Annotated in this window: 58 protein-coding genes and 1 tRNA gene (2 of these 59 running past the window's edge); 34 read left to right on the top strand and 25 right to left on the bottom strand. The window is 52.2% G+C overall.

Going from position 1 to position 56,196, the window contains the following annotated elements; genetic code table 11:
• On the top strand, positions 1-108 hold the end of the coding sequence (gene rfaD / locus DUE52_RS04045; protein ID WP_114404692.1) for an ADP-glyceromanno-heptose 6-epimerase. The gene continues 858 nt to the left of window position 1, outside the view; 108 of the gene's 966 nt are visible here — the last part of the coding sequence; its start codon lies beyond the left edge, outside the window; the stop codon is at positions 106-108.
• Between the two features lie 36 nt (positions 109-144).
• Here the strand turns inward: rfaD and DUE52_RS04050 are convergent, their stop codons facing one another.
• Positions 145-1,683, bottom strand: a complete 1,539-nt coding sequence (locus DUE52_RS04050) for a S8 family serine peptidase (protein ID WP_114404693.1) — start codon at positions 1,681-1,683, stop codon at positions 145-147.
• 84 nt (positions 1,684-1,767) lie between these two features.
• On the opposite strand from DUE52_RS04050, the gene DUE52_RS04055 reads away from it, so the two are divergent.
• Positions 1,768-3,069, top strand: coding sequence for an aminopeptidase P N-terminal domain-containing protein (locus DUE52_RS04055; protein WP_114404694.1), 1,302 nt, complete (start codon positions 1,768-1,770; stop codon positions 3,067-3,069).
• A 46-nt stretch (positions 3,070-3,115) separates the two neighbouring features.
• On the opposite strand, the gene DUE52_RS04060 is transcribed toward DUE52_RS04055, so the two are convergent.
• Together DUE52_RS04060 and DUE52_RS04065 are read right to left on the bottom strand one after the other, a co-directional pair.
• On the bottom strand, positions 3,116-3,688 hold the full coding sequence (locus tag DUE52_RS04060; RefSeq protein WP_165840858.1) for a TetR/AcrR family transcriptional regulator: 573 nt from the start codon (positions 3,686-3,688) through the stop codon (positions 3,116-3,118).
• Positions 3,689-3,912: 224 nt separating this feature from the next.
• A complete protein-coding gene (locus DUE52_RS04065; RefSeq protein WP_114404696.1) occupies positions 3,913-4,344 on the bottom strand; it encodes a WapI family immunity protein in 432 nt (143 codons plus the stop codon).
• Positions 4,345-4,608: 264 nt separating this feature from the next.
• On the opposite strand from DUE52_RS04065, the gene DUE52_RS04070 reads away from it, so the two are divergent.
• The 8 genes from DUE52_RS04070 to DUE52_RS04105 all read left to right on the top strand — a co-directional run bounded on the left by DUE52_RS04070 (position 4,609) and on the right by DUE52_RS04105 (position 12,910).
• Positions 4,609-5,817 (top strand): saccharopine dehydrogenase family protein, encoded by a 1,209-nt coding sequence (locus DUE52_RS04070; protein WP_114404697.1) that lies wholly within the window; start codon positions 4,609-4,611, stop codon positions 5,815-5,817.
• Between the two features lie 256 nt (positions 5,818-6,073).
• Positions 6,074-7,429, top strand: coding sequence for a Na(+)-translocating NADH-quinone reductase subunit A (locus DUE52_RS04075; RefSeq protein WP_114404698.1), 1,356 nt, complete (start codon positions 6,074-6,076; stop codon positions 7,427-7,429).
• A gap of 47 nt (positions 7,430-7,476) precedes the next feature.
• Complete coding sequence (locus DUE52_RS04080) at positions 7,477-8,634, top strand: NADH:ubiquinone reductase (Na(+)-transporting) subunit B (protein ID WP_114404699.1); 1,158 nt, start codon at positions 7,477-7,479, stop codon at positions 8,632-8,634.
• Positions 8,627-9,340, top strand: a complete 714-nt coding sequence (nqrC, locus tag DUE52_RS04085) for an NADH:ubiquinone reductase (Na(+)-transporting) subunit C (RefSeq protein WP_114404700.1) — start codon at positions 8,627-8,629, stop codon at positions 9,338-9,340. Before DUE52_RS04080 ends, nqrC begins: the two co-directional genes overlap by 8 nt.
• On the top strand, positions 9,337-10,020 hold the full coding sequence (locus tag DUE52_RS04090) for an NADH:ubiquinone reductase (Na(+)-transporting) subunit D (RefSeq protein ID WP_114404701.1): 684 nt from the start codon (positions 9,337-9,339) through the stop codon (positions 10,018-10,020). Before nqrC ends, DUE52_RS04090 begins: the two co-directional genes overlap by 4 nt.
• A gap of 12 nt (positions 10,021-10,032) precedes the next feature.
• Positions 10,033-10,647, top strand: coding sequence for an NADH:ubiquinone reductase (Na(+)-transporting) subunit E (nqrE, locus tag DUE52_RS04095; RefSeq protein WP_114404702.1), 615 nt, complete (start codon positions 10,033-10,035; stop codon positions 10,645-10,647).
• 10 nt (positions 10,648-10,657) lie between these two features.
• Positions 10,658-11,908, top strand: a complete 1,251-nt coding sequence (gene nqrF / locus DUE52_RS04100) for an NADH:ubiquinone reductase (Na(+)-transporting) subunit F (protein ID WP_114404703.1) — start codon at positions 10,658-10,660, stop codon at positions 11,906-11,908.
• Positions 11,909-11,914: 6 nt separating this feature from the next.
• Entirely contained in the window at positions 11,915-12,910 is a 996-nt protein-coding gene (locus DUE52_RS04105) for an FAD:protein FMN transferase (protein ID WP_114404704.1), read from the top strand.
• A 3-nt stretch (positions 12,911-12,913) separates the two neighbouring features.
• On the opposite strand, the gene DUE52_RS04110 is transcribed toward DUE52_RS04105, so the two are convergent.
• Positions 12,914-13,141 (bottom strand): hypothetical protein, encoded by a 228-nt coding sequence (locus DUE52_RS04110; protein WP_114404705.1) that lies wholly within the window; start codon positions 13,139-13,141, stop codon positions 12,914-12,916.
• A gap of 173 nt (positions 13,142-13,314) precedes the next feature.
• Between DUE52_RS04110 and DUE52_RS04115 the strand changes: the two genes are divergently transcribed.
• Together DUE52_RS04115 and nhaD are read left to right on the top strand one after the other, a co-directional pair.
• Positions 13,315-13,749, top strand: a complete 435-nt coding sequence (locus DUE52_RS04115; RefSeq protein WP_114404706.1) for a CBS domain-containing protein — start codon at positions 13,315-13,317, stop codon at positions 13,747-13,749.
• Positions 13,750-13,762: 13 nt separating this feature from the next.
• Positions 13,763-15,085, top strand: coding sequence for a sodium:proton antiporter NhaD (gene nhaD / locus DUE52_RS04120; RefSeq protein WP_114404707.1), 1,323 nt, complete (start codon positions 13,763-13,765; stop codon positions 15,083-15,085).
• Positions 15,086-15,110: 25 nt separating this feature from the next.
• On the opposite strand, the gene DUE52_RS04125 is transcribed toward nhaD, so the two are convergent.
• Positions 15,111-16,499 (bottom strand): glucoamylase family protein, encoded by a 1,389-nt coding sequence (locus DUE52_RS04125; protein WP_229312058.1) that lies wholly within the window; start codon positions 16,497-16,499, stop codon positions 15,111-15,113.
• Positions 16,500-16,621: 122 nt separating this feature from the next.
• Here DUE52_RS04125 and DUE52_RS04130 point away from each other — a divergent pair, with 122 nt between their 5' ends.
• The 3 genes from DUE52_RS04130 to DUE52_RS04140 all read left to right on the top strand — a co-directional run bounded on the left by DUE52_RS04130 (position 16,622) and on the right by DUE52_RS04140 (position 20,069).
• Complete coding sequence (locus tag DUE52_RS04130; protein WP_114404708.1) at positions 16,622-17,443, top strand: energy transducer TonB; 822 nt, start codon at positions 16,622-16,624, stop codon at positions 17,441-17,443.
• Positions 17,444-17,570: 127 nt separating this feature from the next.
• Positions 17,571-18,704, top strand: a complete 1,134-nt coding sequence (gene nspC, locus DUE52_RS04135; protein WP_114404923.1) for a carboxynorspermidine decarboxylase — start codon at positions 17,571-17,573, stop codon at positions 18,702-18,704.
• A 153-nt stretch (positions 18,705-18,857) separates the two neighbouring features.
• The gene (locus DUE52_RS04140) at positions 18,858-20,069 is read left to right on the top strand and encodes an ABC transporter substrate-binding protein (RefSeq protein WP_114404709.1); all 1,212 of its coding nucleotides are present in this window, start codon (positions 18,858-18,860) and stop codon (positions 20,067-20,069) included.
• Positions 20,070-20,107: 38 nt separating this feature from the next.
• On the opposite strand, the gene DUE52_RS04145 is transcribed toward DUE52_RS04140, so the two are convergent.
• From DUE52_RS04145 to DUE52_RS04160, 4 genes are all read right to left on the bottom strand, one after another.
• Complete coding sequence (locus DUE52_RS04145; RefSeq protein ID WP_114404710.1) at positions 20,108-22,294, bottom strand: outer membrane protein assembly factor BamB family protein; 2,187 nt, start codon at positions 22,292-22,294, stop codon at positions 20,108-20,110.
• A gap of 60 nt (positions 22,295-22,354) precedes the next feature.
• Positions 22,355-22,636 carry a hypothetical protein gene (locus tag DUE52_RS04150; protein ID WP_114404711.1) on the bottom strand — a complete coding sequence of 94 codons (282 nt, stop codon included), beginning with the start codon at positions 22,634-22,636 and terminating at the stop codon, positions 22,355-22,357.
• A 51-nt stretch (positions 22,637-22,687) separates the two neighbouring features.
• Positions 22,688-23,269, bottom strand: coding sequence for a dihydrofolate reductase family protein (locus DUE52_RS04155; RefSeq protein ID WP_165840859.1), 582 nt, complete (start codon positions 23,267-23,269; stop codon positions 22,688-22,690).
• Between the two features lie 103 nt (positions 23,270-23,372).
• A complete protein-coding gene (locus DUE52_RS04160; protein WP_114404713.1) occupies positions 23,373-23,804 on the bottom strand; it encodes a VOC family protein in 432 nt (143 codons plus the stop codon).
• A gap of 138 nt (positions 23,805-23,942) precedes the next feature.
• On the opposite strand from DUE52_RS04160, the gene DUE52_RS04165 reads away from it, so the two are divergent.
• From DUE52_RS04165 to DUE52_RS04195, 7 genes are all read left to right on the top strand, one after another.
• The gene (locus tag DUE52_RS04165) at positions 23,943-24,923 is read left to right on the top strand and encodes a GlxA family transcriptional regulator (protein WP_114404714.1); all 981 of its coding nucleotides are present in this window, start codon (positions 23,943-23,945) and stop codon (positions 24,921-24,923) included.
• A 125-nt stretch (positions 24,924-25,048) separates the two neighbouring features.
• Positions 25,049-26,713 (top strand): CTP synthase, encoded by a 1,665-nt coding sequence (gene pyrG / locus DUE52_RS04170; RefSeq protein ID WP_114404715.1) that lies wholly within the window; start codon positions 25,049-25,051, stop codon positions 26,711-26,713.
• Between the two features lie 126 nt (positions 26,714-26,839).
• The gene (gene yidC / locus DUE52_RS04175) at positions 26,840-28,678 is read left to right on the top strand and encodes a membrane protein insertase YidC (RefSeq protein WP_114404716.1); all 1,839 of its coding nucleotides are present in this window, start codon (positions 26,840-26,842) and stop codon (positions 28,676-28,678) included.
• 94 nt (positions 28,679-28,772) lie between these two features.
• The gene (locus DUE52_RS04180; protein ID WP_114404717.1) at positions 28,773-30,497 is read left to right on the top strand and encodes an ABC transporter substrate-binding protein; all 1,725 of its coding nucleotides are present in this window, start codon (positions 28,773-28,775) and stop codon (positions 30,495-30,497) included.
• A 97-nt stretch (positions 30,498-30,594) separates the two neighbouring features.
• Positions 30,595-31,878, top strand: a complete 1,284-nt coding sequence (gene hemL / locus DUE52_RS04185; protein WP_114404718.1) for a glutamate-1-semialdehyde 2,1-aminomutase — start codon at positions 30,595-30,597, stop codon at positions 31,876-31,878.
• A gap of 9 nt (positions 31,879-31,887) precedes the next feature.
• Positions 31,888-32,895, top strand: a complete 1,008-nt coding sequence (locus DUE52_RS04190; protein WP_114404719.1) for a glycosyltransferase family 2 protein — start codon at positions 31,888-31,890, stop codon at positions 32,893-32,895.
• A gap of 16 nt (positions 32,896-32,911) precedes the next feature.
• Positions 32,912-33,898 (top strand): NAD-dependent epimerase/dehydratase family protein, encoded by a 987-nt coding sequence (locus DUE52_RS04195; RefSeq protein ID WP_114404720.1) that lies wholly within the window; start codon positions 32,912-32,914, stop codon positions 33,896-33,898.
• 4 nt (positions 33,899-33,902) lie between these two features.
• On the opposite strand, the gene DUE52_RS04200 is transcribed toward DUE52_RS04195, so the two are convergent.
• Positions 33,903-34,667 (bottom strand): methyltransferase domain-containing protein, encoded by a 765-nt coding sequence (locus DUE52_RS04200; protein ID WP_114404924.1) that lies wholly within the window; start codon positions 34,665-34,667, stop codon positions 33,903-33,905.
• A 148-nt stretch (positions 34,668-34,815) separates the two neighbouring features.
• Between DUE52_RS04200 and DUE52_RS04205 the strand changes: the two genes are divergently transcribed.
• On the top strand, positions 34,816-35,154 hold the full coding sequence (locus DUE52_RS04205; RefSeq protein WP_171062771.1) for a hypothetical protein: 339 nt from the start codon (positions 34,816-34,818) through the stop codon (positions 35,152-35,154).
• A gap of 69 nt (positions 35,155-35,223) precedes the next feature.
• Here the strand turns inward: DUE52_RS04205 and DUE52_RS32305 are convergent, their stop codons facing one another.
• Complete coding sequence (locus tag DUE52_RS32305) at positions 35,224-35,388, bottom strand: hypothetical protein (RefSeq protein WP_165840860.1); 165 nt, start codon at positions 35,386-35,388, stop codon at positions 35,224-35,226.
• A 165-nt stretch (positions 35,389-35,553) separates the two neighbouring features.
• Between DUE52_RS32305 and hisS the strand changes: the two genes are divergently transcribed.
• Entirely contained in the window at positions 35,554-36,930 is a 1,377-nt protein-coding gene (gene hisS, locus DUE52_RS04210) for a histidine--tRNA ligase (protein WP_114404722.1), read from the top strand.
• A gap of 111 nt (positions 36,931-37,041) precedes the next feature.
• Here hisS and DUE52_RS04215 read toward each other — a convergent pair whose 3' ends face one another.
• The 6 genes from DUE52_RS04215 to DUE52_RS04240 all read right to left on the bottom strand — a co-directional run bounded on the left by DUE52_RS04215 (position 37,042) and on the right by DUE52_RS04240 (position 43,467).
• The gene (locus DUE52_RS04215; protein WP_229312059.1) at positions 37,042-37,803 is read right to left on the bottom strand and encodes a PorT family protein; all 762 of its coding nucleotides are present in this window, start codon (positions 37,801-37,803) and stop codon (positions 37,042-37,044) included.
• A gap of 79 nt (positions 37,804-37,882) precedes the next feature.
• Positions 37,883-39,553, bottom strand: coding sequence for a glucose-6-phosphate isomerase (gene pgi / locus DUE52_RS04220; protein WP_114404723.1), 1,671 nt, complete (start codon positions 39,551-39,553; stop codon positions 37,883-37,885).
• 11 nt (positions 39,554-39,564) lie between these two features.
• Positions 39,565-40,350 (bottom strand): glycoside hydrolase family 25 protein, encoded by a 786-nt coding sequence (locus DUE52_RS04225; RefSeq protein ID WP_170315682.1) that lies wholly within the window; start codon positions 40,348-40,350, stop codon positions 39,565-39,567.
• A gap of 204 nt (positions 40,351-40,554) precedes the next feature.
• Complete coding sequence (locus DUE52_RS04230) at positions 40,555-41,190, bottom strand: peroxiredoxin (protein ID WP_114404724.1); 636 nt, start codon at positions 41,188-41,190, stop codon at positions 40,555-40,557.
• Positions 41,191-41,327: 137 nt separating this feature from the next.
• Complete coding sequence (locus DUE52_RS04235) at positions 41,328-41,981, bottom strand: response regulator transcription factor (RefSeq protein ID WP_486284516.1); 654 nt, start codon at positions 41,979-41,981, stop codon at positions 41,328-41,330.
• The gene (locus DUE52_RS04240) at positions 41,953-43,467 is read right to left on the bottom strand and encodes a sensor histidine kinase (RefSeq protein WP_229312060.1); all 1,515 of its coding nucleotides are present in this window, start codon (positions 43,465-43,467) and stop codon (positions 41,953-41,955) included. The genes DUE52_RS04235 and DUE52_RS04240 overlap by 29 nt, the downstream gene beginning before the upstream one ends.
• 176 nt (positions 43,468-43,643) lie before the next feature.
• Here DUE52_RS04240 and DUE52_RS04245 point away from each other — a divergent pair, with 176 nt between their 5' ends.
• From DUE52_RS04245 to DUE52_RS04270, 6 genes are all read left to right on the top strand, one after another.
• Positions 43,644-44,129, top strand: coding sequence for a DUF3299 domain-containing protein (locus DUE52_RS04245; RefSeq protein WP_114404727.1), 486 nt, complete (start codon positions 43,644-43,646; stop codon positions 44,127-44,129).
• 115 nt (positions 44,130-44,244) lie between these two features.
• Positions 44,245-44,321, top strand: a tRNA-Ala gene (locus tag DUE52_RS04250).
• A gap of 225 nt (positions 44,322-44,546) precedes the next feature.
• Complete coding sequence (locus DUE52_RS04255; protein ID WP_114404728.1) at positions 44,547-45,104, top strand: RNA polymerase sigma factor; 558 nt, start codon at positions 44,547-44,549, stop codon at positions 45,102-45,104.
• A gap of 4 nt (positions 45,105-45,108) precedes the next feature.
• Positions 45,109-45,327, top strand: coding sequence for a hypothetical protein (locus DUE52_RS04260; protein ID WP_114404729.1), 219 nt, complete (start codon positions 45,109-45,111; stop codon positions 45,325-45,327).
• 113 nt (positions 45,328-45,440) lie between these two features.
• The gene (locus tag DUE52_RS04265) at positions 45,441-46,118 is read left to right on the top strand and encodes a ClpP family protease (RefSeq protein ID WP_114404730.1); all 678 of its coding nucleotides are present in this window, start codon (positions 45,441-45,443) and stop codon (positions 46,116-46,118) included.
• 77 nt (positions 46,119-46,195) lie between these two features.
• Positions 46,196-46,834: an NUDIX hydrolase gene (locus tag DUE52_RS04270; RefSeq protein WP_114404731.1), complete on the top strand. Its 639-nt coding sequence runs from the start codon at positions 46,196-46,198 to the stop codon at positions 46,832-46,834.
• 94 nt (positions 46,835-46,928) lie between these two features.
• Here the strand turns inward: DUE52_RS04270 and DUE52_RS04275 are convergent, their stop codons facing one another.
• The 4 genes from DUE52_RS04275 to DUE52_RS04290 form a co-directional block, all read right to left on the bottom strand.
• On the bottom strand, positions 46,929-47,495 hold the full coding sequence (locus DUE52_RS04275) for a C40 family peptidase (RefSeq protein ID WP_114404732.1): 567 nt from the start codon (positions 47,493-47,495) through the stop codon (positions 46,929-46,931).
• Between the two features lie 87 nt (positions 47,496-47,582).
• Positions 47,583-49,715: a Tex family protein gene (locus DUE52_RS04280; protein ID WP_114404733.1), complete on the bottom strand. Its 2,133-nt coding sequence runs from the start codon at positions 49,713-49,715 to the stop codon at positions 47,583-47,585.
• Positions 49,716-49,887: 172 nt separating this feature from the next.
• Positions 49,888-50,079, bottom strand: a complete 192-nt coding sequence (locus tag DUE52_RS04285) for a cold-shock protein (protein WP_114404734.1) — start codon at positions 50,077-50,079, stop codon at positions 49,888-49,890.
• 186 nt (positions 50,080-50,265) lie between these two features.
• Positions 50,266-50,529: a hypothetical protein gene (locus DUE52_RS04290; RefSeq protein ID WP_133299753.1), complete on the bottom strand. Its 264-nt coding sequence runs from the start codon at positions 50,527-50,529 to the stop codon at positions 50,266-50,268.
• 255 nt (positions 50,530-50,784) lie between these two features.
• On the opposite strand from DUE52_RS04290, the gene DUE52_RS32030 reads away from it, so the two are divergent.
• Positions 50,785-50,988 carry a hypothetical protein gene (locus DUE52_RS32030; protein WP_133299754.1) on the top strand — a complete coding sequence of 68 codons (204 nt, stop codon included), beginning with the start codon at positions 50,785-50,787 and terminating at the stop codon, positions 50,986-50,988.
• A gap of 88 nt (positions 50,989-51,076) precedes the next feature.
• On the opposite strand, the gene nudK is transcribed toward DUE52_RS32030, so the two are convergent.
• The gene (nudK, locus tag DUE52_RS04295; RefSeq protein WP_114404736.1) at positions 51,077-51,658 is read right to left on the bottom strand and encodes a GDP-mannose pyrophosphatase NudK; all 582 of its coding nucleotides are present in this window, start codon (positions 51,656-51,658) and stop codon (positions 51,077-51,079) included.
• 58 nt (positions 51,659-51,716) lie between these two features.
• Here nudK and DUE52_RS04300 point away from each other — a divergent pair, with 58 nt between their 5' ends.
• Positions 51,717-52,469, top strand: a complete 753-nt coding sequence (locus DUE52_RS04300) for a DeoR/GlpR family DNA-binding transcription regulator (RefSeq protein WP_114404927.1) — start codon at positions 51,717-51,719, stop codon at positions 52,467-52,469.
• Here DUE52_RS04300 and DUE52_RS04305 read toward each other — a convergent pair.
• Both DUE52_RS04305 and DUE52_RS04310 read right to left on the bottom strand, forming a co-directional pair.
• Complete coding sequence (locus DUE52_RS04305; RefSeq protein ID WP_114404737.1) at positions 52,466-52,765, bottom strand: hypothetical protein; 300 nt, start codon at positions 52,763-52,765, stop codon at positions 52,466-52,468. The genes DUE52_RS04300 and DUE52_RS04305 overlap by 4 nt on opposite strands.
• A 158-nt stretch (positions 52,766-52,923) precedes the next feature.
• On the bottom strand, positions 52,924-53,301 hold the full coding sequence (locus DUE52_RS04310; RefSeq protein WP_114404738.1) for a hypothetical protein: 378 nt from the start codon (positions 53,299-53,301) through the stop codon (positions 52,924-52,926).
• A gap of 168 nt (positions 53,302-53,469) precedes the next feature.
• On the opposite strand from DUE52_RS04310, the gene DUE52_RS04315 reads away from it, so the two are divergent.
• Both DUE52_RS04315 and DUE52_RS04320 read left to right on the top strand, forming a co-directional pair.
• Complete coding sequence (locus DUE52_RS04315; protein WP_114404739.1) at positions 53,470-54,432, top strand: MBL fold metallo-hydrolase; 963 nt, start codon at positions 53,470-53,472, stop codon at positions 54,430-54,432.
• 147 nt (positions 54,433-54,579) lie between these two features.
• Positions 54,580-55,785 carry a L,D-transpeptidase family protein gene (locus DUE52_RS04320; RefSeq protein WP_114404740.1) on the top strand — a complete coding sequence of 402 codons (1,206 nt, stop codon included), beginning with the start codon at positions 54,580-54,582 and terminating at the stop codon, positions 55,783-55,785.
• On the opposite strand, the gene DUE52_RS04325 is transcribed toward DUE52_RS04320, so the two are convergent.
• Positions 55,786-56,196, bottom strand: the 3' portion of a protein-coding gene (locus DUE52_RS04325; protein WP_114404741.1) for a murein L,D-transpeptidase catalytic domain family protein. 270 nt of this gene lie beyond the right edge of the window; the window shows 411 of its 681 coding nt (coding positions 271-681); its start codon lies off the right edge, out of view — the gene reads right to left on this strand; the stop codon is at positions 55,786-55,788.

Genomic DNA, 56,196 nt, shown 5'->3' on the forward strand with positions numbered 1-56,196 from the left:
ACGATGAGCAAACTGCGCTCCATCGGGTATTCCCAACCGTTTCGTTCGCTGGAAGCCGGTGTTGAGGATTATGTGAAAAATTACCTGATGCCGGGGAAATATCTGTGAGGTTTCCACGGTTGGAAGACCGTGGAAACTACCCATTTACTGCCAGATAATTTCGACAACTTCCTTCTTTAAATCCACCGTGGTCCGTTTCTCATCGTGGTTCCGGCGCAGGAGAATTGCGCCGTTCTGAACCCGCATGGATTCCTGTTGCAGAACGCGGGTGTCATCTTTTTTGTGAAAAACCGACACCGACGAATCCGCATGGTCGGGCAGCGGCAGCGAATACGTTTTGCCCGTCACTTTGATGGATTTTGCCGAAGCGGGCAACGTCTGCCCCTTGGCCATTGCCAGCGCGCGCGACGCCTGCGGGACGCCATAGCCGATGTAGTTGTTGCCGTAGGGATAGAGGTGCGACGATTTTTCGATAATGGCAATCAGTTCTTTGTTGGTCAGCTTCGGATTGGCCTGCATCAGACAGGCGGCAAAACCGGTGATGACCGGAGCCGAAAGCGAGGTGCCGTACAGCGAAAAACAGGAAACGTTCGGTTTCAGATAGGGGAGAAATTCCGGGCCAATGCTGCTGTAGCCAATGCGGTTCCAGACCTTGTTGTTGGTGGCTCCCACGGCCAGCACGCCCTGCGCGTCGGCTGGGGTGGAGATGATGCGCCAGGAGCGGTCGTCACCTTCATTACCGGCCGAAACGATGACCAGAATGCCTTTTTTGTCGGCCGCCAGTTGCGCGGCTTTGCTGATCAGGCTCGTGTGGCCGTCCATCTGGTTCGGCTGGTAGTTTTCTTTGGGATTCGTAAAGCCTTTGGCATAGCCCAGTGAGGTATTGATGATGCGCACGCCCAAGCTGTCCATCCACTCCATCGCGGCAATCCAGTTGTCTTCTTCGCCCCGAAATTCGCGGGCACCGTGGTCCGTACGGGCGAGGTAGAACGTGGCATCGGTAGCTAAACCGTACTGAATATTTTCGTTGGGATCGTGGCCCGAAATGGCCGCCATCACTTCTGTACCGTGGAAGTCGGAAAGGGTTTCGAGCGAGCCGAAAAAGGCGTTGCGCGGGCGGTTGGTATTCACGTAGTCGCGCACTTCCCTGATCCCGTTTCGCTGAAAAATGTGTTTCAAGGCACTGGCCGAATCTGCTCCGAAATACCCCGCATCGATGACGCCAATGGTTACGTTCTTTGCGGTCATCCCGGCGCGACCGAACACCTCCGCCTGAATTTGCGACATCACCGGTGCCATTAACACTTTTGTGATATCGTGGTCGAGGCTGTTGATGACAATGTGCTGATCGATGGGAACAAGATCCTTCACAAACGACAAGGCCTTCACTTGTTGCGCCTGTCCGGCGGTCAGTTCGGCCGAAACCGCGTTGAGCCAGCGCGAACGGAAGAGCGGACGAACGCCCTGGTGGGAGAGAGCCTGCAAGTAGGCCGGATTGAGCGGCAGGTCCGTTTCATCGACGGAGAGCCCCATCGACTGGCGATTGGAGAGGGTGAGGGGAGAAAGCGACGGTTTTTCAGCAGAAGGCTTGTCCTTCAGGGTGATCCAGTATTTGGATTGGGCGTTTGTGATACCGGCTCCGAAGAGCGTGATCCCAAAAAGAAGCGCAACAATTTTTTTCATTGAAACGAAAGCATCAATTTTAGGCATTAATATACAAAATCATATTGATATTACCGAATTGGGCGATTTGAAACCTTACTCCGCATGAAATATACACCCATCAGCAACGAATTGTTTATCCGAAACCGCCGACGGCTGGCGGAAGTATTGAAACCCAAATCCGTCGTGGTTCTGAACGCCAACGACATCATGCCGACCAATGCCGACGGTACGATGGGGTTCCGGCAGAATAACGACCTCTTTTACCTCTCCGGCGTCGATCAGGAAGAAACCGTTCTGGTGTTGTTTCCCGACCATCCGGACGAGCGGTTTCGCGAAGTGCTGTTTCTGCGCGAAACGAGCGAACTGATTGAAATCTGGGAAGGCCATAAACTGACCAAAGAGGAAGCGGAGCAAACCTCGGGCATTTCCCGGAAGTCGGTTTTCTGGACGCACGAATTTGACCGTGTGTTTATCCAGATGGTTTTTGAGGCTGAACACATTTATCTGAACACCAACGAACACACCCGGAACTCGTCGGAGGTAGAAAGTCGCGAAGCCCGGGGCATCCGCCAGTTTCGGGAAAAATACCCGCTTCACCGCTACGAACGACTGGCGCCGTTGATGCATTTCCTGCGGGCGATTAAGCAGCCCGAGGAAGTGGCCCTGCTCAGTGAAGCGATCCGGATTACAGAAGCTGGTTTTCGGCGGCTGTTGCCGTTCATCAAACCCGGCGTGTGGGAGTACGAAATTGAAGCTGAACTGCTCCACGAATTTGTCCGGCAGCGGTCGCAGGGGTTTGCCTACACACCGATCATTGCGTCGGGGGCCAGCGCCTGCGTGCTGCATTACATCGAGAACAACCGACAGTGTAAAGACGGCGAGGTCATCTTGCTGGATGTGGCCGCTGAATACGCGAATTACAACGCCGACCTGACGCGCAGCCTGCCGGTGAACGGGCGGTTTACGGAGCGGCAGAAAGCCGTTTATCAGGCGGTGCTGCACGTGATGAAGGAAGCGAAAAAACTGCTGGTGCCGGGCAATGTCTGGGACGATTACCACAAGGAAGTCGGCCGCATCATGGAGTCGCAACTGATCGGGCTAGGCCTGCTCGACCGGCAGGAGGTGGCGAAACAGGACCCGGACAACCCCCTATACCGCCAGTATTTCATGCACGGAACTTCCCATTTCCTGGGGCTGGATGTGCATGATGTGGGTAACAAATACCGCAAATTCGAAGCCGGAATGGTATTTACCTGCGAACCGGGCATCTATATACGCAAAGAAGGGCTGGGCATCCGGCTGGAGAACAATCTTCTGATCACCGAAACCGGCAACATCGACCTGATGGATTCGATTCCAATCGAAATCGAAGAGATTGAGGAGTTAATGCATCAGACACCCTGACCTTCGCACCCTGACAGCGGTCGAAGACCCTGTCAGGGTGCGAAGGTCAGGGTGTGAGCGTATCGCAAATCTGGTGGATGGCTTGTTCGATTCGCTTCCAGCCTTCGTCCGATTGCAAATCAAGGGTCATAAACTGGTTCTGATTGGGGGCAATGAGCAGGAGCATGGTGATGCCCGAAACCAGAATGGCGGTTACGGCGCTCTGGTCTTCCTTGTCGTTGGTAAAAAACTGGTCGAGAACTTTTTGGAAAGACTCGTTGCGGGCGATTGCCAACTGTTGACTCAGGGAGGAACCGGGATTGCTGATTTCCCATTTGAGCATTTCCTGGGCCGGCATCCGTCCTTTCAATTCGCGCAGCAGCCCAACCAGGTAGTCGACCCGGGTTTGTTTTTTGACGGTTGGATCAACCACCGGGTGTTTTTCCAGAAACTGCTGGTTGTAGTCGGTCAGAAAATGGCCTTCGTGCAGAAACCGTTCCATCAGGCCTTCCCAGCCTCCAAAATACCGGTAAATAAGCACTTTATTGACTCCCGCTCTTTCGGCGACCGCATTGATTCCAACCCGGTTGACACCCCGTTCAGAAATCACTTCCCCTACAGCCTGAAGTATGCGCGCCATAGTCTGTGTGCGACTCCTTTTCCGAACTTCTATCATTCCACTAGGCTTAAACGTCCGGGGGCAAACAGGCCCCATTTCGGTTTGGTTTTAAAGCTAAACTTGATTATTTATCGGAAGCAAAGGTAGGTGTTTTCGACTAAACGGTTTTTGTTTTTGAGGATTGTCAGACAAAAATTTGGGAAAAGCTAGAAAACGGTAACCCGATAAAATTTGTATAATTTGACTTAACGCTCCGGAAAAAGGGCCAGTTGATTGACTAAATCCCGGATGGCTTCGCGCAGTTGGAACCGGGTTAAGGTAACATCCATCAGGAGTGGAAAATCGGGGTATGGATGCCAGGATGGCGTTAGCGTGCCGTCCAACTGAATTTGCAGCCGATACTGTTCATTGGGTAGGGAAGTGGCTTCGACGTTCAGGCCCGGTTCCGAAAACGAGACCGTAACGTGGTTGATAGCCCGGCTCCAGAGCATTTTGAGACCGTTAATCAGCCGCTTGATTTCGTAGGTTTGCAACGGTGCCGACTGGGTATAGGATTCTTTTTGCCATTCGGTCGACAGTTCGCAAAGCAGGCTGTTGCGTTCCCGCCAGTTGGTTCCTTTCACACCGTAGCCTTTGATCGATAGTTCAAATGAACCCGTAGAGCTCTTCAGTTTCATAACGTTGGGGAGGGTTTTGTTGCAAAAATAGACTTTTGCCTATCTACCAAATATACTATACCCGTCGATGGTGTCCAAATCAAAAACCGGAATCTTTTTTAATGACCCCGTTCAATCTTTTTCCGGAATTTCTGTCAACAACGCGGTCGGGCTGGCTATCTTTGCGCGAATTTGTTCAACCCTGTTTGTTGGTTCCTGCCGGTAGTATCGGACTGATGAAAATCCGCAGAACGTGACAAATCTTAAACACTTATACGAAATCAAATGGCTAAAGTGCTGATTATTGGTGCCGGCGGAGTCGGGAGTGTTGTGGCGCACAAATGTGCGTTGAATGCGGACGTCTTCACAGACATTATGCTGGCCAGCCGGACACTTTCCAAGTGCGATAAAATTGCCGCCGAAATTCGGGAAATGCACGGCGTGGAAATCAAAACGGCAAAAGTCGATGCCGACGTGGTGGCCGAAATGGTCAAACTGATCAAGCAGTTTCAGCCGTATTTAGTAATCAATGTCGCGCTGCCTTATCAGGATCTGCCCATCATGGATGCCTGTCTGGAAACCCGGACGCACTACATGGATACCGCCAATTACGAGCCGAAGGATGTCGCCAAGTTCGAATATAGCTGGCAATGGGCCTATCAGGAGCGGTTTAAGGAAGCCGGTATTATGGCGCTGTTGGGTTGCGGCTTCGATCCGGGCGCCACGCAGGTGTTCACGGCCTACGCAGCCAAGCACCACTTCGACGAGATGCACTACCTGGACATTGTCGACTGCAATGCAGGAAACCACGGCAAGGCCTTTGCCACCAATTTCAATCCCGAAATCAACATCCGGGAGATAACGCAGCCTGGGCGGTATTGGGAAAATGGCGAATGGATCGAAATTGAAGCCATGTCCATCCATAAACCGATCGTTTACCCCGAAATTGGCCCGAAAGAGTCGTATGTACTCTACCACGAAGAACTTGAATCACTCGTTAAAAACTTCCCGACACTGAAACGCGCCCGGTTCTGGATGACGTTCGGTCAGGCTTACATCACCCACCTCCAGGTGCTAGAAAACGTGGGCATGACCAGCATCAAACCGATCCAGTTTCAGGGAATCGACATTGTTCCGCTGGAGTTCCTGAAAGCCGTGTTGCCGGCTCCCGACTCCCTGGGCGAAAACTACACGGGCCAGACTTCGATCGGTTGCCAGATCAAAGGCATCAAAGATGGCCAGGAAAAAACGTATTTTATCTGGAACAACTGCGACCATGCCGAGACTTACAAGGAAGTTCGCGGGCAGGCCGTAAGCTACACCACGGGCGTTCCGGCCATGATCGGTGCCATGCTGATGCTGAAAGGCGTCTGGATGCAACCCGGTGTCTGGAACTGCGAAGAGCTCGACCCCGATCCGTTCATCGAACAAATGAACAAGCAGGGCCTGCCGGTGCAGGATCAGGTGAATCAGCCGCTGAGTGTGGAGAGTTAAGAGTTAAGAGTTAAAAATTAAGATCGGCGGTTGGGCTGTCGTTCGGATTCAGAAATCCGGATTGACAGACGGGTCGCCGTTCTTATGAGTTCATTACTAGTTTCTTAGCCCGGTTAAGCAGAACGTCTGTCCGGTGCTGTGTAAATGAATGTATTGAAATAGTACACTAAAAACTTTTTTTTGCCAAAAACTTGACCCGTTGAGCCTTTTTTTCTAACTACCACCGCTTTTGAATTATTCAAAGGGTAGATGGTATATGGGCAAGGCGATCACACTTCGGAAAGGGTTTGATATTAAACTGGAGGGAGTAGCGGCCAGAAGCCTGGCAGACGCACCGGCCACGGACCTCGTCGCGGTCAAGCCCCCCGATTTTCCCGACCTCATTCCTAAACTTCTGGTGGCTCCCGGCGATGAACTTCGGGCCGGTCAGTCCTTGTTTTTCGATAAAAACCAGCCCGACCTGCGGTTTGCCTCACCGGTGAGTGGCGAAGTGGTGGAGGTGGTGCGGGGCGAAAAACGGAAGATCCTGGAAATCCGCATCCTGCCCGACAAAACCGGTAACCGGTATGTCGATTACCCCATTGCCGATCCCGCCAGGCTTTCCCGCGAAGCGATCATTGAACGATTGCTGGAAAGCGGTTGCTGGCCCTACATTCGGCAGCGGCCGTTTTCGCTCATCGCCAGTCCTTCGGAAACACCCGGCGGAATTTTTGTTTCCTGCTTCGATACCGCTCCTCTGGCTCCCGATCTGGGGTATCTCATCGGTCTCGAACCCGAAAACTTCAAAACCGGCTTGCTGGTTCTGAACCAATTATCGAACAATCACCTGCACATCGGTCTGGGCCGAACGCTCCCTGATGGGCTGACCGTTGCCGATCTGGAAGCGTTGGGCAGCGTTCACGTTTTCGAAGGGCCGCATCCGGCCGGGAACGTGGGCGTCCAGATCCACCACATCCGCCCGATTCAGAAGGGCGATGTCGTCTGGTTCGTACATCCACAGGACGTCGTGATCATCGGCCGGTTGTTTCGGGAAGGACGCTACCGGGCCGACCGGGTCGTGGCACTGACGGGGAGTTGTGTGGACGCTCCGCAGTATTACCGGGTCAGCGCCGGGCAGTCGGTGCGGAGCCTGACCGATGGCCGGATGAAAGGCCCGGCGGTGCGGATTATCCAGGGGAATGTGCTGACCGGAAAAACCACTTCAGCCCCGGATTTCCTGTCGTTTTATACGAACCAGCTAACGGTTATTCCTGAAGGCAAAGAGCCCGAGTTTCTGGGGTGGCTGCTGCCGGGTTTGGAAAAGCTCAGTGTGTCGCGCACCTTCCTGTCGTGGCTGGCTCCGAAACGGTCCTACGCCCTCAACACCAACACCCACGGCGAAGAGCGGGCGTTTGTCATGACGGGGCAATATGACCGGGTGTTGCCCATGAACATCCTGCCCGTTTATCTGCTCAAAGCCATTCTCGCCAAAGACCTCGAACGCATGGAGCAACTGGGCATTTATGAAGTCGCCGAAGAGGATTTTGCCCTTTGTGAATTCGTTTGTACGTCAAAAATCGAAGTGCAGCGCATCATTGCCGAAGGGCTGGCGTATGCCCGCCGGGAAGGGTAGCCGTGTCAATAAACCCGTTTTTTAACCCGTAAACCTCCTCTTGAACCGTGAAAGTTGCCCGTCGTCTCCTGGATTCCGTAAAGCCGCACTTCAACAAGGGCGGTCGCTTCGAAAAATTTCATCCGGCCTTCGATGCCCTGGAAACGTTTTTGTTTGTTCCCGGCCATACTACCGCCGACGGCGTACACGTACGGGATGCGATGGATTTGAAACGGACCATGTTTACGGTCATCATCGCTCTGATTCCAACCTTATTGTTTGGCATGTGGAACGTGGGCTACCAGCACTACCGGGCCTTTGGCATGGAAGCCACCCTGATCGATACGTTTCTGTTCGGATTCTGGAAGGTGCTGCCGATTGTGGTGGTTTCCTACGCGGTGGGGCTGGGGGTCGAGTTCCTGTTTGCAATCATCCGAAACCACCAGATCAGCGAAGGCTATCTGGTAACCGGGCTACTGATTCCGCTGACAATGCCGGTAACCGTTCCACTCTGGATGGTGGGTCTGGCCGCGGTTTTCTGTACGGTTATGGGCAAGGAGGTTTTCGGTGGAACGGGCATGAACTTCATGAATCCGGCTTTGCTGGCGCGGGCCTTTCTGTTCTTTGCGTTTCCGGCCTACCTGTCGGGCGACATCTGGACCGACCTCTCGCCCGAACCTGGCCATGCCGTGGTGGATGCCTGGTCGGGGGCCACGAACCTCGTTACTTTCGATACCAACTACCCGGCAATAGCTTCGGCTTCGGATCTGTTCTGGGGATTTGAACAGGGTTCCATCGGCGAAACCAGCGTGTTTGCCTGCCTGTTGGGGGCTCTGATCCTGATCGTGACGGGGGTGGGCAGCGGAAAAATTATGGTATCGTGTTTTGTGGGAACGCTGTTGATGGGACTGCTGCTGAACGTGCTGGCACCCGCCGACATCCCCAACCACCCCATGCACATGCCTGCTTATTACCACTGGCTCCTGGGCGGTTTTGCTTTTGGGGCCGTCTACATGGCCACCGATCCGGTCAGCGCGGCCCAGACCGAAGGCGGGAAATGGGTTTACGGTCTGTTGATCGGGATGTTCACGGTATTGCTGCGGGTCTTCAATCCGGCCTATCCCGAGGGCGTCATGCTCAGCATTCTGCTCATGAATGTCTTTGCCCCGCTGATTGATTACATCGTGGTTGAACAACACATCAAAAACCGCATTCGCCGTGCATAGCAACCGATATACCCTGATTTATGCCGCCGTGCTGTCGATTCTGACCGCCGTTATTCTGGCGGCTGCGTCGGAAGGGCTGAAACCGGCTCAGGAAGCGAACATCGCCCTGGATACCAAGTCGAACATCCTGCGGGCCGTCCGGTTTAGCTCCGACGATCGGCAGGCCATTGAGAAGGAATACGGCGAACACATTCGCGAAGTGGTGCTGAACGCAGCCGGGGAGGAACAACCGGGCATTCGAACCACCGAAGTCGCTTTAAAAGATGAGATTTCGAAAAAACCGGCAGACCGCCGGTTGCCGCTGTACATTTATACGGGTAAAAACGGGCAACGGAATTACATCATTCCGGTTCGGGGCGTAGGACTTTGGGGACCCATCTGGGGGTATATTTCGCTGGAAAGCGATTACAACACGGTGTACGGCGCCTTTTTCGATCACAAAAGTGAAACGCCCGGTTTGGGGGCCGAAATCGCCGAAGCCCCTTTTCAGCAACAGTTTCAGGGGAAAAAAATCCGGGATGACAATGACCGGTTTGTGTCGGTTAATGTGGTGAAGAAAACCGATAAAATCAGTGTCGGGAACGAACACCGGGTCGATGCCATTTCGGGCGGCACGATCACGTCACGGGGGACAGATGCGATGCTCAAAAACTGCCTGGCACCCTATCTGACCTATTTTGAAAAGCAAAAAAGCAACGTCTTATGATCGCTGAAAGCACGCCGAAACCGGCCGGTATTCCGAAAAAGAAGAACGAAGGGCTCTTTTCCAAAAAGAACATCCAAACCCTGCGTGATCCGCTCGACGACTCCAATCCCATTACGGTGCAGATTCTGGGCATTTGCTCGGCCCTGGCCGTCACGGTGCAGGTCAAACCGGCCCTCATCATGGCCTTGGGCGTCACGGTGGTGGTGGCGTTTTCCAACCTCATTATTTCGCTCATCCGCAACTCCATTCCCAACCGCATCCGGATTATTGTGCAGTTGATCATTGTGGCCATGCTGGTAACGATTGTGGACCAGTTGCTGAAAGCGTATATGTTCGACGTGAGCCGGAAACTGTCCGTTTTCGTTGGGCTGATTATCACCAATTGCATCGTGATGGGGCGGCTCGAAGCCTTTGCCATGGCTCAGAAACCCTGGCCGGCCTTTCTGGACGGTATTGGTAATGGTGCCGGTTATGGCATTATCCTGATCACGGTGGCGGTTTTCCGTGAAACGCTGGGAGCCGGAACCCTGCTGGGTTACAAAGTCGTTCCGCAGTGGTTTTATGACCACGGTTACGTCAACAATGGCCTGATGCTGCTTCCGCCGGCGGCCCTGTTCCTGATCGGGATTTACATCTGGTGGCAGCGCAGCCGCAACCGGAAACTGATCAACGTCTCCTAAACGCCGTTCACCATGCAACACCTCATCAATCTATTCGTCAAGGCGGTTTTTGTCGAGAATGTCATCTTTGCCTTTTTTCTCGGCATGTGCTCGTTTCTGGCCGTTTCCAAAAAAATAAAAACCGCATTCGGGCTGGGTCTGGCCGTTATTTTTGTCATGGTGCTGACGACTCCGCTCAATTACCTGATCCTGCGGTATGTGCTGGGCGAAGGCGCTTTGGGGTGGATTCATCCCGCACTGGCAACGGTCGACCTCACCTTCCTGGCTTTCATTCTCTTCATTTCAACCATTGCCGGAGCTGTTCAGTTGGTGGAGATGGTAATCGAGAAATACGCGCCGTCGCTCTACAGTTCGCTGGGCATCTTTCTGCCGCTGATTACGGTGAACTGCTCGATTCTGGGTGCGGCTTTATTCATGCAGGAGCGGGAGTATAATTTTGCCGAAACGGCGGTCTTTTCGCTGGGAGCCGGCACCGGTTTTTTTCTGGCCATCGTGCTGCTGGCTGCCATTCGCGAGCGACTCCGGTATTCGAACATTCCGGAGCCGTTGCAGGGCCTCGGCATTGCCATGATTGTGACGGCACTGATGGGCATGGCGTTTCTCAGTTTCTCCGGTTTCCAACTCTAACTCCACCGCCATGCTGCCCGTATTGACTGCCAGTGTTGCCGTTTTTATCGTCATCATTCTGCTGCTGGCCTTTCTGATTCTGACCGCCAAAGACCGGTTGCTGCCGCAAAAAGATGTGGCGCTGGTGATCAATGGCAACCACGAAAACCCGGTTGTGGTCAAACCCGGATCGTCGCTGCTGGCTACGCTGGCGGCTCAGAATATTTTCCTGGCTTCGGCCTGCGGGGGCGGGGGCACCTGTGCCATGTGCAAGTGTCAGGTGTATGCGGGCGGAGGGGAGGTGCTGCCCACCGAAACCAACCACCTCAACCGGCGGCAGGTGCTGGACAGGGTGCGGCTGGCCTGCCAGGTCAAAGTGAAGGATGACATGGAAATTCAGGTGCCCGACGAAGTGTTTGGCGTCAAAAAATGGGAATGCACCGTGGTCTCAAACGACAACGTGTCGACTTATATCAAGGAATTTGTGGTTGCGCTGCCAGCGGGCGAAAGTCTGAAATTCCGGTCGGGCGACTACATTCAGGTCGATGTACCGGAATCCCTGATTGATTTTAGCCGCGACTTGTACCGCATTCCCGACCAGTTTCGCGACGACTACGACCGGTTTAATATCTGGAACCTGAAAACAACCGTTGACGAACCGGTTTTCAGGGCCTATTCGATGGCCAACCATCCGGCAGAAGGCAACATCATCATGCTCAACATTCGCCTGGCCACTCCGCCCTGGGATCGGGACCGGAAAGCCTTCAAAGCGGTAAATCCGGGGCTGTGTTCGTCCTACGTTTTTTCGCGAAAACCCGGCGACAAGGTTACCATCAGCGGGCCGTTTGGAGAGTTTCACGTTAAACCGACGGAGCGCGAAATGATGTACATTGGGGGAGGAGCCGGTATGGCCCCGTTGCGGTCGCATATTTTCCACCTGTTTCAGACGCAGCATACGACCCGGAAAGTCTCGTACTGGTATGGTGCCCGCAGCAAACGGGAGATCTTTTACGAGGAGGATTTCAGGAAGATCGAACAGGAATACCCCAATTTCAAGTTTGAAATCGCCCTCTCGGAACCGCTGCCCGAAGACAACTGGCAGGGCCACGTCGGGTTTATTCACCAGGTGGTTCTGGATCATTACCTGCGCAACCATCCCGAACCGGAAGACATCGAATATTACCTCTGCGGGCCACCGATGATGCTGTCGGCCGTGCAGAAAATGCTCGACGACCTCGGCGTTCCGAAAAGCAACATCGCCTTTGACGATTTTGGAAGCTAAACCGTGATGAACCTGTTTCTGCGAACGCTGCGGTACTGGAGTCTCTGCTGGGGAATCGTGGCCTGTCAGCCCGCCCGGCAACCCTACACGACGCTGGAAGGTCAGGCGCAGGGAACTACCTTCCGGATTGTGTATGCCGGGGAGGGGAAAGCGGATTTTACCAAACCGGTCGACAGTCTGTTTCGGCTGATCGACCGGAGTATGTCGCTCTGGGACAGCACATCGCTGATTAGCCGCATCAACCGGAACGAGCCAAATTTGCGGGTCGACGGGCATTTTACAACCGTTTATGAGCGGGCGCGGCAAATTGCAGAGCAGACCGGCGGAGCCTTTGATGTAACGGTTGGTCCGTTGGTAAATGCCTGGGGCTTTAGTTACAAAAAAGGCCAGCCTCCGCCCGGCCCCCGGCTCATCGACAGTTTGCGGCAGGGAGTCGGTTACCGAAAAATGCACCTGCTGAACGGAGTGCTGAAAAAAGACCACCCCAACATGGCTCTCGATTTCAATGCCCTGGCCCAAGGCTACACGGTGGATCTCGTCGCCGGTTTTCTGGAGAAATACCGCGTAGCCAATTACCTGGTGGAAATTGGGGGCGAGGTGCGGGCGAAGGGAACGAACCCGACCGGAGAACCCTGGCAGGTCGGCATCGACAAGCCCGTGGAAGATGACACTCACGAGCGTATATTACAGACCGTTGTGCCGCTCAGTGGCCGGTCTTTAGCCACCTCAGGCAGTTACCGGAAATTTGTGGTCCGCAACGGGAAGAAATTCAGCCACGCCATCGACCCGCGAACCGGCTATCCGATTACACATCAATTGCTGAGTGTATCGGTGATTGCCGACGACTGCATGACGGCTGACGCCTACGCGACCGCCTTTTTAGTGATGGGGCTTGAGAAAGCCGTTCCGATTGCCCGGGCGCAGGGTATGGAACTCTTTGGCATCTCTTACGGAGCCGGGGGAAAACTCACCGTAGTGGCAACAGAGGGATTTGGCAAGTAAGCCTTACGGATTGGCAACAGTCGCTGGTGCCGTATTTTCGTCGGTTTGGGCACAGGCTTCGCCGGGCTTGCGTCCACACACACCACAGGCAGCTCCATCGGCCCGAAGCATAGGATTATTTCCGGCGCAGGTTCCCCGAAATTCGCCACCGCGAACGAACAGAAGACGGAGGCTAAACATAAAAAATGCCACCAGCACCAGTAAACTAGCCGCGAGGATGACTGTGACCATACGGTTTCTGTTTTTATCAAAGATAACAGAAGATCTGGCAAAAAATGTTGATATTTTTTCAATATATTTTTTTGTTTTACAAAGAAATATTTACCTTAATATTCTCTTTCACTTTCGCTAATTAGTTCATGATGTGATCATTATCTATTTTTTACCGTAAACGTGCCTCTGCTATGCTTTCCGTAAAAAAACTACTTCAACTAAAACACCAGGTTGGTGTTTTTAGCGTCCGTCCGGATGAAATGGTGATCGATGCCCTGAACGTGATGGCCGACCGTAATGTGGGAGCCGTTGTGGTGATGGATGGCGATGAACTGGTGGGTATATTTTCGGAACGCGACTACGCCCGAAAAGGCATCCGGCAGGGTCGGAAAGCCAAATCGACGCCGATTTCGGAGGTGATGACGCCCCGGGTGTTTACGGTTTCGTCGGACATGAACATCAACGATTGTATGCGTATTTTCACCGAAAAGCGGTTTCGGCATTTGCCGGTGGTCGACGACAACCGGGTCGTGGGCGTTTTGAGCATCGGTGACATTGTATCGGCCATTATGCAGGAGCAACTCAACCACATTCAGTATCTGGAGCAATACATCGCTGGCAGCTAACCCTACGGATTTCATGTCTATCGCGATCGTTGCTGTTTTTGTCATCGGATACATTCTGATTGCGCTCGAACACCCGCTCAAAATCGACAAAGCGGCTTCGGCCCTGTTGACGGGCGTTTTTTGCTGGCTGGTTCTGTTGATGGGATTTGATCAGATGCCGGCTTTCCAGGCCACGGCCGGGGAAACGATATCGGAACCGGCGATGCACAAAATACTGGACGAGTCGCTGTTTGAACACCTGGGCGAAATTGCCGGCATTCTGTTTTTTCTGCTGGGTGCCATGACCATTGTGGAACTGGTGGACGTACACGATGGCTTTCGGGTCATTACCGACCGGATTGCCACGACCGACCGCGTTAAACTTCTCTGGATTATCTCCTGGGTGTCGTTCTTCCTGTCGTCGGGCCTTGACAACCTCACCACGACCATCATCATGTGCGCATTGATTCGCCGGATTGTGAAGAACCGCGACGACGTCTGGTTGCTGGGCGGTTTTGTGGTTCTGGCGGCCAATGCCGGAGGAGCCTGGTCGCCCATTGGCGATGTAACGACGATTATGCTCTGGATTGGTGGGCAAATTACCACGCTGAACGTCATGAAATCGCTGTTCATTCCATCGGTGGTGAGCCTACTGATTCCACTGCTGGCGGCCACCTATTTTTTCCGGGGCCATTCCGACATGCCGCAGCCCGATAAAGTATACGGCGAAAAAATGATGACCACGCTCTTCGAGCGGAATAGCCTGTTTGTGCTGGGCGGTGTTGGATTGGTGTCAGTTCCGTTTTTCAAAACCGTAACCCATTACCCGCCCTACCTGGGTGTGTTGCTGTCGGTCGGGTTGTTGTGGTACGTGACGGAGTTCATGCACCGGAGCAAGGAGGATGAAAAGAAGCAGGGGTTGTCGGTTGCCAGTATTCTACACCGGATCGATACGCCGAGTATTCTGTTTTTCCTGGGTATTCTGCTGGCAGTAGGGGCGCTGGACACCTCCGGGCATCTGCGGCTGATGGCCAATACCCTCGATCAATCGATTGGGAATATCTATTTCATCAATATTCTGATCGGCATGTTGTCGGCCATTGTCGACAATGTTCCGCTGGTGGCGGCTGCGATGGGGATGTATCCCATGACTGAATTTCCACCCGATCATTCCTTCTGGAACCTGCTGGCCTATTGTGCCGGAACAGGGGGCAGCATTCTGATTATTGGTTCTGCCGCCGGCGTTGCGTCGATGGCGGTTTTGAAAATTGATTTTATCTGGTACCTGAAGCGAATCAGCGGGTATGCTCTCCTCGGCTATCTGGCCGGCGTACTGGTCTATTATCTGATGCACTAAACGAAAAACTATCATTCATTATTTATCATCCTTTAAGCCATCCCCCCCGAAAACCGGCCCGTAATAATCCCCGCCGAATGATGGTGTTGCGCATCATCAGGTTCCAGATCTGGTTGGTGCGGTAATTTTCGGTCATGAGCAGAATCGGGCCGCTGTCGATGCCGAGGTAGTCTTTGTCGAACCACTGGCCTGGGTAAGAGAGGTTGTAGGCGTCCTTGAAACCGTAGGAACCGTAGATCTTTTTTCCATAGCGGTATTTCATCAACTGGAGTGCCCGGATGCTTTCTTCCGGTGTAAATGGCATCGACCCACCGGCTGCCGTGGGCGCAATCGTCCCGTCATCGACAATTTGCGTTGCGGCTGCACCCCGGGCGCGGTAGGAAAAAAACTGCCGCCCGTTGATCAGCGTATCTTTCGGGCCGTCGCTGGCGGTCAGGCCCCAGAGGTCGGTTTCATAGCCGACAAATCCTCCAGGATTTTCGATGCAATAAGCGCGGTTGGCGAGCGTGGCCCGGTGGCTGTTCTCAAAATAGTCAATTCCCCGCTGACGCATATACGAGTCTTTGATGCTTCTGAAATCAATCCAGATGTGCGAATACTGATGCCCGAACAGCGGTTCGAAATTGATGTGGGCATAGTCTTTAAATTCTTTCCATTCGTAGGTCGCCGTCCAGGCCGTCCAGGCTTCCGGCCCAATCGGATAGGTGGGTGATGCCAGGGCCAGCACATACAGGATCATCGCTTCATTGTAGCCTTTCCAGTCGGATTGGATAAAACCGCTTTCGGGGTGCCAGCCCATCGACACCAGCGGTTTGCGGGCCTGCATCCAGGTCCAGTCGACCCGGCGGTAGATCCGGTCGACCAGCATCCGGATTTCCTTTTCTACGACATTATTTTTATTGAAATACGTTTGACTGCTCAGCATCCCGGCCAGCAGCAGGGCCGTATCGATGCTCGATAATTCCACCTGTTTGAAACGCAGCCCGGTTTTCATGTCCAGAAAGTGGTAGAAAAAACCGCGGTAGCCGGTAGCGGTTTTTTCGTTGGTCGATTGGGGGGCGTTATTAAAAAAGCGCAGGGTTCGGAGCGTTCGTTCGGCGGCTTGGTGGCGGCTCACATACCCCCGCTCGACGCCCACCAGGTAAGCTGTTAGCCCAAAGCCGGTGGCGGCAATGCTCGCAAACGAGGGCGATGGATACCGGTCGGGAATCAGCCCGTTCGGATTGTCGCCCAATTCCCAGAAATACAGAAACGTTTCCCGTTGCAACGAATCCAGAAACCGCTTCGAGCTGGCCACACCCCGGGGCTGGGCCAGCGAATGCATGGAGCAAAAGCACAGCAGCAGAAAAAGAGAGAACACAACGGAATGGGCAGGTGAAAAACAGGCCCGGTATCGGTATCCTTCGACTTTCATGGCACAGGAATGAGCGGTATGGGAAGGTAAGATAAGGGAAAGAAAACAAAAATGATTATCCTTAACTTGTATATATAGTTTTCTTATATATATTTGTGTTAGTCACTAACATTGATTTGGCTATGACACCCGAACAGCTAAACGTCGCAACGCTCGACGACATCGTGTTTGAAAACCGCAACAAATTGTATGGCGCCTACGATTTGCGCCAGGTTTATCACCGTAGTGCCAACCGGGCGCTCTGGTTAGGGATTGCCTTGTTTTGGGCCGCCTTGGCCACACCGACGCTCTATAACCGGCTGAAACCGGCCGAGACACCGGATCAGTTTATGAAAGAAGTGACGCTGGAAGACATCAGAACATTACCGCAGGAAGAACCGCCGATTGTGATTCCGCCGAAAGTGGAGATTCCCGTGCAACTGCCAACGGTGCGAAATCTACCCCCGGAGGTGGTGACCGAAGCCCCCGATGACGTAACGGTGCCGACGGTGGAGGATCTGGAAGACAAGGTGTCGAGTGATAAAACCCAGGAGGGCGACCCCAACGCGCTGGATGTGATCGAAGCGCCCACGGAAACGGCGGGTCCGGCTCCGGTGGAAAAATCGATTGAGGTGGAACGCAAACCGGATGAAGTTTTTTTGAAAGTGGAGCAGGACCCCCAGTTTCCGGGTGGTATGCGAAAAATGGCGGAATTCCTGGAAAAAAACCTGCGTTATCCTCCCCCGGCTTCCCGGGCGAGCATTTCCGGAAAAGTGTATCTTCAATTTGTGGTGAACACGGATGGGAGTATTGTGGATGTTTCCGTCGTAAAAGGCATCGGCTTTGGCTGTGATGAAGAAGCCCTGCGGGTCGTGAAGAAGATGCCGCCCTGGCAGCCCGGCAAGCAATCGGGCCGGCCCGTGCGGGTTCGGTTTACCTTGCCCGTGGTGTTTGCCCTGGAATAGTATAGCCACACCCTTGACAGCATGCCCGCCGGTTCGAAACTGGCGGGCATTTTTTATGCTGAACAAAACCGCCGTTTTCTCTATTTTTGTAATTAAAAACCGCCTTTTCTTGGCGTATCCATCACTGATGATCGACTACTCCCAAATTCCCTCGCCCTGTTTTGTACTGGAAGAGGCCAAACTCCGCAACAATTTAAAACTGATCGATAGCGTACAGCAACAGGCTGGCGTACAGATTATTCTGGCCCTCAAAGGTTTCTCGATGTACAGTGCTTTCCCATTGGTGAGGCAATACCTGTCGGGCGCCACGGCCAGTTCACTTAACGAAGTCAAGCTGGTCAACGAATACCTGGGCGTTCAGGCGCACACCTATATTCCGGCCATTCGTGACGACGAATTTGACGAAGTTCTCGAACGGAGCAGTCACCTCACGTTCAACTCGCTGAGCCAGTGGGAGCGTTTTAAAAACCGGGCAATCGCATCGGGTGTTTCCTGTGGGATTCGTGTCAATCCACAATATTCGGAAGTCGCCACGGATATGTACAATCCCTGTGTGCCCGGTTCGCGGCTGGGCGTAACGCGGAATCTGCTGGGCGACCGGCTGCCGGATGGGATGGAGGGGATTCACTTTCATACGCTTTGCGAAAACGACTCCTACACGCTCGAACGCACGCTCGAAGCGCTGGAAAGCCGGTTTAGTGACCTGCTCCACCAAGCGCGGTGGGTGAACATGGGCGGTGGACACCTGATGACGCGGGAAGGCTACAATACCGAACACCTGATCGGGTTGCTGAAAGCATTTCGGGAAAAATACCAGGTCGAAGTCATTCTGGAACCGGGTTCGGCCATCGGCTGGCAGACTGGGGTTCTGGTGTCGTCGGTTCTGGATGTGGTTGATAGCCAGGGAATTCAGGTGGCCATTCTCGACACTTCCTTTGCCGCCCACATGCCCGACACGCTCGAAATGCCGTATAAACCCCGGATTCTGAATTCGTACCACGAACCCGTTGCCGGCAAGCCAACCTACCGGTTGGGCGGTATGACCTGTCTGGCGGGTGACTTCATGGGCGATTACAGTTTTGACGAACCGCTCCAGATCGGTGAAAAAGTCATTTTCGATGACATGATTCACTACACGATGGTGAAAACGAGCACGTTCAACGGCGTAAATCTGCCCGCTATTGGCATCTGGCAGGAAGATGAAACCTTCCGGCTGGTGAAAACATACGGTTATGAAAGCTTCAAGGATCGGCTGAGTTGAGAGAGGGGACCAGAAAGATAAAAACTGATTGTGCCGCTGATCAAAGGATTTAACAGATACAGGAAAGTCGTCGATTGCCAGACAAATCTATTGCTGTATTGGGTGTGATTATGAGTGTAATATGTCGTATATTTTCGGCAAAATTAAACACATATGAACATCCTAAAAAACCTGACCGTTTACGTATTTGTTTTTATCTTATTTCTTTTCGCCGGGTGTTCGGTTGACGATCACCTGCAACCGGTTACCATCAACATCAGCGGGCTTTCGTCGCTGACCGGAAACTGGTCATCCCTCGGAATCACTACCCAGGCCGCGATGGAAATTGCGGAGGAAGACATCAATAGCTATTTTGCGGGTAAAGGCAGCAGCTTCCGGCTCAGCGTTACGGGCTACGACACCCAACTCGAAGCCGAAAAAGCCGTTGGTTTTTTCAACGCAGCGGCTGGTTCCGGAACCCGTTTTTTTATCGGGCCACAGTCCAGTGCCGAACTGGCCGCCCTGTTGCCCCTCACCAGCGCCAGCAACAGCCTCGTGATCAGCCAGGGCAGTACGGCGGGAAGTCTGGCCATTGCCGACGACCCGGTTTTCCGGTTTTGCCCGGCCGACAAAATTGAGGGAGCCGCCATTGCCCAAACCATCTATGAGCAGGGCATTCGCGGACTGGTGACGATTGCCCGCGATGATGCCGGGAACAAAGGATTGCAAACATCGACCGGTTCTTCATTTTCCACCTTGGGCGGCACGGTTCAGGCTCTAACACCCTACGGCACGTCGATCAGCGATTTTACGGCGGAAATTGCCGCGATCAAAGCCCAGATTACCGCATTCACCACTACTTACGGTGCTGACAAAGTCGGCGTTTATCTGGCTTCCTTCGACGAATGTGTCGCCCTGTTCAAGCAGGCGGCTGCGGACCCGGTTCTGAGTTCGGTGCGCTGGTATGGTGGGGATGGCGTGGCACTGAGTGCTGCCCTGATCGGCGATCCGGATGCCGCTGATTTTGCGATTAGCACGCAGTTTTTTACGCCCACCTTCGGTTTGCCGGATGCGTATAAAACCGCCTGGGAGCCACTGATTGCCCGGATAAAAACCAAAACCGGTATCGACGCCGACGCCTTCGGCATTGCGGTGTACGATGCGATGTGGGTTATTGCCAAAACGATCGAAGCCAGCAATGGCGTTCCGTCCGACCTCAACGCCCTGGAAAGCCAGTTTGTGACGCAGGCCAATGCGTATGTGGGTGCAACCGGCCCGACGAATCTCGACACGTTTGGCGACCGGGCCAGCGGCTCATTCGATTATTGGGGCATTGAAAAGGTTGGCAGTGTGTATCAATGGAAACTGGTCGGGAAATCGAATTGAGCAAGTATAATCATAACTTTCAGAAGGTTAAGGCTCGCTCATTTGGGTAATGCAAACGCCAGAATGGAACCGGCAGGATTTTCTTTGCTTCCCCCAACCGAGAGTGCGACAAATTGTCGGTTGCCACTGAAATACGTACAGGAGGTTGCGTTGGCAACACCCGGAAGCGAGGTTTCCCACAGCAGTTTGCCCGTCGATTTGTCGAAGGCTTTCAGCTTCTGATCCCGGGTTCCGCTGATAAAAACCAGCCCACCGGCGGTGACGATGGGACCGGCGGAGCCTTCCAGTCCGGTTTCGGGCGCGCCTTTTTCCTGTAATTCCGGATGATTTCCCAGCGGGATCTGCCAGACGTAATCGCCGGTGTTCAGATTAATGGCGTTGAGTGTTCCCCAGGGCGGTTTGATGGCCGGATGTCCGTTTGGATCCCGGAAATGGCCGTAGGCCGTCAGATTCAGGTATTTATTGGCACCCGCCAGGGTCTGACCGGTTTCCATTTTGGTGGCTTTACCGGAGTTCTTTTCCCGGTCGAACAGGAAAGCAAGGATGCTCTGTTCCTTCCCTTTGACCACGCTGGCAAACCCCGGCATTTTGCCGCCACCCTGTTTGATTTTAGCCAGCGCGGCCTCGCGTGTCATTCGGTTTCGGAGGCCGATCAGCGATGGATAGGTGGGTTCGTCGCCATTTTTGTCTTTTCCGTGGCAGCTCACGCAATACGTCATGTAAAGCGTTTTGCCCTGGGCAAAAACCGTCTGGTCTTTGGCTTCTTTTTCAAGATCGACTTTTTGCATCGACTGAATTTCCGGCGAATCGTTCGACTTGACGTACAACACGCTCGTGGCCGGGTCATAGGCTGCACCACCCCATTCGGCACCGCCCCGGGTTCCGGGCAGCATCAAGGTGCCTTTCAGGTCCGGTGGGGTGAAGAGCCCTTCGTAGCGCATCGACCGGAATTTTTTAACGATGGAATCATGCCCCGCTGTCGAATACCGGGTTAAATCCGCTTCCGTCATGTGTTGTCGGGCAAACGGTTTGGGTTTCAGCGGAAAAGGCTGCGTGGGCCAGGCTTCTTCGCCAGGGAGGTGAGAAACCGGTACTTTCCGTTCTTCAATGGGAAATAACGGTTCCCCGGTTTCCCGGTTGAAAACGAACACAAAACCGTGTTTGGTCACCTGCGCTACGGCGTCTATTTTTCGGGGCCGACCGTCGGGGCCATCGCGTTCCACCGTGACCAGATTGGGCGGGGCGGGCAGGTCGTAATCCCACAGATCGTGGTGGACGGTTTGGAAATGCCAGCGGTATTGGCCGGTTTTGGCATCGAGGGCCACCACACTGTTCCCGTACAGATTTTTGCCTTTTCGGTCGGCACCGTAAAAGTCATAGGAAGGGGAGCCCAGGGCCAGAAACACCATGCCGCGCCGGGTGTCGACGCTCATGCCCGCCCAGTCGTTGACGCCACCAGCGTATTTATAGGCATCTTTCGGCCAGGTTTCGTAGCCGGGTTCGCCGGGTAGCGGAATGGTATGAAACGTCCATTCGAGTTTTCCGTTCCGGATGTTGTAGGCCCGGATGTAGCCGGGTTGCGCCCCGTACAACTCCGACACTTCGGCTCCCATGATCAGCAAATCCTGGTAGACGATTCCGGGCGATGTTGGTATGACCGAGATGGTTTCGGGGGCATCCCGCAACCCGACGTTCATGCTCACCTGCCCGTTTTTTCCGAAGCCCGAAACCGGTTTTCCCGTGCGGGCATCCAGCGCGAACAGCACATCGCCACCCGTTACCAGAATCCGTTTGTCCGCGCCATCTTCCCAATACGTAACGCCCCGGCTGACGCCCCCGCCAAGCCCGCCATCGAACGGATCGAAAGACCACAATTGCTTGCCGGTGGCGGCATCAACGGCATAAACCCGGTGCCGGGCCGACGTGGCGTATAAAACACCGTCAATAATGATGGGGTTGCACTCACTGCTTCCGGGCCGCGCGCCGACTTGGGCGTCGTTCGGGTTAAACGTCCAGGCGAGTTGCAACTGGCTGACGTTGTGGACCGTAATCTGATCCAGTTCGGAATAACTTGTGCTTTCGGCGTCGGCTTTGTAGAGGCTCCAGGTACGGTTTTTATCGTCGTTCGACTGATAACCCGCCAAGAACAGGAAGGCCGACAAGGCAAGAAAAAAGCCCAGTTTCAGACCGAGCCGGTTTTTTAAAAAGAGAGCGAGGTGGCGCATGGAGAGGCTGCGATGAGTTACGGCTTCGTACCATACCCATAAACAAAATGGCACCCCATTTTACTCGTACGTTTTGGTACGAAGCGTGTCCCGAACTAAAAAATCCGGTTGGATAAGAGGAACATCATCCGGCAAAACCTCCGCTGAAAACCCGAAATCCTGCACCAGTGAAATGACGAAACACGGTTCGACCAGACCCGTTGACGAGTGGATGCGCAAAATCCTGTCGCAATCTTCCAGGTCAAAATTGGCGGTATACTGCGTGAACGTTTGATGGATGAGATCAAGAAGCCGGTTGGCATGCCGGGTGTCCCGCACATTGGTTTTAAAAACTTCTACCATAACACCTGCGGATGGAATCACACTGAAGGGAGCAATAATCCTGCTGAATGCCTACCAGGCCGGTTCAGAATGGTAACAAAGAACCACAATGCCGACGTTGCTTACGGTGGTTTTTACCAGTCTCAGCGTCATTCGGTCGGCCATTTCCTGCCAGATCGGCAGGCCGGTTTTCAGGGCGACAGGATTAATAAAAAGATGATATTCGTCAATCAGATTGTGTTTAACAAAAGCCGAAACGATGCTGGCTCCTCCGTAAATGATCAGGTCTTTGCCCGGCTGGGTTTTCAACTCGGCCACTTCTTCGACAGGGCTTTTTCGCGTCAGCCTGGCGTTTTTCCATTCAACCGTTGACAGCGTTGTTGAAAAAACCACTTTTTCGATCTCGTTCATTTGATGAGCAAAGGCCAGATCATCCGGATTGGCATCGGGGTTGGTAGCGGCATTGGGCCAGTAGTTCGCCATGCCCTCGTAGGTCACGCGCCCAATCAGCATCGTATCGGCGGAGTTGGCGAGATCGGCAGCATACTGATTCAGTACCGTATCCCAATTCCAGACCATCCAATCCTGTTCGCCTGTTGGTCCGGCCACAAAACCATCGAGGGTCATTTGCATCTGTAATTTTACCTTTCTCATCTTTCCGTCGGTCGTCTTGAATACGTGGAACAAAGTCCGGCTTAAAACCGGACTCTGCTGGTTTTTAAAAAGAGGAAGGTTGTTGTTACTGTTCAGAAACCGTTCAGGCGGCCGGTTTTTCATCAAAACTTACCATCCATTGGATGCCAAAAGGATCGGTTAGCATACCAAAATAGTCCCCCCAGAATTCTTTTTTCATCGGTAGCACGGCGACCCCGCCGGCCGAAAGTTTGCTATAGAGTGTGTCAGCTTCATCTTTGCTTTCGGCGTTGATTGAAATATGGAAATTGCTTCCCATGCTTACGATATGCCCCATTGATTCCAGGGCATCGGTTGCCATCAGGAGTGTTCCGGGTCCGAGCTGTAACGCAATGTGCATGATTTTTTCGGCCTCCGTAGCCGATAGTTTTTTGCCTTCGGGTGTATCTTTAAAACGTTGGAGAGCTATAAATTCACCCCCAAATACCGACTTGTAAAAAGTGAACGCTTCTTCGGTGTTGCCGTTAAAATTCAGATATGGATTAAAAGTTGCCATCGTTGGAGGGGTTAGATTCGTGCGGTTTTCCTGCCTTGCGTATAGTACAAACGTACGGGAATGATTTGAGATCGGCAGGGGGTAAACGCGGCAATAAAAGGGGTTGATTACGACAATCCCTTTCCTTATTTTTGACGCATGAAGCATATATCGATTTTAGTCCCCAAAGGGGCTATTTTAGGTAGCCTGGAGGGCACCCGCCAGTTGTTTACCCAGGTCAATCAGTTTTTTGCCGCCAAGGGCCAACCGCCTTTGTTCCGGGTGCAACTGGTCGGTCTGACGAAGGAAACGCCCCTGAGTGGCGGTGCTTTTACGGCCCATGCGGATGCCGTTCTGGCCGACGTGCAGAGGACAGATTTGATCGTTATTCCGGCGCTGGATGGCGATCTGCGGCTGGCGATCGAAAAAAACCGGGAGTTCATTCCCTGGATTACCGACCAGTACCGGGGCGGTTCGGAAGTAGCCAGCCTGTGTCTGGGCGCCTTTTTGCTGGCATCCACCGGTTTGCTGAAAGGACGCCAGTGTGCAACACACTGGCTGGCGACGAACGATTTCCGGCAGTTGTTTCCCGACGTGAACCTGGTCACCGAGCGGATCATTACCGACGAACTGGGCATCTATTCGAGCGGGGGCGCGTTTTCGTACCTGAATCTGATTTTGTACCTCATCGAAAAATACGCGGGTCGCGACATTGCGGTGCTGTCGGCCAAAGTCTTTGCCATTGAGATCGACCGGGAAACCCAGTCGCCGTTCACGATTTTTCAGGGGCAGAAAGAACACGAAGACGAGCCGGTGAAGAAAGCCCAGGAGTTTATCGAGAAGAATTTTCAGGACAAAATCACGATCGATCAACTGGCCGACATGCACGCCCTGGGCCGGCGAAATCTGGAACGGCGGTTTAAGAAAGCCACTTCCAATACCGTCGCCGAATACATCCAGCGGGTGAAAATCGAAGCGGCCAAGAAAAACCTGGAAATCAGCCAGAAAAACATCAATGAAATCATGTACGACGTGGGCTATTCCGACACCAAAGCCTTCCGGACGATCTTTAAAAAAATTACCGGCCTGTCGCCCATCGAGTACCGCAATAAATACAACAAAGTTGCCGCCGTTGCCTGAGCGCACCACGGGCTGACCCTCAATCGATTACTACCTGTTCATAACTTTTCCACCCGCTTACCCACCTTTTCTCCGTAACTTTCCGTACCTTTACATCCCGTAACAACCACATTTCGTTTTCAGACATGGCTTCATCCGGTCAGAAAACCGCTAAGTACATTTTCGTTACGGGCGGTGTAACTTCTTCGTTAGGCAAGGGCATTATTGCCTCTTCGCTTGCAAAATTGCTTCAGTCTCGCGGCCTGTCGGTCACGATTCAAAAGTTTGATCCTTATATCAATATTGACCCCGGTACGCTCAATCCATACGAGCACGGCGAATGCTACGTCACCGACGACGGCGCGGAAACCGATCTCGATCTGGGCCACTACGAACGTTTTCTGAACATTCGTACGTCACGCGCCAACAACATCACCACGGGCCGAATCTACAACAACGTCATCACCCGCGAACGCAAGGGCGATTTCCTCGGTCGGACGGTACAGGTCGTGCCGCACATTACCGACGAAATCAAACGCAACATCCGGCTGCTGGGTGAAACCGGCGAGTACGACATCATCATTACCGAAATCGGTGGGTGTGTGGGCGACATCGAATCGCTGCCGTTTGTGGAGGCTGTCCGGCAGTTGAAGTTTGAACTGGGCGAAAAAGATACGCTTGTCATTCACCTGACGCTGATTCCGTACCTGGCCTCGGCGGGTGAGCTGAAAACCAAACCGACCCAGCACTCCGTTCGGATGCTGCTCGAAAATGGCGTTCAGCCCGACATCATCGTCTGCCGCACCGAACACCCGCTTCCGCCCGACATTCGCCGGAAAATTGCGCTGTTCTGTAACGTTCAAGTCAATTCGGTGATCGAAGCCATCGACGCCGAAACGATTTATGACGTTCCGCTGCTGATGCGGAAAGAAAAGCTCGACCAGCGGGCCTTGTATATGCTTGACCTGTATAACGATCAGGACGCCGACCTCGATAGCTGGAAGGAGTTTCTGGGGCACCTCAAAAATCCGACTGATTCGGTTACGATCGGTTTGGTCGGCAAGTATGTCGAGCTTCGGGACGCCTACAAATCCATCGCCGAGTCGTTTATTCACGCCGGTGCCAAGAACGAATGCAAGGTCAATATCGAATGGATTCAGTCCGAAACCCTGGGCGATTTCGATCAGGTCTCGGACCGCCTTCGGGATCTCGACGGTATTCTGGTAGCCCCCGGTTTTGGCGAACGCGGCATCGAAGGCAAGATCAACGCCATCCGCTTCGCCCGTGAAAATGGGATCCCGTTTTTAGGCATTTGCCTCGGTATGCAGTGTGCCTGCATCGAGTTTGCGCGCAACGTTCTGGGGTGGCCGGACGCCCATTCGTCGGAAATGAACCCAAATGCATCGCACCGGGTTATCGACATGATGGAGAGCCAGAAAAAGGTGACCAACAAGGGCGGTACGATGCGGCTGGGCGCTTATCCCTGCAAAATCAAGAAAGATTCGCTGGCCTCCCAGATTTACGGAAAGTCGCCGATCAGCGAACGGCACCGCCACCGGTACGAATTTAACAATGAATTTATCAGCCAGTTTGAGAAAGCCGGGCTGGTGCCAACCGGAATCAACCCGGAAACCGGACTGGTCGAAATTGTGGAGCTGAAAAACCATCCGTGGTTCGTTGGCGTGCAATTTCACCCCGAATTGAGAAGCACCGTCATGGACCCGCATCCGTTGTTCGTGCATTTCGTGCGGGCGTCGATGACCCACTCTCAGGAGAAACGCCTGGTCGAGACCACGGCGAGTGTTGGTTAAGCCTTTGCTTCTCCGTACTTTTGCGGACTACTAGAATTTGAGTGAGGTTTAGAGCGTAACCCGGGCCGCCGATGCAGCTTGAAGCGCTCGGGTTACGCTTTAAACCTTATGCTTTAAACAAAAAAAATGGATCGTAATCAAATTATTGGTATTGTATTGATTCTGGGGATGTTGCTGGGGTACCAGTTGTTAATGCCAAAGCCCGCTCCGGACACAAAACCCCAACAGGAAACCGCCACCACTGCCCCCACGCCGGAAGCCGCCAAGAAGGCGGAGCAACCCCTCGACTCGGCAGCCTCCCGGATGATGTACGGCGATTTTGCAGCCGCAGCAACGGGTCAGAGCCAGGATATAGTCGTCGAAAACCCCGATATCCGGGTTACTTTTAGCACCCAGGGAGGACGCGTTAAAGAAGTTCTTCTGAAAAATTACAAAACGTACGACCAGAAACCGCTGGTGCTGCTCAATGAAGAAAGCAGCGAAATGGTGCTGGAACTGCCCACCAACCGGGGGAAAGTCAACATCGAAAAATTGTATTTCGAAACGGCCACGCCACCCCGGACAACCGTTCAGGGAAACGCCCAAACCATATCGTTTAAACTCGCCCTGTCGCCCACCGAATCCGTTGAACAGACCTACACCATTCCGGCGAAAGGCTTCGTGGTCGACTACGATCTGAAGCTGAATGGCCTGGATAGGCTATTGACCAACAACGATATCCGATTCCTGTGGCAGGATAAAATGCGGCAGTTTGAAAACGATATGGCCGAAAACCGCAAATCGGCAACCATCAATTATTTGTCGGCTGACGAAAATTTCGATGGTCTGTCGGAAGGAGCCGCCAACCAGGAAGCGACGCTGGAAGAGCCGGTGCAATGGTTTACCATCAAGCACAAGTATTTTCTGGCCGGTTTTATTTCGGAGAGCAGTCCCTTCAAAAAGCCGGTTTTCAAAACGATTGTGAACGAAGCGGATTCCAGTACGGTCAAAACCGCCATCGCCGACGTGCTGATTCCCATCGCCGATGTGAAGGCTGGCAAAGGCAATTACCGCTTCTATTTTGGCCCAAACGATTACCAGTTGCTTGAAGAAGTTGCCCCCGAATTCGACCGGAACGTGTATCTGGGTTATGCCATTCTGAAACCGGTGAACAAGTACTTTTTTGTGCCGGTGTTTAGCTTTCTGGAGAAATTCATTTCCAACTACGGTTTGCTGATCATCGCGCTGGTGGTGTTCGTGAAACTGCTGCTGACGCCGTTGACGTACCGTTCGTACGTTAGCATGGCGAAAATGCGGGTCTTAGGCCCCGAAGTGAACGCGATTCGCGAGAAGGTGGGCGACGACATGGCCAAGCAACAGCAGGAAACCATGAAGCTGTATCAGCAGGTGGGCGTAAGTCCGCTGAGTGGCTGTATTCCGGTTCTGGCCACGATGCCGGTTTTGATGGCGTTGTTCTTCCTGTTTCCGAACCTGATCGAACTGCGGCAAAAAGGCTTCCTGTGGTCGGACGATTTGTCGACCTACGATTCGTTCATCAAATTCCCGTTCACGATTCCGTTCATGGGCTCGCACCTGAGTCTGTTTACGATCTTCATGACGGCGTCGAGTTTGGCCTACGCCTACTATAACAACCAGATGACGCCCGCCCAGCCGAACAGCCCGATCAACATGAAAGCGATGAGCTACGTGTTTCCGCTGATGTTCATGTTTGTTCTGAATTCGTTCCCGGCTGGTCTGACTTTCTATTACTTTGTTTCGAACGTCGTGACGATTGCCCAGCAATTGCTGATTCGCAAGTTTGTCGACGAAGACAAGATCAAGGCGGTGCTGGAAGAAAACCGGAAGAAGTTTGCGAAGGGCGATGTCAAAAAATCGAAGTTTCAGGATTTGCTGCAACGCTCGCTTCAACAGGCCGAAGAAGCTAAAAAGCAGGCTGAAGAGGCCAAAAAACGACCGAAAAAATAAAAAAGATGATTCACTAATCCGTCTTCTTTCTAACAAAACCAACACGTCTGTGTTGGTTTTGTTAGTTTTGTGCCACGCTTCTTAATCCAGCCCCATGAACAGGTTCTTTGCTTTTCATACCGGTTTCAGGTCACTCAGCCTCTGTGTCCTTCTATGGACGACCGCACAGGCGGCTATGTCCCAAACCGATCACGTTGAACGACGCTACCAGTATGCGGTACGCTTCATTCAGCAGAAGGACTATGTGAAGGCCAAAGCCGAACTCAGGCCGCTGACCGAGATCCGGACCAGTGGCATTGCGCCCTACGCGCACTATTACCACGCGCTGGCCGATTTTAATTTGAAGCGGTTTTCGGAAAGTCGGCTGATGTTGAAACAGTTGATCGACCGGTTTCCGGATTGGAAAAAGATGGACGATGCCTATTACCTACTGGGGGCGGCTTTTTTTGAAAACGGGCAATACGAAGAAGGCATCGAAAACCTGAGCCGCATCGGCGATCCGGCCCTCAAACCGGATGTCAGCAAGCTGCAAACCTATTATTTCAGCCAGATCAACGATTTGAACCGGTTGAAACTGATGCAGAAAGAATTTCCGAACAACCGCGAGCTGGCGCTGGCCCTGATCGATCAGATTCAGCGGACATCAACGGCCCCGGCCGACCTCGAACTGTCGGATCGGCTAACCAACCGGTTTGGTGTGCCGGGTGTTTCGCGACCTGTTACGACCGAAGCGTCATCCAGTACGGCGACGGTTGCCAGACCGGAGAAAAACCGCAACAAAGGCTATTACAACGTAGCTGTGTTGTTTCCGTTTCGGTTGAACGACATCAATCCGGAGGAACGCGCCCGTTCGAACCAATACGCGCTGGATTTGTACAATGGCATGCGGCTGGCGAAAACGAAATTGCAGTCGGAAGGCATTACGGTGAATCTGTTTGCCTACGATGTGGATAATGATGGCACCAAAATGACGACGCTGGTCAACAATCCGGGGTTCATTCAAAACGATTTGCTGATCGGCCCGCTCTATGCCGAACCCAACCGGATTGCCACGGAATTTGCCAATCAGAACAACGTTTTGCTCGTTAATCCGATTTCAACCAGCAGCGAACTGGTCGTCAATCAACCCCTGGCTTTTCTGGCAAACGCGTCGCTAAACCAGCAGGCGCTGAAAACCGTGGCTTTTGCCCGAACCTTGTCGATGGTGAAAAAAGCGGCTATTTATTACGGGAACACCCGGAAAGACTCGACGCTGGCGGCACTGTACCAGAACGAACTGAAACGAATTGGGTATACCGTGCAGGATTTTCGGAAAGTAGGCAGCAGTGATCTGGAAGCCATTCGGCTGTCGGAAACGAACAAACCCGGCCACATTTTTCTGGTGAGCAGCGACGAAAGCACGGGGGCCAAATTACTCCGGTTGCTCACACAACGGAAAGTAGAAGTACCGGTGATTGCTACTTCGTCCGCTTTCAATTTTGACAAGGATCCCCTGTCGACTTTTTCAAAAAGCGATTTGTACCTGGTATATCCCGAGTTTGTCGATCCGGAACGCCCCGGTTCAGACGAATTTGAGGAGTTGTACCTGGATCAGCGCAATATGATTCCGTCGATGTACGCATACCAGGGGTACGATATGCTGCTGTTTTTTGGCCGGATGCTGGCCCGAACCCGCGGACAGATTACAAACCGGTCGCAACTCAAAGCCACCCCCGAAGAAGGCTACCTGCTTTCCGGCTACGATTACACCGCCAGCAACGATAACCAGGTCGTCCCCATCGTAAAATACGACGGAACACGGTTTACACTAATCAAATAATTTTGAATGAGTGAATGATAGAATGAGTGAATAAAAACTAAGCAACCTTCCTTTTTTATTCACTCATTCTATCATTCACTCATTCACTCATTGAAAAATGACAAAAAGCGAGCAACTCTTCGAGAAAGCAAAAACATTGATTCCGGGCGGGGTGAATTCTCCGGTTCGGGCGTTCCGGGCCGTAGGTGGAAACCCGGTGTTTATTAAATCCGCAAAAGGACCTTATCTTTTTGATGAGGACGGAAACCGGTACATCGAGCTGATCAATTCCTGGGGGCCGATGGTATTGGGCCATGCGTTTGAGCCGGTGGAAGAAGCCGTTCGGGAAGCGATTCAGCACTCGTTTTCGTTCGGCGCACCCACCCGCAAGGAAGTGGAAATGGCCGAATTGATCACCGAAATGGTGCCGTCGGTCGAGATGGTGCGGATGGTCAACTCCGGCACCGAAGCCACCATGGCGGCTATCCGGGTGGCGCGCGGGTTTACCGGTCGTGATAAACTGATCAAATTTGAAGGCTGTTACCACGGCCACGCCGATTCGTTCCTGATTGCGGCTGGCAGTGGTGCCATCACGATGGGAACGCCCGACAGTCCTGGTGTCACCAAGGCAACGGCATTGGATACGCTGACGGCCCCATTCAACGATCTGTATGCCGTAGAACGCTTGATCGACGCCAACGCCAATCAAATTGCCGCCATCATCCTGGAACCCGTTGTGGGCAACATGGGCTGTGTTTTGCCTGAACCCGGTTTCCTGCAAGGCTTACGGGATTTGTGCGATAAAAATGATATTCTGCTGATTTTTGACGAAGTCATGACCGGTTTCCGGCTGGCCAAAGGGGGCGCGCAGGAGCGGTTTGGCATCCGGCCCGATCTCACCACAATGGGGAAAATCATCGGGGGCGGTATGCCTGTGGGAGCTTATGGCGGACGGCGCGACATCATGAGCATCGTTTCACCCGCCGGGCCGGTGTATCAGGCCGGCACCTTGTCCGGAAATCCGATTGCCATGTCGGCCGGGCTGGCGATGTTGCGGCATTTGAACGGACATCCGGAAGTCTACACGCGGCTGGAAGAACTGGGAACGCGGCTGACCGACGGCATTCGCGCCAGCATGGTCAAACTGGGGCTGGATTTTACGATCAATCACCTTAGCTCCATGTACACGCTGTTCATGACGGAGCGGCCGGTTTCTAATTTCGTCGATGCCAAAACCAGCGATTTGCCGTTGTTTGGGCGGTATTTCCAGGCGATGCTGAAGCGGGGTGTTTACCTGGCTCCCTCGCAGTTTGAGAGCCTGTTCCTCTCGGTGGCCCTGACGGACGAGTTGATCGATCAGGTGATCTGGGCGAATGAAGAGGCATTGAAGGAAGTTATTTAATCCCATTCGATGCGTTTTTCCGTCATCATTCCCGTTTACAATCGCCCGGACGAACTGCGCGAACTGCTCGAAAGCCTGAGCCGTCAAACCCGTGTTCCTGACGAAATCGTGGTAGTGGAAGACGGTTCCGTAACCCGGGCCGATGCGGTGGTCGAGTCATTCAAAAACCACCTGGACATTCACTATTATTTCAAGCCCAACGGCGGGCAGGGGTTCGCCCGAAACCACGGATTTGAGCGGTCGACGGGCGATTATTTTGTGATTTTTGATTCCGATGCGCTGGTACCTCCGCATTATTTTGCCGCCGTCGAACAGCGGTTGCAAACCGATTGGCTCGATGCGTACGGCGGTCCCGACGCAGCGCATCCCAGTTTTACGCCCATTCAAAAGGCGATTAGTTATTCCATGACCTCGCCATTTACGACCGGCGGCATTCGGGGCAGCAAGAAGAACCTGGGCGGCAAGTTTCATCCGCGCAGTTTCAACATGGGTTTTTCGCGGCTGGTCTACGAGAAAATCGGTGGCTATAAAATCAGCCGGATGGGGGAGGACATTGAATTTGCTATTCGGATTATTGAGAATGACTTCAAAACCGGTCTGCTTCCAGAAGCGTTTATTTATCACAAACGCCGGACGAATTTCGGTCAATTTTACCGACAACTCCGGTTTTTTGGCCGCGCCCGCATCAACATTGCCCGGTTTTTTCCGTCGGAACTCCGGCTGGTGCACACCTTTCCCGCCTTGTTTACACTATTCGTCTTCTCGGTGCCGGTCTGGTATTTCATCCACCCGGTTCTGTTCGGTCTGGCCATAGCGGTTCTGCTTCTGTTCTCCATTTTAATTTTCACTGACGCCGTCCGAAAAGAGAAGAGTCTAAAAGTGGGTTTTTTAAGCATTGGGGCGGCTTTCGTGCAGCTCATTGGTTACGGCGTCGGTTTTTTGAGCGAAGGCTGGAAACGACTCCGAGAACCCAAAGGCCACCAGGAAACCGGTGCCAATATGGAATATCCATCGTAATTCCTATTTTTGGCCTATGAAAGTCTTAGTTACCGGAAGCGCGGGACATCTGGGCGAGGCACTGGTGCGCACGTTCCAGCGTTTGGGAGATGAAGTCGTCAGTATCGACATTCTAAACTCTCCATTTACTTCGCACGTCGGCTCAATTACCGACCGTTCGTTTGTTCAAGGTTGTCTTGAGGACGTAAAGGCGGTTTTTCATACGGCAACTCTCCACAAACCGCACGTCGCGACCCACAGCCTGCAGGATTTCATTGACACCAACATCACTGGTACGCTCAATCTGCTGCAGGAGTCGGTGGCCGCTGGTGTGGAGCGTTTTGTGTTCACCAGCACCACCAGTGTTTTTGGCGATGCACTGGTGCCACCCGCCGGAGAACCCGCAGCCTGGATTACGGAGGAGGTGACGCCCGTTCCCAAAAACATTTACGGCGTTACAAAGACAGCCGCTGAAAATCTTTGTCAGCTTTTTTACCGAAATCAGCGGTTGCCCTGTATCGTTCTGCGGACCTCCCGGTTTTTTCTCGAAATTGATGACAACAAGGGCGTGCGGGATGCCTATGAAGACGACAATGTAAAAGCCAACGAATATCTCTTTCGGCGCGTGGATCTGGAAGATGTGGTGAGTGCGCACCTGCTGGCGGCCGAACGGGCACCGGCCCTCGGTTTTGGTACCTACATCATCAGCGCAACGACACCTTTTTTGCCGGATGACACAGTTACTTTACGCTCTGCTGCCCCTCAAGTAGTTGGACGATTGGTTCCGGACTATGAAGCAGAATACGGGCGCCGGGGCTGGTGGATGTTCCCCGAAATTGACCGGGTGTACGTGAACGAAAAAGCCCGGACAGAACTGGGTTGGCAACCGAAGTATGATTTTAGGTATTTGATTGAACGCCTGAAAGCGGGGGAAGACCTGAGAAGCCCACTGGCCCGGCAGGTTGGCTCGAAGAAATACCACCCGAAAACCTTTTCCGAAGGGCCTTATCCAGTCGAATGCTAACGACTTACTTTTTGCAGAGATAAATCACTTCCCCGGCGGGCAGCGAAAACCGCTTTACTTCTTCTTTGGGGAGTTCGAACACGAAGCGATCTTCCACGACGGTAAAACCGCCTTTGGCCAGCCGTTGGGCATAATCGCGGCCAAAAAGTCGGACGTGGTCGCTTTGCCAGAAAAGCCGCTCCCGTTCTTTCGGGTCGGTGATGGTGGCGTCTTCGAAGGTGGTTTCGCGGGTATAGTCGATCGGTGACTGAATGATGGCCCAGCCGCCCGGTTTCAGCACCCGATACAGCTCACTACTGGCTTTGGCGTCATCCTCGACGTGTTCCATGACATGGTTACAAAAGGCGACATCGAAGGTATTGTCCGGAAATGGAATCTGGTGGATGTCCATTTTTATTTTCGCCAGCGGGGATTCGATGTCGGCGGTGATGTAATCCAGATTCGGCAGTTTCTCGAACCGGTCGATAAAGCAATGCTCGGGTGCCACGTGCAGAACCTTGAGGGGATCGCGGTAGAAATTGGTTTTTCGTTGCAGGTAAAGGTTCATCAGCCGGTGGCGTTCCAGCGCTAAGCAATTCGGACACAGGGCGTTCGGGCGCGGGATGTTCCGGCCGTAGGGCATAAACTCCCGAAAGTGTTTGCTGCAAACCGTACACTCGACGTTGTTACCCCGGTAGAAAACCATCATCACCTTCATGGCGTAATGGCTGACCCGCTGCAAAACCGGGCGCGGTACGGTTTTTAAGATAAAGCTGATGAGATGTTTCATACCACGGAAAAACACCGCCGGAACACGGATGTTATCGATGAACCCCAACCGGCGATGGGGCCGAATACGCAATAATTAACAGATTTACAGATAAAATGAGATTTAGTCTGTTAAATTAGAGCTTTGATCACTTGTAGTTTTACTTACGATGGCTGTTGCTCCCTCTAAACCGCCCGGTCGGCGACTCATCAAGCGGATGAGTACCCGCACCAAATGGCTTCTGCTGGCTCCTTTCAGTCTGATTCTGATTGGCTATGGCTTGTGCGTTTTCAGCGAAGCCGCCAACCTGAAACATACCGGCGAGTCCTTCAGCCGGTGGTTTTTGCTGGGAACCTATAGTCTGGTGGTTATCAACGCCGGGCTTTCTCTGTTTGGTCAGGCCATTATTTTCCGGATGCAGATCGAAAACCGTCGAACCATTCGCCGGTACCTGAAAAAGATGCTGCGGGAACGGCTTAAAAAAGAAAACCCCGTCCGTCGAGCGTGACGAGGCAATCGAATGATCCTCCGTTTTCAGAAAACAGTGCGATACTACCCACTGAAAACCGCTTTTCACTTACGCTGCGGCCTGGCTTTTCTTTTCGGCAAAAGACGCCTTGATGGCTTCTACATCAACGTTTTTCACGTCCGGGCGACGCAATAATTGTTTGATGCGCGCAATTTTGTTGTTAGCCCGGGCTTTATTTTTTTGGTCTTTGCGTTTCAGTGCTGTTACTCCCATGATTGTATGTAATTAGTCCGTTTAATCCAAATTGTCCGCAAAATTAGCGGAAATAACGCAGAAAATCAATTTTTTATTGGTACTAATCTGACTCGATGCCGGGGTAGGCGCAGGTTCCTGCAAACACCCTGCTGAAAACTCCGTCCGGCTTGCTATTTTTGCAACATGCAAAAACCGAGTTTACCCCGCGGCACGCGCGATTTTGGGCCGGAACAGATGAGCAAACGGCTTTTTCTGCTGGAAACCATCCGGCAAACGTTCCGGCGATACGGCTTTCAGCCCATTGAAACCCCCACCCTCGAAAACCTGTCGGTTCTGATGGGAAAATACGGCGAAGAAGGCGATCAGTTGCTGTTTAAAGTGCTCAATTCCGGTGATTTCGCCAAGGATTTGACCGAAACCGACTGGCAGGAAAACGCCCGCAAATTAACCCTGAAAATTTCGGAAAAGGGCCTTCGCTATGACCTGACGGTTCCGTTCGCCCGCTACGTGGTGATGAACCGCCACGCGCTGACGATGCCGTTCAAGCGGTACCAGATTCAGCCGGTCTGGCGCGCTGATCGTCCCCAGAAAGGGCGCTATCGGGAGTTTGTACAGTGCGATGCCGATGTGGTCGGTACGGATTCGTTGTTGTGCGAAGCCGAAATCGTGTTGATGCTGCACGAAAGCCTGCGCAATCTGGGCATTCAGGATTTTACCGTAAAAATCAACAACCGCAAGATTCTGACCGGCATTGCCGAGGTGGTGGGAGCCGCCGGGCAGGAGGGACTGCTTGCCATTGCCATCGATAAACTGGATAAAATCGGGAAAGAAAAAGTCGTTGAGGAATTGAAACAACGCGGTTTTTCCGATGAATCGATTGATAAACTGGAACCGATGTTTCAGTTTCCGGACCAGGCGCAGGCGGCTTTCGATCAGTTGAAAAGCTGGCTGGCACCTTCGGAGGTGGGGCTGAAAGGTGTTGCAGAACTCGAAGAAGTCTGGCAGTTGATCGCTCAGTATGGGTTGAACGACGCCCGGATGCAACTGGATGTGACGCTGGCGCGGGGCTTGTCCTATTATACCGGCGCCATTTTCGAAGTGAAAGCGAATGGCGTGCAGATCGGGAGCATCAGCGGGGGCGGCCGTTACGACAACCTCACCGGTGCATTCGGTATGCCCGGTTTGTCGGGCGTTGGTATTTCGCTGGGCGTCGATCGGATTTATGACGTGATGGAAGAACTGAACCTGTTTCCGGATACCGGTTTGCAATCGACGCAGGTACTGGTGGTTCACCTTGATACCGAAGGTCGTTCGCTTGGCTTGCCATTACTGAGTCAATTGCGGGCGCAGAACATCCCGGCGGAAGCGTATCCCGATTCGGCCAAAGTGAAAAAGCAACTGGATTATGCGAACGCAAAAAGCATTCCGTACGTCGTTCTGATCGGTTCCGAGGAACTGCAAACCGGGTTGTTGGGATTGAAAAACATGGTGACCGGTCAGCAGGAGAAGCTGACGGCCGACGAAATTGTAGCGCGTTTGAAAGACGAGGTCAGTAAGTAGCGAGTCCATATAACTAAACCGCTGACAGGGCCTTTGGCCGCTGTCAGGGTTATTCAAACGGCGTCCCGACTCAAAGTCGGGACGCCGTTTGAATAGTGGACAGTCTGCGGATTAAAACTTGAAGCCGACGTTGACACCCAGTGCCCGACGCTGCGAATTGTTGAATCCGCTGATGGCGTCCGAGAAACCGTGGTGATAGACGAGGTCGATCAGGACCGGACCCATGTCGAAGCCCAGATTGACCAGACCCTGAAAAGCTCCGCTTTTGATCTCATTTTCGTCAATGTTGACCGTATTATTGCTGCTCAACCGGTTGGCATATTCAGCACCGACTGCTAGCCGAACGGCCGAAATGCCACGGTCCGACTGGGCCAGTTTTACACCGACGTAAGCCGGAATCTGCAACCATTTGGTGTTGATACGACCTGAAATGTCCTGGATCGTTGACCCGTCACCTGGCGTAAAGTAGTTCGAACTGGAAGCAAAATATTCGACACCCAATTGACCGTAAATCCGGCCGCCACCACGAACGAAACCGCCGATTTGGTAGCCCAGACGGCCTGAAGGATTGTCGCCGTCCACATCTTCACCCCGGTACCGGGTCGAGTTGGCACCCACATAAATACCACCGGTAAATGCCTTATATGGCCTGTCGGCTTTCACCCGGCTTTGACGGCTGCCGTAGTCAGCGGTAGTGGTTGTTGAGGAATACGAGCTGGTCGTAGCTGGAGTCGACGAATAGGTCGAGCTGTTTGTTGGAGCGACTGTGGTCGCGGAGTTACTGGTAGTGTCTGAAGAAATGTTATTCTGAGCATAAGCGCTCCACGTTCCCAAAAGGCACACCGCAAGCAGAATACTGTTGCGTTTCATCATGATAAAAGTTGTTGAAATGGTAAAAAAATAAGGTGTATGCATTGCATACACCTTATCAACAACGGTATTCTTGGATTGTTTAAAGTTGTCGCCATTCTTTGTAATAATTGATCAGGCCGTTGGTCGAACTGTCGTGCGACGAAACCGGCTGGTTGTCGGCCAGTTCGGGCAGGATGCGATTGGCCAGTTGTTTACCCAGTTCGACGCCCCACTGGTCAAAGCTGAAGATGTTCCAGATGATGCCCTGGGTAAAAATTTTGTGTTCGTACATCGCAATCAGGCTACCGAGTGTCCTTGGTGTGATTTTCTTCACCAGAATCGAATTGGTAGGGCGGTTTCCCGAAAACACCTTGAAGGGCATCAGTAAGGCAACTTCCTCTTCTTTTTTTCCGGCTTTCACCAGTTCCCCCACCACTTCTTCCCCGGATTTGCCATTCATCAGGGCTTCGGTTTGGGCGAAGAAGTTGGACAACAGCATGTTGTGGTGCTCGCCCAGCGGACGCTGGCTGATGGCCGGGGCAATGAAATCGCAGGGAATCAGCTTGGTGCCCTGGTGAATCAGTTGGTAGAACGCGTGTTGCCCGTTGGTGCCGGGTTCGCCCCAGATCACCGGCCCGGTCTGGTAGGCCGTCGGCTCGCCGTTGCGGTCGACGGATTTGCCGTTGCTTTCCATATCGCCCTGCTGGAAATAAGCCGCAAACCGGTGCATGTATTGGTCGTAGGGCAGAATGGCGTGCGATTCGGCTCCGAAAAAGTTGTTGTACCAGATGCCCAGCAAGGCCAGCGTCACCGGGATATTTTCTTCGATGGGGGTATTCTTGAAATGCTGATCCATCGCATGGCCTCCTTCGAGTAGTTCGGCAAAGTTGTCGAAACCGATGTAGCAGGCAATTGACAAACCGATGGCCGACCAGAGGGAATAGCGGCCACCGACCCAGTCCCAGAACCCGAACATGTTTTCGGGATCGATGCCGAATTTTTCGACCTCGGTTTTATTGGTCGAAATGGCCACGAAGTGTTTTGCCACCGCCGTTTCGTCATTGGCGTGGCTCAGAAACCAGTCGCGGGCCGAATGTGCATTGGCCATCGTCTCCTGCGTCGTGAAGGTTTTCGACGCAATCATGAACAGCGTGGTTTCCGGATCGAGTTTTTGCAGGGTTTCGTAGATGTGAACACCATCGACGTTCGACACGAAATAAACCTGCAACTGCGGTTTTCCGTCTTTTTGAACCGCATACGGTTTCAGGGCTTCGGTGACCATCACCGGCCCCAGATCCGAACCGCCAATGCCGATGTTGACGATTTGCGTGATCGGTTTGCCGGTATAGCCTTTCCAGTCGCCCGAGCTGATGCGATGCGAAAAAGTCTCCATTTTGTCCAGAACCGCGTTTACATCCGGCATCACATCGTTTCCATCGACCAGCACCGGCGTGTTGGAACGATTCCGCAGGGCGACGTGCAGCACGGAACGGTTTTCGGTAACGTTGATAGCGTCGCCGGAAAACATTTTTTCAATGGCTTCGTAGAGACCCGCCTGCCCCGCCAGTTGACGCAGCAGTTGCATGGTTTCAGTGGTAATCCGGTTTTTGGAGAAATCGACCAGAATGTCTTCAAACCGCAGTGAAAAATCAGTAAATCGACTGGGGTTCTCCGCAAATAAATCCCGCAGGTGTTGTCCCTTTAATTGCTCGAAATGGTTCTGGAGTTCCTGATAAGCAGGGAGTTGAAGAAAAGAATGGGTCGGTAACATGGTAAATGGGTTCAAAGAGAAATTTCGTTCAATCGGTCCGGTTCGCAGACAAAGACGTTAAAATCGACTTTCCCGCGGATGCCATCCACGGAGCCTTTTTCATTGTGTTGCCAAATGTACAACCGCTCCGCTTTAAAATGTCGGGGATGGTCAGAAGAATAATCGGCGATCCAAAGCGGATAGTCGTCAAAATTACCGGCAATGTAGAGCAAATAAAAGTGCCGGTTGACATAAATAATCGGTTTGGTGCCGTAATGGTCTTCCACCAGCCGCAGCCAGACCCGGATGTCCGCAATAAGCCGATCGGCCGGAACGGTTCCTTTGGCATTCCGTTCAAAGTCCAGCACGGGGGCAAAGTCGCCGGGTTTGAGCGTTACGGTTTTGATAAAATTCTGAGCCTGTTTTACGGGATCGCGCTTCGGGTGGAAGAAGTGGTAGGCACCCCGTTTCAGGCCTGCTTTTCGGGCTTCCTGCCAGTTGTGTTTGAATCGCCGGTCGACGAGCGATGCGCCTTCGGTGGCTTTGACAAAGACAAATTGCAGGCCAACCCCCCGGGCCTGCATCTGCGAAACCCGCTGCCAGTTGATGCGGTTGTTGTGGTGAGAAACATCAATGCCATGAATCGTATACTTCAACGGCATTCGAATCCCGTATCCGTTTACAAACTCCCATTGCAATTCATTGACTTTCTTCAGCGAACGGTTCCACCATAGCCCAACCAGAACCAACGAAAGCACCAGAAACGGCCAGACCAGTACTTTCCTCTTCCTATAGATAAATAGAATAATCCGGCTCATGCTGAGCAAAAATAAGTAGAAAAGGGGGGCGGGTGTCGGTTTCGGGGAGAAACGTTTTGGGTAACCCGGTTGGATTAATCAATAAAAAGAATGTTAAATAATAAATGATGAATGTTAAATGTAAAAGTGTCTTATCATCCATCACTTTTACATTTAACATTCATCATTTATTATTTAACATTCTCTTCAAATCCAGTTCTGTTTTTACTTATTCGGCTGCGGGGTGGTTCGCAGATACGGTTTGACAATGGTAACGCCTTTCGGGAATTTCTTGATGGCATCTTCCGTGCTAACCGCCGGAACCACAATCACATCCTGGCCTTCCGTCCAGTCGGCGGGCGTGGCCACCTGGTAGTTAGCGGTTAATTGCAATGAATCGATGACCCGCAGAATTTCCGTGAAGTTCCGACCCGTTGAAGCCGGATAGGTCAGCGTGAGTTTTATTTTTTTGTCAGGACCGATGATGAACACCGACCGAACCGTTGCTTTTTCGCTGGCGTTCGGGTGAATCATGTCGTATAACTCGGCCACCTGGCGGTCTTTATCGGCAATGAGCGGAAAATCGACCGTGGTGTTTTGGGTTTCATTGATGTCCTTCACCCATTCCGTATGCGAGTCAAGGGCATCAACACTGACCGCAATGACTTTCACGCCACGCTTCGCAAACTCATCTTTCAGTTGGGCCGTACGGCCCAGTTCGGTCGTACAAACCGGCGTGAAGTCGGCGGGGTGCGAAAAGATCATGCCCCAGGAATTTCCCAGCCATTCGTGAAAATTGATCGTACCCTCGGTGGTCTCTGCCGTAAAATCCGGGGCAATGTCACCTAATCGGAGTGCCATAATAAAAGAGGTTTGGTTACTACTATAGTTGTACTATAGTGTTGGTTACACAAATGTAAAACAGATTATCAACGGTGCATATCTCTGAACGACAAAGACCGCAATTTGATAACACTACCTTTGCATAAAATGGTTTTTCAAATCAATTTTTCTTCGACGGCCATTTTCACCAGTTCGGCGGCATTCTTCACCTGAAGGCGACGCATCATGTTGGCGCGGTGGTTGTCGACGGTTCGGACCGAAAGCTGGAGTTTTTCGGCAATTTCACGGCTGCTCATGCCATCGACCAAAAACTGCAGGATTTCTTTCTCCTTTTTTGAAAGCTTGGAACGCCGGATTTTGCTGCTTCGTTCCGTCTTTTTCAACTGGTGCATGTAGCCATTGAGAATAATGGTGGCTACGGGCGAACTGAAATACTTTTCTCCACTGGCAATGGTTCGCAGTGCTTTCATCATCTCATCGCTCGAAGAGTCTTTCAGAATGTAGCCAAAGGCCCCGGCTTCCACCGAGCGAAGAATGTAATCTTCGTTGTTGTGCATCGACAACATCAGCGTCTTGATGTTTTTATACAGACGCGAAATGATCTGTGTCGTCTGAATCCCCGACATGCCCGGCAGTGAGATGTCCATCAAAACCACATCCGGTTGCTGGGTTTTCAGTTTTTCAAGGGCTTCCTCACCATCGCCGGCTTCGTCGACAATTAAAAATTCATCGTTTTGTTCCAGCAGAGAGCGTATTCCGTTTCGGACGATAGAGTGGTCATCAACCAGCATCAACTTGAGTGTACTCATATTCCTGGTGTGCGAGTTTAAAGGGTATACTGACTTGAACTTTTGTGCCTTTATCGGGCGCAGATGATATTTTAAATTTCCCGTTGATCAGGGCCGCCCGTTCATTCATGTTGTGAATGCCCTGCGAAGGCCGCTTGCTGTCTTCCTTCCGACTGCGGTGGATGCGGAACCCTTTACCGTCGTCGTTGACAATCAGGTGCAAATAATTGTCTTTTTCGAACAGATCGATCGTGATCTGGTGCGGGTCGGCATGGCGAAGGGCATTACTGACCGCTTCCTGCGCAATGCGGTAGACACCAATCTCAACGCTCTTATCTAAACGCGTATTTGACAGATTAGTATGAAAAATTATATCGATAGTGCTGTCTTTGTCGTGTGTGTCGGCCAGCATCTTCACGGCCGGAACCAGCCCGAAGTCGCTTAAAACCGTCGGCATCAGGTTGTTCGACACGTTTCGGGTCTCCTGAATGGTCTGTGAAATCAGGTTTTTCAGAACCGTTAAATTTTTGGTTCCTTTGGCCTCGCCACTCAAACTTTTCTCAAAACTTTCGACCTGTAGCTTGATCGCCGTCAGCATTTGTCCGATGCCATCGTGCAACTCGCGCGAGAGCCGTTTGCGCTCTTCTTCCTGTCCGGCAACCAGGTAGGAAGTTCGCAATTTCTGCTCGTCCATCTGCTGCTGATACTGCTGGCGGGTGGCGTCGAAGAGTTGCTGGCGGGTTTCTTTCAGGGCGCGGTTTAGCGAGAGGAGTTTGCGGTTGGTGGTGGCGGTTCGGGTTTCGGCTTCGACCAACTGGCCAATAATGCCCTCGAATTTGTTTACGGCGGGTCGCAGAATGAACCAACCCGCAAACACCAGGGCCAGCAGAATAAAGAGGTAAATGACAAAACCGATGAGTCGGGTATCTTCCACATTCGCCAGCGTTTCGCGGGTATATTGCTGAACGACCTCATCCATTTTGTCTAAAAAGGGTTTTTCGTTCGCGAGCAAAGCGGTTAAATCGGCTTCGGCGATGAATTTTCCGGGGTCGGCAGCACGATCGGCCTGCAGGATGAGTTGCTGCATACTGTCCCGAAAACCCGCATAGTACGGTTTCAGGGATTGGTACCGAATTTTAACGCTGTCACTGTTCTGAAGCAATACCGGATTCCCGGGTACGGTGCCCTGTTCAATGTGCAGTTGATTCGTCTGAAACTGCGCGAACAGTTTCTTGATCTCGGAAAGGGTACGCTGGAAATTGGGTAACTCGGACGGGCGGGTCAGTTGGAGAACCTGGCTGACAAGTCGCTGGCTCTGATGGCGTTGCGCGGAAGCCATTCGTATGACCAATACCCGTTCGGATTCGCGCCGGGTTTGAAACTGGCTCACGATTTCAGCAGCCGTTAACAGCATGGCTATGAACACCAGTGTTGTTAAGAACAGGCGGTTGAAATGGCGGGCCGAAGGCTGAGAGGTCTGGGATATAACGTTAACTACTTCCGACACGGTTTTATGAGGCAACCACGTTGATTAAGGTAAAGGTAACAAAAATTGTGATAATTGCAGGATGGAGGTGGTAACTTCTGATTTTCGCGCTTAAAAACCCGAACCAAACCCCACCGAGTGTTGTTTTTAAACCAGAAAACGACGTAGATTTGTAATTATCTGAACGCGACCTCATCATGAAAAAAAATGTCTGCTTCATCGCTCTTTTAGGACTGCTGACCCTGGCAGCGTTTACCCCCGCCAAAGTGGTGAGTAACCGTTCGGTGGCAACCGTCGCTGAACCCGTCAAACTGTCGTGGGAAACGCTGCGCGATGTGACTTTCAAGAAAAAATGGTATCCCGAAGAATCCGTTTACATGCTGTATCCTACCTTCGGTGCCGGTATTCAGAAACTAAGCGGCAAACCGGTCGAGTTGACGGGGTATGTGTTACCCGTTGATTACGAATCCAATCTGTACGTTCTGTCGGCTTTTCCATACAGCGCGTGTTTTTTCTGCGGAGGAGCAGGCCCGGAATCGGTCGTATCCCTGAAATTCAAGAAAAACGGCCTCAAGTTTAAAACCGACGAGCGCCGGACCTTCCGGGGAACCCTCAAACTGAACGCTGATAATATCTACGAACTGAACTACATCATCGCGGACGCCGAGATGGTGGAGCAATAATAGAAACGCTTCAAAATCAGTACGCCATGCCATTGCGTGGCGTTTTTTTTTGAAATCTGTAAAAAGCTTCATTGCTTTTTCTACAAAATTTCTCATCTTTGCACCACGAAAAAAAGGGGGTATAGCTCAGTTGGCTAGAGCGCTACAATGGCATTGTAGAGGCCGTCGGTTCGAATCCGACTATCTCCACCAAAATTCGTTAAAAGCCCCGGACTTGTCGAGTTCGGGGCTTTTTTTTAATATTAAATGAGCAATGATGAACGCTAAATGTAAAAGTTCCTGATTGTAATTCCTTTTACATTTGGCGTTCATCATTGCTCATTTAACATTCTCTCCCTTTCTTTCCCCGACAGAGAAATATTTTTCGTATCCTTGGGTGATACCGACGCGTAATTCTGATTAACCACTAAAAAGCGTATGAATTCAACCCAAACTCTGCCGAGGGAGGCCGCCCTGATTGCTGACCGGGAACGAACGATGGAACGAATCTATGCCCAAACCTATCCGATGGTTCGCCATTATATCCGGGAACAGGGTGGTACGGAGGAAGACGCGAAAGATATCTTCCACGAGTCCATGATTCTGTATTACGAGAAAACCGTTCAGGACCAACTGACGTTGACATGTTCGGTCAGTACGTATCTTATGGGGATTTGTAAAAACCGCTGGCGGCAGCAGGTGGACAAACAGCGTCGAAAAACTTCCCTGAATACAATCCAAACCGACCTTGCTTGGGAGGAGTCGGAAGACGAAGATGAACTGCCGACACTCAAACTGATGAGCTTTGTGGAGCAGTTGGGCGAAACCTGTCAATCCATTCTGGTGAGTTTCTATTATTTCGGTCAGCGGCTGGAGCAGATTGCAACACAACACGGCTATCGGTCGGTTCGTTCGGCCACCGTGCAGAAATTCAAATGCCTGGAACGGCTGCGCAAAGCCGTCAGTCACCTGTCGATTGATCACTTTAAATCTTGATGCGATGCGTCCTGAATTAGAAGAAGTTCAACTGCTGGAAGCCTACCTGCGCGGAACTCTCCCTGAAGAGCAATGGATCGACGTCTCCGTCCGGCTGCTCTGGAATCCGGATTGGCAACAGAAACTGGCGGCCCAGAAACTGGCCTATCAGGCCCTTCGCCTGGCCGGACGCCAGCAACTGCGTCGCGAATTAGACGGGATTTACGTCCGCCTGTTTGGCTAAATCCGGCAATACCAAACTCCTTTCATAGACTGATTCAACGGGCTTTTATAGAGCCGGAGGGCATTGCCATGCCTGAACAAAGTATTTTTTCATCCCAAACCATTTTCTGATTTATGTATTATCCCGAACTGAGCCAACGTGAGTTCCGTAACTTCGCCGTACACGGACAAAATCTGAACGGTCTGACGGTCGATCGCTACCTGCACCAGGTGGAAAATATGACCCGGTCGGTCATCGAGGAACGGCCCATGAATTTTCGCGAGGTCGATGTATTTTCCCGCCTGATGGCGGACCGGATCGTTTTCCTCGGTTCGGCAGTCGACGACAATATTGCGAACATTATCATTGCCCAGTTGCTGTTTCTGGAATCGGCCGACGCCAAAAAAGACATCTTGCTGTATATCAACAGCCCCGGCGGTTCGGTCTATGCCGGTCTGGGTATCTACGACACCATGCAATACGTCCGGCCCGACGTCGCGACGATCTGCACCAGCGTGGCCTTGTCGTTTGGGGCGGTTTTGCTCTGCGCCGGAGCACCGGGCAAACGGTCGGCTTTGCCCCACGCCCGTGTCATGATTCACCAGCCACACGGCGGAGCGCAGGGCCAGTCCGTCGATATTGAGATAACGGCGCGGCAAATTGTCATTTTGCGCAATGAACTCTATGAAATCATGGCCCGGCACAGCGGTCGTTCGGCGGAAGAAATTGAACGGAATGCCGACCGCGATTACTGGATGAAAGCCGCAGAAGCCAAAGCGTTCGGTTTCATCGATGAAGTGTTACAACGGTAATTTATCGGTTCCGAGGTCGGGGCTACCTGATTTTGTGGGGCAGAATAGGGGCTCAAAAGCCAGAAATAGCCATCTTTGTGACACTGCATCACAAACCGGTCAGAACCAGCCGGTCTTCGGAGAATTTAATCAGCCGCAGTGATGCGGCTTTTTTTATGGACTTACTTGAAATTTTTGACGCCAGCAACCAGCCGCTAGGCTTTACCAAACCCAAAAAAGAAGCACACCGCGACGGCGACTGGCACCGCACCTCTGAAATCGTGGTGTTGAATGACCACGACGAAGTGTTGCTGAGTCTTCGTCATCCGGACAAGGCGGTTTTGCCCAATTTCTGGGATGTGTGCGTCGGTGGACACGTTGATCCGGGCGAGAGTTATGAGCAGTGCGCGATGCGGGAAGTGGAGGAAGAAATTGGCGTGCGGCCCAAAACCGGCGAATTGCAGTTTCTGGGCATGGTGGCAGTGGAGGTAATCGACAAAACCGCTCCGCTGATCGACCGGGAACACGCGGCTGTGTATGTCTTTCGGACCCACCGTACGCTCGATCAGTTTGTCATGCAATCGGATGAAGTGGCGGATTTGCGGTTTATGCCAATTGCGGTCGTGCTGGAAGAATTTCGCACGGGTAACAATTCGCTTCGGTATACGCCACCCCAGCATACCTATTTACGAACGCTGGAAATGGCGGCTGCTTTAATTTGCCCCCCAGCCCCCTAAAGGGGGAGCCTTGAGCGCGTCAAAACTCCCCCTTTAGGGGCTGGGGGGCAAATTAAAGCAGTACGTAACAACCCTGCTCTTCTGGGAAACGGGTTTAAAAAGGCCGGACAGCTTTCACAAACCGGCCTTTGAAGTAACTCGAAAATAGATTGTCTTCCCGAACACCCCGCGACGAAGACGCGTGAATAAACATGATGTTGGATGCCCCGCGAACTTCGGTAACAATGCCGGTGTGCGAAACATACCCGGATTTCCCATCATCCGGTACGAAAAAAACGAGATCACCCGGTTGAATCTGAGGGACTTCCACTTCATAACCCACTTCGGATTGTTGCCAGGAAACCCGCGGCATTTGCAGACCAACGGTATTGAATGAAGCAAAAATAAGCCCCGAACAATCCATCCCTTCCGAGGTCTGACCGCCCGTGCGATACGGTGTTCCGGTGTAGGTTCGGGCAATTTTCACCACCTGGGGCACATACCCTTTCTGATAGGTTTGTGTATCGACGGCCTTGAGCGGTTTGCCGACCGGTTTCCGATTGGCCACCGCCGGTTTTCGCTGGGCGGGCGGGGTGTAATGCGAAGTTTTGAAAAATGAACAGGATGACAGTGTCAACACCAGAAGAGCAGCCGGCCACAAAGGGCGAAGTAAAGTCCTCATTCGTAGTGGTTTAAGGTACATCGTTTGTAGTTTGATTTACCGAATGCGATAACCGTCAGAAAAACGGGAATACAACGGCTTAAACTATTAAATTTTCATCGTCAAGGCAATACGTTTGCGCTGTAAATCGACTTCCAGCACTTTCACCTGCACTTTTTGGTGAACACTGACGACCTGACGCGGATCGGAAACAAACTGATTGGCCAACTGCGAAATGTGAACCAGCCCATCCTGTTTGACGCCGATATCGACAAAGGCACCGAAGGCTGTCACGTTCGTCACCACGCCTGCTAGCAGCATACCCTCCCGCAGATCTTCCGGTTTTCGGACCCGCTCGTCATATTCGAAAACAGCCAGCGTTTCCCGCGGATCACGACCCGGTTTTTCCAGTTCGGCCAGAATATCGCGGAGTGTTGGTAGCCCCACTGTTTCGGTAACGTACAATTCGGGCTTTATCTGCTTCTGAAGTTCCTTTTTTTTGACTAAATCGGTCACCGTGCATTTCAGATCGTGGGCCATGCGTTCCACCACAGCGTAACTTTCCGGGTGAACGGCGCTGTTGTCGAGCGGATTTTTGGCCTGGTCGATGCGGAGAAAACCGGCACATTGCTCGTAGGCTTTCGCACCCAGCCGGGCCACTTTCTTCAATTGGTCGCGGGATTGAAACGGGCCATTTTGCGCCCGGTACTCGACGATGTTTTGTGCCAGTTGCGGCCCCAGGCCCGAAACGTAGCGCAACAAATGACTGCTGGCCGTATTGAGCGAAACCCCCACCTGGTTCACGCAGCTTTCCACCACCCGATCCAGGCTGCTTTTCAGGTCATTCTGGTCGACATCGTGCTGGTATTGCCCCACGCCAATCGATTTGGGATCAATTTTAACTAGTTCGGCCAGCGGGTCCATCAACCGGCGACCGATGGAAATAGCACCCCGCACGGTTACATCCTGATTCGGAAATTCCTGCCGGGCCACTTCCGAAGCGGAATAAATCGATGCGCCCTGTTCGCTCACCATGAACAACGGGATGGTTTTGCCGAAATTCAGGCTGCGGACAAAATCTTCGGTTTCGCGCCCGGCGGTTCCGTTGCCAATGGTAATGGCTTCAATCTGATGCTGAGCGACCAGTTTTAATAAGGTCTGTTGCGCCTGTTCGCGACGGCTGTCGGGGTAAATAACGTCGTTGGTCAACAGATTTCCCTGGGCATCCAGACAAACCACTTTGCAGCCGGTTCGAAAACCGGGGTCGATGGCCAGCACCCGCTTCTGGCCGAGTGGGGGCGACAGGAGCAGTTGACGGAGGTTATCGGCAAAAATCTTAATGGCTTCCTGATCGGCTTTTTGCTTCGAAACGTTTTCAAATTCGGTCTCAATCGACGGTTTGATGAGTCGTTTGTAACTGTCTTTGATCGCAATCGCAACCTGATCGATGCTTTCGGACGAGCCATGTCGCAAAAACTGCCGATCCAGCCGTTCGAGGGCGGTTTGTTCATCCGGCGAAATACTCACCGCCAAAATCCCTTCCGCTTCCCCGCGCCGGATGGCCAGCAAACGGTGGGAGGGAACCCGGCGGAGTGGTTCGGCGAAATCGAAATAATCCTTGTATTTAATCCCGGCGGTTTCCTTGTCTTTTTTGACCACGGCCCGGATAATAGCCTCCCGTTCAAACAGATTCCGGATGCGTTGCCGGGCGTCGGCGTCCTCGTTGATCCACTCCGCCATGATGTCACGGGCACCCTGCAAGGCGTCCTGAACGGTGGCCACCTGCTCGTTCAGGAACGTCGCGGCTTTTCGTTCAACGGTGTTTTCGCGCTGACTGAAAATGAACTTGGCCAGCGGTTCCAGCCCTTTTTCAATGGCGATGGTGGCCCGGGTTTTTCGCTTGGGCTTATAGGGCAAATACAGATCTTCCAGTTCGGTGACTGAGGTAGAGGATTCGATTTTCTGGCGGAGTTCCGCCGTCAATTTGCCCTGATCGGCAATGGATTTCAGGATGGTTTCCCGCCGTTTGTCGAGTTCGACCAGTTTTTGGTAGGTATCTTTGATGGCCCCGATCTGCACTTCATCCAGTTGACCCGTGGCTTCTTTCCGGTAGCGGGCAATGAAAGGCACGGTGGCGCCGTCGTCGAGCAACTGAACAGTTTGGGCAACCTGCCGGGCGTTCAGTTGGAGCAAGGCGGCAATGCGTGACGTCAGATTGCTGGGGTCGGGGGATGGGCTCATGGAGTCGATTTACTGAATGAAGCCGCAAAAAAAGCACGAAAGGATGGTTTGTCAACAAAAAAGAATCAGAAATGCCGGCTGACGGCGGTAAGGGGTTCTGATTCAGCGGGCAAAAAAAAACATGCCACCAGGCATGTTTTCTTCTTGAAACTCAAACGGCTCTATCTTTCGATTATACCAGTTCTACGTTTACAGCGTTCAGACCTTTTTTGCCACGTTCAACTTCAAATTTTACTTTGTCGTTTTCGCGGATCTGGTCGACAAGGCCCGTCGAGTGAACAAAAATGTCCTCGCCTGGTGCATCCGGCTTAATGAAACCGTATCCTTTGGTTTCATTAAAAAATTTTACTACTCCTGTTTGCATTGAATTGTGATTGAAAGAATTTGTATAAAGGACTATTTTTTTATATTTCTTTCCAAATTTTTATAACATTTTTTTGCGGGCAAAGGCCACTTATTTAGGCACGAACCGTCTATTCAGCTACGTTTTGAATCGGAGTACCCCTAAATAAGCAAAGAATATCCGGTTTGCACCTTCGCCTTTTTGCCGTTAAATCCGGCAGTCCAGACAACTTTCGTAATCCTCGTGTCCGGGCGCATACACCCCGTTGACGTTCACCAGCCGATTTACCGGGATTGACTCACCAGACGCCAGCGTGACGGAATCACCCTCGGGTTTGGTGGTCAGTTCAGTCATAATGGAAGTAACCGAAATCAGTTCATTCAGGTCGGTGGTGTAGAATATCTTGACATATTTCCGCAGCGCAATCAGCGAGCGAAGCATGTCCCTATAGGGTTCTGTGAGCGTTGTCATGTGTAACAAACTTAATGTCCTACCCAGATAACAAAATTTGATTGAAACTGGCTCCTGATGGGTGAATTATTTCACAGTATATTCCTGTTATAAGTATAACTATTGTGAGATTTTCGATTGTCGGATTTTGCGTTTTTAATCTCGTTTTAATATAAATAGATCAAACTATGCCACTTTTAAGGTCTGCATAATCTGGTTTATACCCCTTTTTAATACCGTTTTGCTTCCTTTGTGGCTATAAATTATCCTATCCTCATGAAATGCGATTCCTTCTTTTTCCTCTCCTGTATTATGGGGGACGAGTTGTATAAATTGAATTCTGCCAAGACTAAGCCGCTCGACTACCGGGCGCTTGAAGAACGTTTCAAGCAAGTTTGGAACCAACCGATCGATGATTTTTACCTGAGCGGTTTGCCACCGGTGATTCGCCGGAATGCGAGACGTGATTTTATCCAGTGATTGCCCGATTCCGTTGTCCCCGTAAACTTGTAAAAGACGACTCCAACCTCCGGCGGGAAGGCTGTGCAGCGGGAGGTTGGAGAGCTAGTCAGGCGGCCTGAAATTGTTGAATACAAAGGTGCTGGAGCAACATAATGGTTTTTCCGTCCACAATTTCGCCTTCGGCGATCATCTGCATGGCCTGCGACAGCGGCATTTCCAGTACATCAATCTCTTCTTCATCAATGCCGCCCCCGGTTCGCTTTTCGGTTGAGTCTGAATAGTCCGCCGTGAAAAAATACAGCTTCTCCGTGACCGATCCCGGACTCATGTAGGCTTCAAAAACTTTTCGGATGTTGGTCACGACAAAACCGGTTTCTTCTTCCGTTTCCCGGCGAATCGCGTCTTCCGGGTTGTCATTATCCAGCAAACCGGCGCAGGATTCGATCAATAAACCGCTTGCATTGCCATTGACGTAGGTCGGCATTCGGAACTGGCGGGTCAGAATGACGGTATTTTTTTCCGGATTGTGCAGCAGAATCGTCGCGCCGTTTCCCCGGTCGTAGGCTTCCCGGGACTGTGTTTCCCAAACCCCATTCTTGCGCTGGTAGTTAAAAGTTACTTTCCGCAAGGTGTACCAGTTGTCCGATAATACTTCCTGCCTGATGAGTTGAACCCGAGAATTATTCATTAGAATTGGTTGTTTTTGATTGAATTTGATTATTTTTGAACAAATTAAAAACGAAGCGATGAATTTTCCTAACCGCAAGCGGCTTATTTTACAAACGGTCGAAGAGAAAGGGTCTGTCGAAGTGAAAGAGCTGGCCGAACTCCTGCAAACCTCGGAAATTACCATTCGCCGGGATTTGACGACACTGGCAACCGACGGGCTGATTTACCGCACACACGGGGGTGCCATGAAAGTGGGACTGGCCGTCAATCCGGTGCAGTTTGTGAACAAAACCGCCGTTAATTCGGAGAACAAGGATCACATTTGCCGGCTGGCGGCCCAGGAGATCAACGAAGGGGACGTGGTGTTTATGGATTGTGGGAGTACGGTGTTCCGGCTTTGCCAGTTTATCCGAAACAAACGCATTCAGGTGATTACGAACTCATTACCGGTGGTCAACGAGCTGATGCAATCGGAAGTGACAGTGAATCTGGTGGGGGGAGAAGTCGATCTGAAACGGCAGGCTGTTCACGGATTGATTGCCCATGAGCACGTGGCCCGCTACCACGCCCACAAAGCGTTTCTGGGTGTCGATGGGATTTCGGCGCAGCACGGACTGTCGGCTCATAGCGAAACCGAAGGCGGGATGACGCTGGCGATGGCCGCGCAGGCCGAAACCGTGTATCTGTTGTGTGATTCGACGAAACTGGAAAAAGACAAATATGTGCAGTTTGCTCCGCTGAGCCTGATTCAGGTTCTCGTAACGGATTCCAATGCCCGGCCGGACGTTTTGGAATTGTACCGTGAAAAGGGCGTTCGGGTGTTGAATTAATTCAGGGAAGTATTGCCGTTCGAACGTTTCCTGCTCGATAAATCCTCGTAATTCCCCGTCAGAATCGCAGCCTGGTGCAGCAACTCGACGGCCTGGATTTCATCGTACAGAATATCGAGTTTGCGCTCGATACGACCGATTTCGGCAACGGCATTCTGATACGCAAAGAAATCGTCCTCCTCGCTCCGGTTTTGCATGGATTCGGCCAGGAGGTATTTACCAGCCTGGAGCACGCCCCACGATGCCCGTAATTCGTGTAAAATCGGGCTATATTTGGTCACTTTCAGAACTCGCATTCTCAACGGCGGTTTTCGCACGCAAAGATATACAAATTTGGAAGCCGACCATTACGATGGTGCTTAGTTTACGGTTTTATGGTTTTCGGTGGCTGGTGCATTCATCCTGTGCTTGCGTCAGCCACCGAAAACCGTATACCGAAAACTGTAAACCTTTTTCACATCAATTCGAAATCAACACATTTTCCCGCTTCGACAGTGAAGGTTTCGGAGAAGCTCTGGCCGTTGGCGGCCCGGAATTCGAGTTCGTGCTCACCCGCTTTGACGGTGGTTACGGGCGAACCTGTCGCGTCGCAGGAAGGAGCAGACGCTGTTACTTTACTCAGCGTTCCTATTTTGATGCCGTCGACATAGCAATCTACCTTGATGGTTTCGATCGCGTTGTTGGCCGACCAGAAAATCACCCGGCCTGAATCCGGTTCAACTTCTGTTTCTTTTTTACAGGAAATCGTGACGCTCAGCAAAAGCACGGCACACAGGGATTGCAGGCAAAACCGGGTTAAAAAATGGTTTGAGAAGGTAGGCAAGAAGTTCATAGCAGTTGTCGTTGTTGTCGTTTGTCGGGACAAAGGTGTGTACGTTGGCTGCGATCCGAAAACGAATTTTATCTGAACTGTTGAATTGAATATGTGAAACGGTAAATAACTTATGTCAACAATCCGGGGTGGATCAGGTTAAAAAATCAAACAAAATCAAATGTGGGTATGGAAAGGCAGACACTCGAAAATCTGACAACCCGTGAAGAACGGAGTCCGTATGACGTCGCCGAAGACGTGAGAGGGATAAAAAATGGCTTTGTTAACGTCTATTTTATCGGAGAATCGCAACCCGGTGGGAAGTGGGTTCTGATTGACACCGGAACACCATCCGGCGCAGACCTGATCCTGAAAAAAGCCCGGGAATGGTTTGGCGACGAAAACCCGCCCCAGGCCATTGTGCTGACGCACGGCCATTTTGACCACGCCGGATCGTTGGAAGCTTTGTTGAAAGTCTGGGGAACGGTGCCGGTTTATGCCCACCCACTGGAAATGCCGTTTTTACAAGGGAAGTCACATTATCCACCGCCTGACCCATCGGTTGGGGGCGGAGCAATGGCTTATCTGTCGTGGATGTTTCCAACAGCCCCCTATCATTTTGGTGATCGGATTCAGCCGGTTCCGGCGGATGGTCTGATTCCGGAATTGCCCGATTGGAAAGTCATCCACACGCCCGGCCACTCACCCGGCCATATTTCGTTGTTCCGGGAAAGCGACCGGAGTTTGGTGGCAGGTGACGCCTTTACCAATACCGATCAGAATTCGGCGTTTGCCGTGATGACCCAGAAGGAGGAGTTACACGGTCCACCGGCTTATTTCACGATTGACTGGGAAGCCGCCAAACGCTCGATTCAGGAACTGGCAGCCCTGAACCCGACGTCGGCCGGTACCGGGCACGGGAAAGCGATTCAGGGCATCCAACTCCCGCAACTCCTGGAAGATTTAATTCTTCATTTTGAAAACCGGGAAGTGCCGAAAAATGGGCGATATACGAAACAACCGGTGCATTCAAATGCAGAGGGGATTGTCGATATGCCGGCTCCCATTTCGTACCACGTCACCCGTATCCTCAGTATCGGTGTCATCGTCGGAACGGTGATGCTGCTTTTGGGAAGCAAGCGGAAGAGATAAGGCACTGCGCTGATCATGAACGGTTAAAAGAACCGGAAGCCCCGACTGTTACTGGTAAATCCGGTAAGTTGGGGCTTTTTCGTGCAAATCATTTAAACACCGCAGTATGGAATGGCGTTTTAGGAGTAAGTTAAATTGAACTCACGTATGGAACGCCGAAATATCATCATTTTAGTAGTAAGTGCCGTAACTGTTGTATTAGTAGCCTGGTTTTCACTCAGACACTTTGGTTTTTTAAATAAAAACGATGTTCCCGCCGAGGGCTGGGATCGCTCTCAGGCCGAAGTGGTTATGCGGCAGTTGTGCCGGGCTGCTGATTCGGTCGGGATCGATACCAACCGGTATTCATTCCTGGAATCCGATACCAAAAAGGAGTTTGGCGAGAAGTTCACCGGTTTGCTGCTCGAATTGCGCTATGGGTTAAAACCGTCCCGGATAACCTATAACAAGATTCCGGAAAAAATCGACACCGTCTGGGCGATCGCCATGCTGAAAAAAGACGAAGGGAAGTCGGCGCTGGATTCACTGAAAAAAACACCGGTTTTCGGTCATTATACGACACTGGTCAGTGCCTACACCAAACTAAGGAAAAACGCGCCGTCCGACACCGGAAAATACATTCGTCAGACGCTGAATTTTTACCGCTATCTGAATCGCTTTGATTTTGACCGGTTTCTGGTCGTTAACGTTCCGGCTGCCCAATTGAATATCTACGACCGCAGTGGCAAATGCCTGCTGCCGATGGACGTTATTGCGGGGAAGAAAGACACCAAAACGCCGTTCTTTACGACCTATCTCACCGACATCATTACCTATCCGTACTGGAATGTGCCGCGTGGCATCGGTCTGAAGGAAATTCTGCCGAAGGTGCAGCAAAGCGCAGACTATCTGGAGAACCAGAATATGGAAGTGCTGAATGAAAAAGAGCAGGTGGTCGATCCGTCGGAAATTGACTGGGAAGAAATGTCAGCCGAGAATTTTCCGTACCGGTTTCGGCAGGCTTCCGGGTGTAACAACTCCCTGGGTTTGATCAAGTTCAACCTGACCGGGCCGGGGGCTATTTACCTGCACGACACCAACGCCCGTGACCTGTTTGACCAAACCAGCGACCGCTGGCGGAGCCACGGCTGTATGCGGGTGCAGAAACCGGTCGAACTGGCTAATTACCTGATGGGGACGCCGGTGCTGGACGAGGGATTCATGAACCGCTGCATGGTCGATCAGAAACCGCAGACGCTGACACTACCCAAACCGTTCCCGGTTTTCGTGGTCTATAACCGGGTCGATGTCGATGAAAAAGGGCAGTTGCGCTACTACAAAGACGTGTACGATCTGGACGGTCGCCCAATGTAATTACAGCAGAAACGTTGATTTTTGCAGATAATCCGGGCTGGGCGAATAGACAAACAGGCACGAACCGCCTTTGATGGCCTGAATAATGTCTTTGCTGACGGCATTGGCAATGGCCGGGCAACCCTGGCTGCGGCCCAGCCGACCGGTTTTGCGGATAAAATCTTCGCAGACATAATCTGCTCCGTGCATCACGATGGCACGGCTAAAAGCGTTATCATTGAAACCCTGTTCCAATCCTTTCAGTTGAAGCGACAAACCGTGTTTGCCCTGGTAGGTATTGAGGGTTTGGTAAAATCCCAGGCTGGACTGGAAAGACGAAAACGTGTTCGAAAAAGAAGCCGCCATCAGTTCGCCCGAGTTCCGGCCGTGGGCGACGTAGGTCTGAAACAATAATTTCTGTTGATCGAGATC

It is taken from the genome of Larkinella punicea, from assembly GCF_003334855.1.
In the GTDB taxonomy this organism is placed as follows: Bacteria; Bacteroidota; Bacteroidia; order Cytophagales; family Spirosomataceae; genus Larkinella; species Larkinella punicea.

Excerpts from the sequence above, each read along its gene's own strand:
- DUE52_RS04050 (WP_114404693.1), bottom strand. The coding sequence starts at position 1,683 with ATGAAAAAAATTGTTGCGCTTCTTTTTGGGATCACGCTCTTCGGAGCC.
- DUE52_RS04055 (WP_114404694.1), top strand. The coding sequence starts at position 1,768 with ATGAAATATACACCCATCAGCAACGAATTGTTTATCCGAAACCGCCGA.
- DUE52_RS04060 (WP_165840858.1), bottom strand. The coding sequence starts at position 3,688 with ATGGCGCGCATACTTCAGGCTGTAGGGGAAGTGATTTCTGAACGGGGT.
- DUE52_RS04065 (WP_114404696.1), bottom strand. The coding sequence starts at position 4,344 with ATGAAACTGAAGAGCTCTACGGGTTCATTTGAACTATCGATCAAAGGC.
- DUE52_RS04070 (WP_114404697.1), top strand. The coding sequence starts at position 4,609 with ATGGCTAAAGTGCTGATTATTGGTGCCGGCGGAGTCGGGAGTGTTGTG.
- DUE52_RS04075 (WP_114404698.1), top strand. The coding sequence starts at position 6,074 with ATGGGCAAGGCGATCACACTTCGGAAAGGGTTTGATATTAAACTGGAG.
- DUE52_RS04090 (WP_114404701.1), top strand. The coding sequence starts at position 9,337 with ATGATCGCTGAAAGCACGCCGAAACCGGCCGGTATTCCGAAAAAGAAG.
- nqrE (WP_114404702.1), top strand. The coding sequence starts at position 10,033 with ATGCAACACCTCATCAATCTATTCGTCAAGGCGGTTTTTGTCGAGAAT.
- nqrF (WP_114404703.1), top strand. The coding sequence starts at position 10,658 with ATGCTGCCCGTATTGACTGCCAGTGTTGCCGTTTTTATCGTCATCATT.
- DUE52_RS04105 (WP_114404704.1), top strand. The coding sequence starts at position 11,915 with ATGAACCTGTTTCTGCGAACGCTGCGGTACTGGAGTCTCTGCTGGGGA.
- DUE52_RS04110 (WP_114404705.1), bottom strand. The coding sequence starts at position 13,141 with ATGGTCACAGTCATCCTCGCGGCTAGTTTACTGGTGCTGGTGGCATTT.
- DUE52_RS04115 (WP_114404706.1), top strand. The coding sequence starts at position 13,315 with ATGCTTTCCGTAAAAAAACTACTTCAACTAAAACACCAGGTTGGTGTT.
- nhaD (WP_114404707.1), top strand. The coding sequence starts at position 13,763 with ATGTCTATCGCGATCGTTGCTGTTTTTGTCATCGGATACATTCTGATT.
- DUE52_RS04125 (WP_229312058.1), bottom strand. The coding sequence starts at position 16,499 with ATGAAAGTCGAAGGATACCGATACCGGGCCTGTTTTTCACCTGCCCAT.
- DUE52_RS04130 (WP_114404708.1), top strand. The coding sequence starts at position 16,622 with ATGACACCCGAACAGCTAAACGTCGCAACGCTCGACGACATCGTGTTT.
- nspC (WP_114404923.1), top strand. The coding sequence starts at position 17,571 with ATGATCGACTACTCCCAAATTCCCTCGCCCTGTTTTGTACTGGAAGAG.
- DUE52_RS04140 (WP_114404709.1), top strand. The coding sequence starts at position 18,858 with ATGAACATCCTAAAAAACCTGACCGTTTACGTATTTGTTTTTATCTTA.
- DUE52_RS04145 (WP_114404710.1), bottom strand. The coding sequence starts at position 22,294 with ATGCGCCACCTCGCTCTCTTTTTAAAAAACCGGCTCGGTCTGAAACTG.
- DUE52_RS04150 (WP_114404711.1), bottom strand. The coding sequence starts at position 22,636 with ATGGTAGAAGTTTTTAAAACCAATGTGCGGGACACCCGGCATGCCAAC.
- DUE52_RS04155 (WP_165840859.1), bottom strand. The coding sequence starts at position 23,269 with ATGAGAAAGGTAAAATTACAGATGCAAATGACCCTCGATGGTTTTGTG.
- DUE52_RS04160 (WP_114404713.1), bottom strand. The coding sequence starts at position 23,804 with ATGGCAACTTTTAATCCATATCTGAATTTTAACGGCAACACCGAAGAA.
- DUE52_RS04165 (WP_114404714.1), top strand. The coding sequence starts at position 23,943 with ATGAAGCATATATCGATTTTAGTCCCCAAAGGGGCTATTTTAGGTAGC.
- pyrG (WP_114404715.1), top strand. The coding sequence starts at position 25,049 with ATGGCTTCATCCGGTCAGAAAACCGCTAAGTACATTTTCGTTACGGGC.
- yidC (WP_114404716.1), top strand. The coding sequence starts at position 26,840 with ATGGATCGTAATCAAATTATTGGTATTGTATTGATTCTGGGGATGTTG.
- DUE52_RS04180 (WP_114404717.1), top strand. The coding sequence starts at position 28,773 with ATGAACAGGTTCTTTGCTTTTCATACCGGTTTCAGGTCACTCAGCCTC.
- hemL (WP_114404718.1), top strand. The coding sequence starts at position 30,595 with ATGACAAAAAGCGAGCAACTCTTCGAGAAAGCAAAAACATTGATTCCG.
- DUE52_RS04190 (WP_114404719.1), top strand. The coding sequence starts at position 31,888 with ATGCGTTTTTCCGTCATCATTCCCGTTTACAATCGCCCGGACGAACTG.
- DUE52_RS04195 (WP_114404720.1), top strand. The coding sequence starts at position 32,912 with ATGAAAGTCTTAGTTACCGGAAGCGCGGGACATCTGGGCGAGGCACTG.
- DUE52_RS04200 (WP_114404924.1), bottom strand. The coding sequence starts at position 34,667 with ATGAAACATCTCATCAGCTTTATCTTAAAAACCGTACCGCGCCCGGTT.
- DUE52_RS04205 (WP_171062771.1), top strand. The coding sequence starts at position 34,816 with ATGGCTGTTGCTCCCTCTAAACCGCCCGGTCGGCGACTCATCAAGCGG.
- DUE52_RS32305 (WP_165840860.1), bottom strand. The coding sequence starts at position 35,388 with ATGGGAGTAACAGCACTGAAACGCAAAGACCAAAAAAATAAAGCCCGG.
- hisS (WP_114404722.1), top strand. The coding sequence starts at position 35,554 with ATGCAAAAACCGAGTTTACCCCGCGGCACGCGCGATTTTGGGCCGGAA.
- DUE52_RS04215 (WP_229312059.1), bottom strand. The coding sequence starts at position 37,803 with ATGATGAAACGCAACAGTATTCTGCTTGCGGTGTGCCTTTTGGGAACG.
- pgi (WP_114404723.1), bottom strand. The coding sequence starts at position 39,553 with ATGTTACCGACCCATTCTTTTCTTCAACTCCCTGCTTATCAGGAACTC.
- DUE52_RS04225 (WP_170315682.1), bottom strand. The coding sequence starts at position 40,350 with ATGAGCCGGATTATTCTATTTATCTATAGGAAGAGGAAAGTACTGGTC.
- DUE52_RS04230 (WP_114404724.1), bottom strand. The coding sequence starts at position 41,190 with ATGGCACTCCGATTAGGTGACATTGCCCCGGATTTTACGGCAGAGACC.
- DUE52_RS04235 (WP_486284516.1), bottom strand. The coding sequence starts at position 41,981 with ATGAGTACACTCAAGTTGATGCTGGTTGATGACCACTCTATCGTCCGA.
- DUE52_RS04245 (WP_114404727.1), top strand. The coding sequence starts at position 43,644 with ATGAAAAAAAATGTCTGCTTCATCGCTCTTTTAGGACTGCTGACCCTG.
- DUE52_RS04255 (WP_114404728.1), top strand. The coding sequence starts at position 44,547 with ATGAATTCAACCCAAACTCTGCCGAGGGAGGCCGCCCTGATTGCTGAC.
- DUE52_RS04260 (WP_114404729.1), top strand. The coding sequence starts at position 45,109 with ATGCGTCCTGAATTAGAAGAAGTTCAACTGCTGGAAGCCTACCTGCGC.
- DUE52_RS04265 (WP_114404730.1), top strand. The coding sequence starts at position 45,441 with ATGTATTATCCCGAACTGAGCCAACGTGAGTTCCGTAACTTCGCCGTA.
- DUE52_RS04275 (WP_114404732.1), bottom strand. The coding sequence starts at position 47,495 with ATGAGGACTTTACTTCGCCCTTTGTGGCCGGCTGCTCTTCTGGTGTTG.
- DUE52_RS04280 (WP_114404733.1), bottom strand. The coding sequence starts at position 49,715 with ATGAGCCCATCCCCCGACCCCAGCAATCTGACGTCACGCATTGCCGCC.
- DUE52_RS04285 (WP_114404734.1), bottom strand. The coding sequence starts at position 50,079 with ATGCAAACAGGAGTAGTAAAATTTTTTAATGAAACCAAAGGATACGGT.
- DUE52_RS04290 (WP_133299753.1), bottom strand. The coding sequence starts at position 50,529 with ATGACAACGCTCACAGAACCCTATAGGGACATGCTTCGCTCGCTGATT.
- DUE52_RS32030 (WP_133299754.1), top strand. The coding sequence starts at position 50,785 with ATGAAATGCGATTCCTTCTTTTTCCTCTCCTGTATTATGGGGGACGAG.
- nudK (WP_114404736.1), bottom strand. The coding sequence starts at position 51,658 with ATGAATAATTCTCGGGTTCAACTCATCAGGCAGGAAGTATTATCGGAC.
- DUE52_RS04300 (WP_114404927.1), top strand. The coding sequence starts at position 51,717 with ATGAATTTTCCTAACCGCAAGCGGCTTATTTTACAAACGGTCGAAGAG.
- DUE52_RS04305 (WP_114404737.1), bottom strand. The coding sequence starts at position 52,765 with ATGCGAGTTCTGAAAGTGACCAAATATAGCCCGATTTTACACGAATTA.
- DUE52_RS04310 (WP_114404738.1), bottom strand. The coding sequence starts at position 53,301 with ATGAACTTCTTGCCTACCTTCTCAAACCATTTTTTAACCCGGTTTTGC.
- DUE52_RS04315 (WP_114404739.1), top strand. The coding sequence starts at position 53,470 with ATGGAAAGGCAGACACTCGAAAATCTGACAACCCGTGAAGAACGGAGT.
- DUE52_RS04320 (WP_114404740.1), top strand. The coding sequence starts at position 54,580 with ATGGAACGCCGAAATATCATCATTTTAGTAGTAAGTGCCGTAACTGTT.